Origin of the sequence: Corynebacterium sp. BF-R-2 (assembly GCF_024586525.1) — a bacterium.
Lineage (GTDB): Bacteria > Actinomycetota > Actinomycetes > Mycobacteriales > Mycobacteriaceae > Corynebacterium > Corynebacterium singulare.
Genome location: NZ_JAMFTP010000008.1, coordinates 56264 through 113414, shown reverse-complemented (window position 1 = coordinate 113414; position 57151 = coordinate 56264). Strand labels below are relative to the sequence as shown.

Here is a 57151-nt window from a genome sequence, read left to right as displayed (position 1 = left end):
GTGGCCTATGTCCAGGACAACGTCCGTTCCTCTGTGGCGAACATGAACCTGGATGACTCCTTCTCTTCCAAGGACACCATCGCCCGCAACGTGGCGATGTCCCTGCGCGATAACATGGCCGCCTACGGCTGGAACTTCGTCAACACCCTCGTTACCGATATTCGCCCGGATGCCCGCGTGCGCGAGTCCATGAACTCCATCAATGCTGCGCAGCGTGAGCGTGAGGCGGCCGTCGCCCAGGCGGAAGCTGAGAAGATCCGCGTGGTCAAGGAAGCCGAAGGTGCAGCCGAGGCCAAGAAGCTCCAGGGCCGCGGTGTGGCCGATCAGCGTAAGGAGATTGTTGAAGGTATTGCGCAGCAGTATGAGCTCCTGCGTGCCGCTGGCGTGGAAGAGAATCCGGAGACCCTCATGCTAGTCTCCCAGTACCTCGACGCCATGGTGGACGTGGCCGACCGCGCTCACACCAACGTGCTCTACATGCCGTCGAACCCGGGCGGCATGCAGGACCTCTTCAGCGGTATGCGTGACACGTTGCTGTCCACGGACGCCATCAACTCCGCCCCGAAGCCGTCGGTGCCGGCCGGGGAAGCAAAGCACAGCCGCGAGGACTTTGCTGAGGCGCGCCGTCGTCGCGAGGAAAAGGAGCGCCGAGAGCGCGATGAGCGCGCCAGCCGTGACGCAGAGATGATGGAGCAGGCCAAGCGCGCCCAGCAGCAGGCCGACGAGCGAGTACAGAACGCCCAGAAGGGATTCAGCCAGCTTCCGGGCTTTTCCTCCGCGCAGGGCAACGCCCAACCGCAGAGCGCACGTGATTACTTTGATCAGCTGCGCAACCAGCTCAACCAGAACAACAAGGGAAACTAAGTTTCCGGGGCGCGGTTAGCAGGCCTGCAACAAGCCTCTGAGTGCTTGTCTCTCGGCGTCGGTGACCCACACGCCATACGCTGCCTTTACCTCCACAATGCGCTGCGCATACTCGCAGCGAAAAGCTTTGTTGGGTGGCAGCCAGGTGGCGGCGTCACCGGCGCCTTTTTGCTGGTTGAGGGGGCCATCGACGGCAAGGAGGTTGCGGGGATCGTTTCCAAAGTTCCGGCGCTGCTCGGGTGACCATTGTTGGGCGCCTTTCTGCCAGGCGTCGGCAAGCGCGACGACGTGATCGATCTGCACCGCATCTGAAGTCTCGGCACCGCGTTGGAACTCGATTACCTGGCCAGAGTAGGGATCCTGGAGGGTTCCAGACAACGCAACGCAATCATGGGTGCCATCCTTAATGACGAGGTTGTCCAAGTCACGGCGCAGAATGTCGTTGCGCGTATCGCAGCCATTGTGGCCGAACTCCACGGTGACATCATCAGACCAAGCCTGTCCAAGTTCCTCGCGCTCGTAGCCGGTCATCGGCGCACGTCCTTTGACCTCGAGGGAATCCAGCGTAGTCAGCGCCGCAGCTGCCTCGTGCTCACCCTCCACGGTGTTGGATGCCGGGGTGCTCTCCCGAGTGGTGTTCGGGGCGGCGCCGGGCTGCGCGGCGGGGATGGGAAATGCGAGGCCAACCAGCACCAAGGCAGCAACGAGAACATTGAGGAGAGCTGCGAGAATGAAAGGGGTGCGAGAGGCCATGACGCATCGATCTTAGTGGGTAGAATCTGGTGTCGGTATGAGTATCGATATGTTCTTTGATGAGTACCTCTCCGAGCGTGGTTTGTCCCGCTCGGCCGAGGTCGTTCCGGACCACGCCTGCCAGGTCTTTTGCGGCCTGCCTGAGCCCCAGACCCAGCCTTCCCTCGATGCGGCCGTGCAGCTCGTTGCGCGTGCCCTGGGGGAGTAGCGCCGGTGACCCATCCCATGAACATCGCACCCCTTGCCGCGTGTTTAGACGTGGAGCCTTGCGCGCTGTCCTTCTCCGGGCAGGGCTATGCGTGGCTGCCCACCCTCCGTGAGGCCTTAGCCACAGGTGTGCGGCCGCAGCTTGCCCGATACCTGGATGCGGCCGAGGAGCTTCTCGCCCCGCTTGTCGGCGCGCTCCTGCCCACCACACCCCACGGTTTCTCGCCGCTGGAGTGGGCAGACGCCGAGCCTGCGTTCGCGCTCTCCGCGCCAGCTGTGTCCACGCCGGGCATTGTGATGTCCCAGCTCGCGGTCCTCGAGTCCGTGCGCGCACAGGGGCTCAACACTGACGTCGCCGTGGCGAGCATCGGGCACTCCCAAGGCGTTGTGGCTGCCGCCGTCGCCGCTGGCCGGGTAAGCCCAGTTGAGGCCTTGGCCTTGGCCCGCCTCATTGGCGCTGCTCTGACCAGGACTGCCCGAATCCACGGACTCGTCCGCACCGACCAGGGTTCACCCATGGTGGCGGTGTCGGGTGCCTCGGAGGAACAACTTCGGGCAGCCGGCGCCCACATCGGCCTCATCAATGGCCACGAGCGCTTCGTCATCACGGGAACCCCTACGGAACTTGCCCGGGTGCGCCATACGTTCGCGGATAAACAGATAACCTTCACGGACCTCGACGTCGACGCCGCGTTCCACCATCCGACGATGGCGGCGGCCGTGAAACAGGTGGAGCACTGGGCAGTACGCATCGGCCTCGAGTCTGAACTCGTGAGTGAGCTGGCCCGCGCGGTGCTCACGGACACCGTGGACTGGCCTGCCCGTGTCACTGAGGCTGTCGCCGCCGGCGCGCGCTGGATTCTGGAGATGGGTCCCGCTCGCGGCGTTGAGCCTTTAACACGAGGCATCGTCGCTGGCCGGGGAGTGGGCACGGTGGCCGCAGCTACCACAGAGGGGCAAGCGCAGCTGTTTGAGCCCGGCCACGCGCCCGCGCTGCCTGCCGCCTGGTCTACCTTTGCACCGCGTCTGGTGGAAGGGCGCCTCACCACGCGCTTCACCGACGTGACGGGCTATTCCCCGGTCATGTTGCCCGGCATGACGCCCACCACTGTAGATCCGACCATCGTTGCCGCTGCCGCCAACGCAGGACACTGGGCAGAGCTCGCCGGCGGTGGCCAACACACCGATGAGATCCTGGCGCAGAACCTGGATAACCTCGCAGAGATGCTCGCGCCGGGCGTGAATGCACAGTTCAACGCCCTGTATCTGTCTGCTGCGCAGTGGCGCCGCCAGATTGAGGGGCAGCGTGCCATCCCCCGCGCCCGAGCCGCAGGTGCGCCGCTCAACGGCGTGGTCATTTCCGCTGGTATCCCGCCGCACGAGGAGGCCCTTGCGCTGGTAGAGCGCCTGCAAGCAGAAAACTTCCCGTGGATAGCCTTTAAACCTGGCACCGTCGAGCAGGGCAAGCAGGTGCTCGCGATTGCGCGCGAGGTGTCCACCACACTCATCCTTCAGCTCGAAGGCGGTAGCGCCGGCGGACACCACTCCACCGAGGAACTCGATGAGTTGCTTGTGGCCGCGTACGCCGACATTCGCCAGCAGCCTAACGTGCTGCTCGCCGTCGGCGGTGGCATCGGAACCCCGGCGCGCGGCGCGGAGTACCTCACCGGCGAGTGGTCACGGCGCTTTGGCCTGCCCGCAGCACCTGTTGATGCCATCATGGTTGGCACCGCCGCTATGGCCACCGCGGAGTCCACCGCGTCGGAGTCAGTCAAGCAGGCTCTCGCCGCCGCCACGGACAAGGACGTCACGTCCGGACGGTCAGATCTGGATGCGAGCATCCATGAGCTGGACAATTCCTTCGCCCGCGCGGGCAGGCTGCTCGATGAGGTCACCGGCGACGAGGCGCACGTTGCTGCCCGTCGTGAGGAGATCATCGCTGCGCTGGCGGCGACGTGCAAACCCTACTTTGGCGACCTCGCCGCGATGTCGTACTCCCAGTGGCTGCACCGCTATGTGGAGCTGTCTTTCCTCGACGGGTGGGTCGACGAATCATGGTTTAATCGCTTTAAGGACATGGTCGCGCGCAGCGAAGCTCGTCTGCACGAGGCCGATCACGGTGAGATAGAACTTCAGGTGAGCGTGGATCGTTCTCACCCCACAGACGCCATCGCTTCGCTCATAAAGCTCTACGGAGACGCCGCGCTTCATCCCACCGATGCCGCCTGGTTCATCACCCTGCTCGATGGTCCGGGGAAACCGCCGAGCTTTGTGCCGGTTATCGATTCCTCCGTGCGCCGCCGCTTCCGCCTCGACTCCCTGTGGCAGGCCCACGACGAGCACTATGACGCCGACCAGGTCTGCATCATCCCCGGCCCAGCCGCTGTTGCGGGTATTGAGCGCGCCAACGAGCCGGTGGTTGAGCTGTTGGCTCGCTTCGAGCAGGCCGCCGCAGACCGCCTTCCCCAGGAAGTACCGGACGCACGCGAGTCTGCACCGAGCGCTGAGACTCTCATCCGCCGCGCACCTACCCTGAACTGGGCTGGCCGCGAAAAAGTAAATCCGCTGCTCCTTGACCTACCCGGCGCGATTCTTCGCCCGAGCGGTGCAACTGTTCCCATCGGTGAGGGCTCTGCGGACTTCTGGTACACCGTGCCCGTGGGCGCTGACTCGACGCAGGAGGGTGACGCTGTGCTGCGCGTGCGCATCATGGCACCGAGCATTCCGGGCGCCTCGCCTTCCGTGAGCACCGAGGATGCCGCTTCTGCTATGCGTGAGCTTGCCCGTGCAGCGGCCGGTGGCACACTGCCGGAAGTCAAGGACGGTCGTGCCTCGGTGGAGGCCCGCCTCGATGCAGCGGACATGGCTGACTACGTTTCCGTGACGAGCTCGGATAGTGCCGGTATGGCGGCCGCGGAGTCAGCCGCGCCAGACGTCCTCGTAGGAATGGCCTGGCCAGCGATCTTCGCTGTCATCGCGGATGCCCGCATCACTAACGATGCGAAGGCTGAGCCAGTGGTCGAGGGTCTGCTCAACCTGGTCCACCTCGAACACTCACTGATGCTTGGTAAGGATGCCACCGAGCGTCTTGCAGCCACGGCCGCACCGGGTTCCACGCCGCTGGAGGTGACCATCACCGCCGACCTGGTCGCGGTAAGTGATACGCCCTCGGGTCGAGTCATCGACGTTGCGGTGAGCGTGGGGGACATAGCAACGCTACGCGAGCGCTTCCTGATTGCTGGGCGCACTGGGACCGCGAGTATGGACGAGTTCCGTGATTCAGGCGCAGCGTCGGAAGGGATACGCGAAACCCCACGGTCCTTCCTTCACCAACGCACCGTGACCGCGCCGGAATCTCTGCGCCCCTTCGCCGCGGTGACGGGGGACCATAACCCTATTCACCTCTCCGCGAATGTCGCGGCGCTGGCAGGCCTGAAGGACGGCCCTATCGTGCACGGCATGTGGACCTCGGCCCTAGCTCAGGCGGCCGCGGCCTGTGATGGCACACAGGTCCTGGAGTGGTCTGCATCGATGCTGGCCCCAGTCCTGCCCGGCAGTGAGGTGGAGTTTGGGGTGGAACGGGTGGGCGTCGACAAGCGCGGCGACCATGGCGAGGTCCGCGCTGTCACCGCAACGTGCAATGGTGTGGTGGTGCTCGAGGCCCGCGCCACAATGAGCACTCCGCGCACGTTTTATGCCTTCCCCGGCCAGGGCATCCAATCCCCGGGGATGGGCATGGCGGACTACGGACAGTCACTGGCTGCGCGCGCGGTGTGGGACCGTGCGGATGCGTACACGAGAGAACACCTTGGCTTTTCCATCCTGGCGATCGTGCGCATCAACCCGGACAACGTTGTGGTGGGTGGCACTACCTATCACCATCCGAATGGTGTGCTGTTCCTGACCCAGTTCACCCAGGTCGCCATGGCTACGTTGGGCTGCGCCCAGATCGCCGCCCTGAAGGAAGCAGGGGTCCTCGACACCACGGCATCCTTCGGCGGACATTCCGTGGGCGAGTACAACGCCCTGGCCGCGTATGCGGAGGTCCTCTCCCTTGAGGCGGTTCTGGAGATTGTCTATGTCCGTGGGCTGACCATGCACCGTTTCGTCGAACGCGATGCTGACGGCGAGTCCCGCTACGGCCTGGGAGCGCTCCGACCGCACAAGATGGGGATGCGTGCGGATGAGGTTGCGGACTACGTTGCCGAGACAAGCGAGGTCACCGGGGAGTTCCTCGAGGTGGTCAACTACAACGTCCAGGGGCGCCAGTACGCGATTGCGGGGACCATCGACGGCCTCGAGGCCATCGATGAGAATGCCGAGTACTGGGCTCCTGGCCAGCGCGCCTTCGTGCCCATTCCAGGCGTTGACGTGCCCTTCCATTCCTCCCTTTTGCGTGGTGGGGTAGAGGACTTCCGCTCGCATTTGGAGGAGCTCATTCCACGGGACATTGACCTCTCGGTGCTGGTGGGCCGTTACGTGCCAAACCTCGTGGCCAGGCCCTTTTCCCTGGACCGTGAGTTCGTGGAGGCCATTGCGAACGCAGTTGAGTCTGAACGCATCGAGACCATCGTGGACAATTTCACGGCGGCCGCAGCAGAACCGGCGGTGCTCGGGCGCACGCTCCTCATTGAGCTTCTGGCCTGGCAATTCGCCTCCCCAGTGCGCTGGATTGAAACTCAGGACCTTCTGCTTACCCCACGCGGTTCCATGACAGAAGCAGGCGTAGCGGGACTGGGCATCGAGCGTTTCATCGAGGTTGGCGTGGGCGCTGCACCGACCGTAGCTAACATGATGGGCCAAACACTCGGCCTGTCTGACTACGCGGGCAGTGAGGTTGAGGTGCTCAACATTGAACGCGACCACGCCCGCGTCTTCGCCGAGGACGCGCAGCCCGCGCCGGAGCGCACTGCTGAAGAAGCTGTGGAAGACCTCACGGAACACGTGGCAGACCCCACGCCGGAACCGGTGGTGGCCGCTGCCCCCGACGAGCCGCACACAGAGGTGCCAGACCGCGCGCTGAACCCGCAGGTGGCCGTGGAGATGCTCATCGCCCTGTGGACCAAGGTCCGACCCGACCAGATGGAGGCTACCGACACGATCGAGACCCTCGTGGAGGGCGTGTCCTCCCGCCGCAACCAGCTGCTGCTGGACTTGGGCGTGGAATTCGGGATCGGCGCCATCGAGGGCGCGGCGGATAGACCACTGCGTGAGCTTGCGGAGACAGTGGCGCAGCGCGCGCCTCGCTATGACTCTTTTGGTCCCGTACTCGCCGCGCAGGTGGGGCAGGCGGTGCGCCGCCTGACGGGCCCGGCGGGGAAGAAGCCGGGGTACATCGCCGAGCGCGTTCACACCGAGTGGGGCCTAGGCCCTGGCTGGGCTGACCGCGTCGTAGCGGAGCTCGTGCTGGCCAGCCGCGAGGGTGCCTCCCTGCGTGGCGGGGACCTGGCCACCCTGCCGCGCGCGGAGGTGTCGACTGTGCGTGAGCTCGACGAGCTTATCGACGCCTCCCTGACCGCCGTCACCACCCGCGCCGGGGTGACAGTGACGAAGCGCGCGCGGGCCACCGCGGAAGCGAACGTGGACCCGGTGGCGCTGACGGAGTATGCGCAGCGGTTGGAAACCGCACTCGAGGATTCTGCGCGCTCGCTGCTCGACGCCCTGGGGTGTGGCGCTCGCGACGACGCGGCCGCGTCGATGAAGAATACGACGGACACCGACAACCGTGCCGGCCTTATCGAAGCGGAGCTGGGACCCGACTGGGAACAGCGCGTGGCCCCTGCCTTTGACGCTACGAAGGCAGTGCTTTTCGACGACTACTGGGCCTACGCCCGCGAAGACCTTGTCCAGGCTGCCGCAGCTGGAGTCGAGGAACCACGCCTCGATGTTCTCGGCGCCGGTGCGGAGGTCGAGCGTATGGCAGCTTATCTGGGCTATCGACGCCAGGCCGCGGACGCCGCGGTGCCAGGCGAGTTCCTGCTCCACTCCGGTCAGGTGGCTGTGGTGACGGGAGGTTCGCCGGGCTCGATTGGTGCGGAGATTATCTCCGAGCTCCTCGTCGAGGGCGCCACTGTCATTGCGACGACCTCGCAACTCACCCCGCAGCGCGTTGAATTCTTTAAAGACCTCTACCGCAAGCGTGGAGTCGGCACGGCCGTGCTGTGGGTGGTCCCAACCAACCTCAACTCTTTTGCAGATATCGATGCGTTTGTGGAGTGGATCGGTGCGGAGGAGACTGCCACGGTGAATGGCGAGACCGTGGTGCGCAAACCGGCCTTCATACCCGACCTACTCTTTCCCTTTGCGGCACCGCCCGTCAGCGGAACCGTGGCCGATGCGGGGCCGGCGGCTGAGGCCCAGATGCGCCTGCTGCTGTGGTCCGTGGAGCGGCTCATCGCGGGGCTGTCCGCGGTGGGCGCGGATACCCACCTGGGGCATCGCCTCCACGTGGTGCTGCCCGGCTCACCCAACCACGGGCGCTTCGGCGGCGACGGCGCGTATGGCGAGGCCAAGGCCGCTTTCCACGCCCTGGTCAACCGTTGGCATGCCGAGCAAGATTCATGGGGCGCTCGAACCTCGCTGGTCCACGCGCTCATCGGCTGGGTTCGCGGAACCGGGCTGATGGCGGGCAACGATTCTCTTGTGTCCCAGGTCGAGGCCCGCGGCGTGGCCACATTTTCCGCGAAGGAGATGGCCATCCGCCTTGTCGATGGCGCCGCCAACGAATCGGTGCTCATCGAGGCCGCCACTGCGCCACAAACCATGGACTTTAGTGGCGGACTGTTGGGTGCCGACCTTAATCTGGCCGAGGTGGCACGTGAGGCACACGGTGCCTCCACAGCCCCCGAGTCCGGGACCGAACTGCCCACACCACGCACCGTGACGGCTCTACCGCACGTGCTGAAGCCACTGGAATGGACCCACCCCGACTTCAGCGAGGTCACCCAATCCCTGGAAGACATGGTGGTCATTGTCGGCGCCGGCGAACTGGGGCCGCTGGGCTCATCGCGCACCCGCTATGAGGTCGAAGTCGGCGGTGAACTTAGCGCTGCCGGCGTGCTGGAGTTGGCGTGGACCTGTGGACTTGTGACGTGGGATGAAAAGACAGCGGCGTGGATCACGCCAGAGGGCGAGTCCATCGCGGAGGAAGAAGTTTATGAGCGCTTCCACGACGAGGTCCTCGCCGGCATCGGTGTGCGGCGCTTCCACGACAGTTTCGGACCTCACCTGCCCATGGTGGACAACCTCGCCCCAGAGCTGACCACCATTTACCTGGAGAAACCGCTGACCTTCACCGTTGAGGATGAAGCCACCGCACGCTCCTTCGTGGACAGCTGCGAGGGTGCCACGCTTCAGCGCGTGGAATCCACTCCGGGCGGTGAGACCGAATGGCAGGTCACCCGGCCAGCTGGCTCCGCCGTGCGCGTGCCACGCCGCGTGGCTATGACACGCGTAGTGGGTGGACAGATCCCGGAAGGATTCGACCCCGGGGTCTACGGCATCCCAGCCGACATGCTGGACAATCTCGACCGCCTTGCCGTGTGGAACCTCGTGTGCACGGTGGACGCCTTCCTCTCTGCAGGGTTTAGCCCAGCCGAGTTGCTGTCCCACGTCCACCCGGCGCGGGTGAGCTCCACACAGGGCACCGGCATGGCAGGGCAAGAGGCGTTGCGGTCGCTGTACGTCGATAAGCTCTTGGCCCACCCGCGGCAGAATGACATCCTGCAAGAGGCGCTACCCAACGTCATCGCCGCGCACGTCATGCAGTCGTACGTCGGTGGCTACGGCCAGATGGTCCACCCCGTCGCCGCCTGCGCCACGGCAGCGGTGTCGGTGGAAGAAGCCTGCGATAAGCTGCGCCTGCACAAGGCCGACTTCGTTGTCGCCGGTGGCATCGACGCGCTCTCGGTGGAGGGCATTACAGGTTTCGGCGACATGGCCGCCACGGCCGATAGCACGCACTTGGCCGCACAGGGCATTGAGAACCGGTACTTCTCCCGCCCGAATGACCGCCGCCGCGGCGGATTTGTTGAATCGGAGGGCGGCGGAACGCTGCTGCTCGCGCGTGGAACCCTCGCCGCGGACCTAGGCTTGCCGGTCCTCGGCGTGGTGGGCTTTGCCGAATCTTTTGCCGATGGTGCGCACAACTCCATTCCCGCGCCGGGCATCGGTGCGCTCTCGGCGGCGCGCGGCGGTTCCGAGTCCCGCCTTGCCCGTGGTCTCAAGGACCTAGGTGTGTCTCCGGATGACATCGCCGTGGTGTCCAAGCACGACACGTCCACGACAGCCAACGACCCTAACGAGTCCGACCTGCACGAACGAATCGCCTCTGCCCTCGGGCGCAGTGCAGGCAACCCGCTGTACGTGGTGTCCCAGAAGTCACTGACCGGCCACGCCAAAGGTGGGGCCGCGGCCTTCCAGATCGTGGGCCTGAGCCAGGTGCTGCGCCAGGGCATCATCCCGCCGAATCGCTCCCTGGATTGCGTCGACCCGCAACTGCGCCGCCACGAGCACCTCGTGTGGCTGCGCAGGCCACTGGATCTGCGGCGAACTCCGCCCAAGGCAGGGCTCGTGACTTCTTTGGGCTTCGGGCACGTCTCAGCACTCATCGCGCTCGTCCACCCGGAGGCCTTCGTGGCGGCAGTGGCCAGCGAGCGCGGCGACGATGCCGCACAAGCGTGGCATAAGGCCGCCGAGGCGCGTGAACGCGCCGGGCTGCGCCGCCTAGAGGAGGCCATGCGCGGCGGAGCAGCACTGTACGAGCGGCCGATCGAACGCAACCTCGGAGGCGGCGATACCAACGCAGTAACAGAGCGGGAAGCCGCCGTTCTACTCAGCGAGTCGGCGCGCCTGCGCAGCGGCATCCTAGAGCCGGACGCAGCACCACACGACACATCCGAGCGGGGGTAAAACACCGAAGAATAACCCCAGCTCGAACCCTCTGAAACGATAAAGAACCAGGTCAAGCGGGTTGAACCCAGAGTGTGTGCTGGGGCACCATGCAAGGGTGAAAATCAACACAAAGTTTGCACGTGGTGTCAGTGCGGTCGCCCTCGCCGCCACGATCGGGGGATGCTCCGCCACCGGAGGCGCGCCCCGCCCGAGCGAGGAAGGCGAGCTGGCCGGTGGTGTCGACACCGAGCGCCTCGTCGTCGCCATGATCTCCCATGGCGCGCCGGGCGATACCTACTGGGATCTCGTACGCAAGGGCGCGGAGGATGCCGCGCGCAAGGACAACATCGAACTGCGCTATTCCTCCGACCCGGAAGCCCCCAACCAGGCCAATCTGGTGCAGTCCGCCATCGATTCTGGTGTGGATGGCATCGCCGTCACCATGCCGAATGCAGGCGCTATTGGCCCGGTGGCCAAGAAGGCTGCCGATGCCGGAATCCCCACCGTCGGCCTCAACGCCGGCATGGATGACTACGAGAAGTACGGCATGAGCGCCTTCTTTGGACAAGAAGAAAAGGTCGCGGGCACCAAGGCCGGCGAGCGCCTCAAAGCCGACGGGGCACAGCATGCTCTGTGCGTTATTCACGAGCAGGGCAACTCTTCCCAGGAGGCGCGCTGCGCCGGCGTCAAGGATGGTATGGACGGCGGAAAGGTAGAGATCCTCTACGTCAACGGCAAAGACCTCACCGCTGCCCAATCCACCATTAATGCCAAACTGGCACAGGATAAGTCCATCGACTGGGTCATGGCGCTCCAGGCCTCGGTGGCCATGCGTTCGACCGATGCGGTGGCTGAGGCAGGGTCACAGGCTAAGGTCTCGACGTTCGACACCAACGCCGAGCTTGTCGACGCCATCGCCGACGGCACCGTCCAGTGGGCCGTGGACCAGCAACCCTATATGCAGGGTTACCTCGCCGTCGATGCACTGTGGTTGGCTCACCGCAACGGCTCCACCCTAGGCGGCGGCCGTCCGGTCTACACCGGACCCTCGTTTGTAGATTCCACCAACGTGGACGTCATTTCCGAGTCGGCGAAGGAGGGCCTGCGATGAGTGGGGCGGTGCCGGTAGGGGAGGCGTCGGAAAGCATAGGCGATACCCGCCTGACTCGCCGCAGCGCCTTCTCGCGCCTCATTCGCCGCCCGGAGCTGGCCAGCCTGCTCGGCGCGGTTGCCATCTTCATCCTTTTCATGATCGTCGCCCCGGCCTTCCGCTCGATGGAGGCTTTTTCCACGGTGCTCTATGCCAGCTCCACGCTGGGAATTGTGGCGCTGGCGGTGGGTCTACTCATGATCGGCAATGAGTTCGACCTGTCCTCCGGCGTGGCCGTGACCTCGGCCGCGCTTGTGGCCACGATGCTCAACTACAATTTCCATCTCAATTCCTGGGTGGGCGTGGGCCTGTCGCTGCTCACCGCGCTGGCTATCGGTGCGCTCAACGGCCTGCTGGTTGTGCGCACCAAAATTGATTCCTTCCTTATCACTTTGGCGGCCTTCCTTATGCTGCAGGGCCTCAACCTGGCCATCACAAAGCTGGTGACGGGGCAGGTGGCCACCCCTACCATCGCGGATATGGAGGGATTTCCTTCCGCACGCGTCGTCTTCGCTGGCACGATTCACCTGGGCTCGTTGAGTATTCGCGCCACCGTCATCTGGTGGTTAGTGTTTGTCGCCATTGCTTCGTGGGTTCTGTACAAGACGCGCTGGGGCAACTGGATTTTCGCTGTTGGCGGCGATGACGAGGCTGCTCGCGCCGTCGGCGTGCCCGTGCGCCGCGTCAAGGTGGCGCTGTTCATGTTTGTCGGTTTTGCCGCCTGGTTCGTGGGCATGCACACCCTGTTTGCCTTCGACTCCATCCAAGCGGGCCAGGGTATCGGTAACGAGTTTCTCTACATCATCGCTGCAGTGATCGGCGGCTGCTCCATGACTGGTGGGCGCGGTACCGCGGTGGGCACGGCCATTGGCGCGCTCATTTTCGGCATGACCAACCAGGGCATCGTGTATGCGGGCTGGAACCCGGACTGGTTTAAGTTCTTCCTCGGTGCCATGCTGCTTTTCGCCGTGCTGACGAACACGTCGGTGGCCAACTTCACGAGGAAACGATAAACCATGATTGAGCTGCACGATATTTCCCAAACCTTCGGCAACTTCCACGCCTTGCGGGATATCAACTTGGCCGTGAAGGAGGGGACTGTGACCTGCGTGCTGGGAGATAACGGTGCGGGAAAATCTACGCTCATCAAGATTCTGGCTGGCCTGACCCCACCGACCGGTGGCACCATCACCGTTGATGGCGATGAGGTGCGGTTTGCCAGCCCCCGCGATTCCCTCGACGCGGGCATCGCCACGGTGTATCAGGACCTGGCGCTCGTGCCGTCCTTGTCGGTGTGGCGCAACTTCTTCCTGGGGCAGGAGCTTACAGGCGCGTTGGGTCGTCTCCGCGAGTCGGAGATGAAGCGAATTACGCACGACCAGCTCTCGGATATGGGCATTGTGCTTGGCGACGTCGACGTGGAACTCTCCGCACTCTCCGGTGGCCAGCGCCAAGTTGTCGCCATCGCACGCGCGATCTATTTCGGCGCTCGTTACATCATCCTCGATGAGCCCACCGCCGCCCTCGGCGTGAAGCAATCCGGCATGGTGCTGCGCTTTATTGACGCCGCTCGCGAGCGCGGCATGGGCGTTGTGTTTATTACCCACAATCCGCAGCATGCTTACCTGGTGGGCGACCACTTCGTCGTACTCACGGTGGGAGAGATGTCCTTGAACGCGCCGAAAGAGGCGGTTAGCCTGCCGGAACTGACTCAGTGGATGGCCGGCGGCGATGAGCTTGAGGAGCTCAAGCAACAGTTGGCGCGCTAGGCTGTTCTGCATGAGCATGAGCGGAATGAGTGTGGGCACCGACCTCGTGCACATCCCGTCCTTTGCTGAGCAGCTTGCGCTGCCTGGTACGCGCTTTGCCCGGGTCTTTAGCGCTGCCGAGCTGCGCGGGGTGCAGGCTCGGGGGCTTGAGGGTGCTGCCCGCGTCCAGTACATGGCTGGGCGCTGGGCTGCTAAGGAGGCCTTCATCAAGGCGTGGTCGCAGGCGCTCTACGGGCGCCCGCCAGTCATGAATGAGGAGGCTGTTGTCTGGTCAGACATTGAGGTCCGCCCCGACGCGTGGGGTCGGGTGGCCCTCGAGCTGCGGGAGAGTATCGCTGCTGCGGCGCAGGAGTCCTTGGGGGATTACACCACAGCGCTGTCCATCAGCCATGACGGTGACTATGCCACCGCCACGGTTCTTCTTCTCACCGCGGGGTGCGGCTAGTCCAGCGCTTTGAGAACGCGGGCGACGTGGCCGGTGGCCTTGACGTTGTACATGGCCTGGGCGATGGTGCCATCCTCGTCCACGAGGAAGGTGGAGCGAATAACGCCTTGGACGACCTTGCCGTAGTTCTTCTTTTCACCGAACGCGCCATAAGCCGTCATGACCTCCTTTTCGGGGTCCGACAGCAGCGGGAAGTTTAGCTCGTGATCCTCACGGAACTTCGCCAAGGCCTCCGGCTTGTCGGGAGAAATGCCCACGACGGCGATGTCCATACCGTTGAGCTGCTCGAGGCTATCCCGGAAATCGCACGCTTCCTTGGTGCATCCAGGGGTGTTGGCGCGCGGGTAGAAGTAGACCACGACGCGTTTGCCTGCATAATCGCTCAGGCTCACGGTAGTGCCGGCATCATCGCTCAAGGAAAAGGCCGGGGCTTTATCTCCTACGGACAGTCGTTGTGCTTCAGTCATGGTCTCCACCATACCGTGCTTCACTGCGTGCTCTCCGGCACAGTTCTTGCGCCCTCACTGTGCGGGTAGACATGCGGCAGCGGTGAAGGTCAATGTAGAATATCGACGTTAGAACTTCAGCGGCCAGATTCTGGCCGCAACAGATCACACAATCACAGTCAAAATCTCAGGAGATTTACGTGGCACGCAACATTGATGATATCCAGCGCGACATCGAGCGCACCCGCCGTCAGCTGGCTAGCACTCTGGATGAGCTGGCTGACCGCAGCAAGCCGCAGAACTTCGTGGACGACGCCAAGGGTGCCGCCACTGAGAAGCTGCAGGACCGCAACGTGCAGATGGCGCTCGCTGGCGTCGGCGCTGCCGTCGTAGGCCTCATCGCTTTCTCCGTTTTCCGCTCCAAGCGTCGCAAGTCCGACATCAAGGAGCTGCAGCGCCTGCTGGCTGAGCGCCGCTAAGCACTCTCCCCATATTCGCTGCGCTGACTGCGCACGCATGAGAACCCTGCCCTGGACGTTGTCCAGGGCAGGGTTTTATTACGCTCCGCATAGCAGGGAAAAGTGTTGCCTACCCTATGTCGACTTTGGGTAGCCTAACCTGAATGTGTAGGATGAACTCGTCCTGATTGGAGTGCGCTCCCCGCGTGGGTACCGCACACGACGATGAAAGTACGAGGAACAACAGTGGTTCACAGCCCTACTCACCACCAAACGGCACGACCGCGTGTCGTAGGAACCTTTGCTCTAGTGGCGGCACTTGCCAGTACTGTGACAGGCTGCGCTGCCGGGACAACGGCCGAGGATGCCACACAAGACGCATCTACTGATAGCACTGCAGCCGTGACTTTCACGGACCTAGCCGGCCGCCAGGTGGAGCTGGACCACGCACCCGAGCGCGTCATCCTGGGCGAGGGGCGCAGTGTCTTCGCCACCGGCGTCCTCAACAAGGAAGACCCGCTGGACAAGGTCGTGGCTATCGGCTCGGACCTCAAGCAAACCGTCCCGGACTACTACCGCGAGCTGGAAAAGTCCGTTCCCAAGGTCAACGAGCTGCCTGAAATCGGCGGCTTCACCAAGGGCGACGTCAGCGTGGAGGAGCTGATTAGCCTCGACCCGGACCTCATCGTGCTCTCCATGGACCAGTACGAGGCCTCCCAGACTGCCGGGCTCACCGACAAGCTGGACCAGGCCGGTCTCGACTACGCCGTCACGGACTTCCGCGCCAAGCCGCTGGAGAGCACCGCCCCCACCATGGAAATCTTCGCCGATATCTTCGGCCACGAAGAGCGCGCCGACGAGTTCATCGCCGACTGGCAGAAGACTGTGGACCTGGTGAGCGAGCGCGCCCAGAAGGCGCAAGACAAGCCCACCGCCTTCGTGTGGCGCGCCGCGGGAGTCTCCGACTGCTGCGGCTCGTGGAACGACTCCAACATCTCCGAGCTGGTCAACGTCGCCGGCGGCTCGAACCTGGCCGACGGCATCATCGACGGCGAATCCGGGGCCCTGACCCCGGAAAAGGTCATCGACGCTGATCCCGACATGATCATCGCCACCGGCGGCGACTGGTCCGCCAAGGTCGATAGCTCGAAGGGACACACTGGCTTCGCGGCCGCCGGCTACGGCATCAGCGACAAGGACGCTCACGACAGCGCCGCCACGCTGGCCAGCGTCCAGCCCGGCTTCGAGGACCTCACCGCCGTCAAGGAACACAACCTCCACGGCCTGTGGCACCAGTTCTACAACTCGCCCTTCAACTACCTGGCACTCCTCCAGATCGCCGCGTGGCTCCACCCGGAGGACTACGCAGACATCGACGTCCAGCAAGAGTGGGCCGATGCCCAAGAGAAGTACTCGCCCGTCCCCGGCGACGGAACCTTCTTTAGCACCAACTAGTTATGAGCTTTTCTACGACCACCGCACGCCCGGTTCGCGCTGAGAGCACCACCGATCCCGTGGCCGCCGCCGCGGCGCTTGCCCGCGAGCATTCCCGCGTAACCCGCCGCCGCATTGCCATCGTTGCCGGCCTTATCCTCGTCGCACTCGCCGCCTTCGTCGTCAGCGTCATCGTCGGCGCCATCAACCTCACCCCGGCCGAGGTGCTGCGGGGGATGGTGGACCCAGGGGGCGTCGACAAGCAAACGCGTACCGTCCTGTGGAGCCTGCGCCTGCCCATGGCCGTCATGGCGCTGCTCATCGGGGCCAGCCTGTCGCTCGCCGGCGCGCAGATGCAGACCATCCTGGATAACCCCCTGGCAGAGCCCTTTACCCTCGGCATCTCCGCCGCTGCGGCCTTCGGCGGGGCCAGCGCCATCGTGCTGCGCTGGCAGCTGCTGGCCCAGCCACAGTTCAACCTCGCGCTCATCGCGTGGCTGTCCGCTGCGGTAGCCACGGCCATCATCGTCGTCGCCGCCGTCATCCGCGGTGCGAAGTCCGAAACAATGGTGCTGCTCGGCATCGGCCTCGTCTTCTTCTTCCAAGCCATGCTGGCGCTCATCCAGTACCGTTCCTCCAGCGAGGCGCTCCAGCAAATCGTCTTCTGGTCCATGGGCTCGCTCACTCGCGCCAGCTGGCAGGCCAACGCCGTATTAGCGGGTGTGCTCGTGGTGGCGCTGCCCATCCTGGGCGCGCTGTCGTGGCGGCTGACGGCGCTGCGGCTTGGCGACGCCCGCGCCACCGCCCTCGGCATCAACACTTCCCGCCTGCGGGTCATCGTGCTCGTCGTAGTATCACTCGTCGCGGCCACCACCGTGGCCTTCGCCGGCATCATCGGTTTCATCGGCCTCGTCGGCCCGCACATCGCGCGCATGCTGGTGGGCGAGGATCAGCGCTACTTCGTGCCGGCCTCCATGGCTGCAGGCGCGGCGGTGATGTGCGCTGCCCACGCGCTCAGCCTCGTGATTAAGCCTGGGCTGGCCATCCCCATCGGCATCGTCACCTCGCTTCTGGGCGTGCCGTTCTTTATCGCTATCGTCATGACTCGGAGGAGGGCATTGTGGACGTAGAACTAACCATTTCTGATTTGTCAGCCGGGTACGGCTCGTGCATGGTGGTGGATAGATTGAGCCTGCCCACGCTGCGTGGCGGGCAGGTGGTGGGATTGCTGGGGCCGAATGCATCCGGCAAGACCACGACCATCACGACGCTTGCCGGGGTACACCGCGCACGAGGCGGCACGATAGATTTCCGTGTCGACGGCCAGACTCCGCGCGGACAGCGCCGCCGCCAGCTCATCGGCTATGTACCCCAGGACCTGCCGCACAGTGCGGCGTTGCGGGCGTTTGAAGCCGTACTTATTGCGGCCCGCCGGGAACTATGTGAGGACCCGGTCACCCGCACTGCCGAGGTACTGCACTCCCTGGGGCTCGATGCGATTGCGCAGCGCTACCTCAACGAGCTTTCTGGCGGCCAGCGCCAGCTAGTCGCTGTGGCACAGATGCTGGTGGGGCACCCGGGACTCATGCTTCTCGACGAACCCACGTCCGCCCTCGACCTCCACCGCCAACTCTTCGTCTTGGAACAGGTACGGAAAAAGACACAGGAGGAAGGCAGTGTGGCGCTGGTGGCGATTCACGACATCAACCTGGCAGCCCGGATGTGCGACCAGCTCGTCGTGATGAAGGACGGGCAGGTACATGCTCACGGTGCCCCAGCGGACGTGCTGAGCCGTGAGCTATTGCGCGAGGTGTATCGCGTGGAAGCTGACATCGTTGAACACCGCGGATATCCCGTGGTAGCGCTGGAGGCCGTTAGTTAGACTTAGGCGGCGTGAGTCGCAATTCGCCTGAGAACCTACTGTTGTATTTGGCTCCGGAGGACGAAGAATCTGTGCGGGCAGTCTTTTCTGTGCTAGCTGAGCGGGGATTTCCCCTCCAGCACCAGCGCCCGCACATCACGGTTACCTTCGCGCCTACGATGGACACGGCTGTGGTGGACCAAGCCCGCGACGTGTTGCCGCCGCTTGTTCCTGCAGTGTTTCGCCGCGTAGGGACCGTTGTTTTCGGCACCAAGAGTAAACAGACGGTGGCATGGATGCTGGAAACCACCGATGAACTGGAGGCCGCTGCCCGCCAGTTAAGTGCCGCAAACTCGGACGGACGAGGGGCTCGCTGGACGCCCCATCTGACGATGGGGCTACGCCTTCCACGCGTCATGGTGCCTGAATATGTGCGGGCTCTCGACGAGATATCTGGGCCAGAGCACAAGGAGTTCCTCGCCACGACTGCCGCTTGGTGGCGGCCGAAGGTAGAGCAGCTCGAGGTGTTTTAACGATCGAGCGGGTGTTGGATGTGGGGTGGGGACGCGGAGCCCCAAATACCACCGAAAGCACATCTAGAACACGAATCCCCAGAAACGAAAGAAGCCTCAAGACACCGAAAGGGAATCGGCGTCTCGAGACTTCTTATTTGTGCGCCATCAGGGACTTGAACCCCGAACCCACTGATTAAGAGTCAGTTGCTCTGCCAATTGAGCTAATGGCGCAGTCATTGTCATGGCTGGCTTCTGATTTCCTCAGCGCCTGCCGTGCAACGAGATGTAACTTTAACACCCTGTGTGGAAAAAGGTAAAATCGCCTGGTTGTTGCGCATTTCAGAAGTGTTGCTGCGTGCATCTTTTGTTCCGCTGTACCGCGGCCAGTGACGGATGGATAACGAAACGGTTAAAGGCGGCGGGGTCAACTAGTTTGGAGTCGAGTGCGCGGACTAGTCTGAGGATGTTGTCTTAATAAACGTTGTATCTATCTAGGGGTTTGTGTGCGTTCTCTATTCCCTGCTGCACGTCCCGCAGTGTTTCTTTCTGGTCTTGCCCTGGCCGGGTCGGTGATGGCTGCGTGCACCATCGGAGAGCCTGAAGGTCACGATGAGGCAAAGAACCTCTCGGAGGAACAAGTGCAGGCGAGTGCGGAGGCTTCGGCGGCCGCGAAGGCGAAGGAGCTGAGGTTCTCCATCAAGGACGGGGCGGAGGACGTGGATCCTTCCGAACCGATTGAGGTGACATCCACCGCGGGGCTCTCAAAGGTCACCATGACCAACGAGGCCGGCAAGGTTGTCAAGGATGAGCTGTCCTCCGACGCTATGACGTGGAAGAACACAGAGGTGCTGGGGTACAACCACACCTACACCGTTAAGGCCACGGACAAAGACGGCAACAATAAGACCATCACGTTCACCACTCCGCAGGCAGCAGCCGTCTCTGAGGTGGCGATGACGCCCATCCCGGATTCTGTTGTGGGTGTGGGTCAGGTCATCGGCGTGCGTTTTGGTAACTACGTCACCGACCGGAAGGCGGCGGAAGACGCTATCACCGTCAAGACGGAACCCGCGGTGGAGGGTGCTTTCTACTGGGTGAATAACCAGGAGGTGCGGTGGCGTCCCGAGAAATACTGGGAGCCAGGGACGGCCGTGACTGTTGACGTCGACCTCTACGGCCGAAACCTCGGCGGCGGGGTCTATGGAGGCGAGGACGCCTCAACGAATTTCACCATTGGGGACCGCGTCATCACGCTGGTGGACAACAACTCCAAGATGATGTCGGTGTTTAAGAATGGAGAGGTTCTGCGGCGCATTCCGATTTCTATGGGTACGGACGGCCAATGGGATACGCCGAATGGTGTCTACGTCATTGGTGACGAGTATCCATCCTTGACTATGGATTCCACCACCTTTGGGCTGGCTCTCGATGCTGGTGGCTACAAGACGGACGTCCAGTGGGCGACTCAGATGTCCTATTCGGGTATCTACGTCCACGCGGCTCCCTGGGCGGTTGGTGCGATGGGAAGCTACAACCAATCGCATGGCTGCATCAATGTGACGACTGCGGATGCAGAATGGTTCCAGAGCACGGTGAAGCGCGGTGACGTGGTCAGGGTGTACAACACCGGTGGCGGCGTGTTGAGCCCGCTCGATGGACTAGGTGACTGGAACATGGACTGGGAGACATGGTCCGCGGGGAATGCTACTGCAAACCAGTAAGTAACCGAGAGGGGCGAGAACTACGAAGGGCGCCCACGACGCCGAGACACGGTCTTGTCAAAGGGAATCCAGAAGCGCAGGGCCGCGTCCGTGTTCTTGGAAATGCCAATGCGTGGACCGCGTACCCATTCGGGTTCCGTGGTGCGTTCTGCCAAGTGCACTCGTGTGCCGTTGTCTTCCAAGCTGAATCCGAGGGCCTTGCCTAGGTTTCCTGGCCCGCGGGCGAGGTTATGGAAGTCTGTGTTGCCTCGGCGCTCATAGGCCACATCCACTCCGTCAATAACTTCGCCGCTACGCAGCAGACATCCTTCGCCGCGGCCTTCGGGCGCGCAGACAATGTTGCCGTTGCGGTGAATCCCGTATGACATGTAGACGTAAAGGCGCCCCGGTGGCCCAAACATTGCGGCGTTGCGTGGGGTACGGCCGTTGAAAGTGTGTGAGGCCTCATCGTGGAATCCGAGGTAGGCTTCGACCTCGGTTATCCGAATGGAAACCCCGTTGTGGGTAAGTACCGCGCCCAGCAGTTGGGGAGCCACGACATCGGCGGAGGCGGTGAAATCAATCATTGCTGCAGTTTAACGGGCGGGATCGCCGACGTGCCCGCTGGCCGTGGTGTGGTTGGCGGGTTTCGGCGTAGGGTGCGTGTGTCTGCCTGCGGCGGGTTTAGCCCGTACCTGGTGGTGGTTGTTCTGCTGCTTTTTCGGCGTTGAGTCTGGCTATGGCTTGTTGGTATTCGGGTGTGGCGGTGATCGGTAGTCCCCAGGGTGGGATGTAGCCGATGCCGGTGTTGAGTCTGAAGACGTAGCCACGGCCGGTGGGCCGCGATGGGTCATCATCGTTAATACCGTTGTGGTAGGCGCAGAGGAAGGTCAGATTCTTGATGTTGGTGTAGCCGCCGGCTTGCCAGGGGATGATGTGGTGAACCTGGCAGTAATCAGCGGGTTTGTTGCAGCCGGGCCTGGAGCAGGTTTGGGTTTCAGCTGCCAGGGTGAGGCGTTGTTTCCAGCTGGCACTGCGTTCTGCGCGGTAGGAGTTAATAGGCCCTTCCACGGGGTGGATGATGGTGGCATACCCGATGGAGGCGAATTTATAGGACAGGAATTCTGCCCCGGTCATGCGCGCACCGTTGGTGAGGTGGAGTTCGATTTCATCACCGTCGCCATTAATAATGCGATCGAATTCATCCAATGTCACTACGACTTGGGCATGCACGGCGGGTTTAGTGCCCACACCGCCGGTGACGATGACGGTACGTGCAGCCTCGAGGAGGTTGTGTTTGTTGACGGATTCGAGGGTGCCGCGGATATCAGCGATAACTTGTGCGTCATCGGTAATCGTCATGGAGTTGGGTCCGGTGGAGCGGTAGGTGAACCGGACTCCGGGTTTGGCTTCGCGTTTGTTGCGTAGTTCTTTGAGTCTTTTGACCGCGATGTCGCGGATTTTGTGTGCGGGTGTGCCGGCGAGTTTGATGCGGAGGTTCCAGGCGTCGAGGTCTTTTTTGACTTTGGCGGTGTAGGACTCGATGAGTGTGAGGGTGGCTAGGCTGTGTTTCTGGGTTTGGGCGGCGGTGCGTGCTTTGCGTTGTTTGCCGCTAAAGCGGGTGTGCCCGAAGTAGGTGCGGTGCAGGTGGGCTAGTTCTGCGGCATCAGACGCGTCGGCGCCGAGCGCGCGCAGCTCATCGGGTGAGCTGGATGCATTCTCCACGAGCGCAATCCCCGAATTGCGAAGGTGGATGTAGGTTTCTAATACCCCCATGACCCGGAAGCCTAAAACAGGTCTAACGAACCCGCAACCGGAACGCGAAACGCCGCGCGATGAGCACCGCGCGGCGTTTGAAACTTTGGGGTGGCTGACGGGGCTCGAACCCGCGACACCCAGGATCACAACCTGGTGCTCTACCAGCTGAACTACAGCCACCATCGTTGCCCGAAAGCAACGAGATACAGGTTAACTCACACCGTGGATTTTACAAAAACGCCTGGTAGTCTGCCGTAGTGGCGGTCTTGAGTTCCTCGGCTTCCTCGCTGGAGGGGCCTTCGTCGGTGCGGAAGACGCTGCGGCGATAAAAATCCAATTCCCGGATGGATTCAATGATGTCTTGCAGTGCGCGGTGCGCCATGCCTTTATCTGGCTGGTTGTAGTAAGCACGTGGGTGCCAGCGACGCGCCAGCTCCTTGATCGTCGACACATCAATCATTCGGTAATGCAGCGCTTTATCCAGTCGCGGCATGTAGGCGCGGATGAAGGTGCGGTCGGTGGCGATGGAATTTCCGGCCAGGGGAGCGGGGTGGTTGGGGTCGCAGTGCTTCTCGACGAGCCTCAGCACCGCCTCCTCTGCTTCCTCAATAGTCACCGTGGACTCGCGGATTTCCTTGTCCAGCCCGGAGTTGGCGTGCATCTCGGTGACGAAGTCATCCATCTGGCCAAGCTGTTCTTCGGTGGCGTGGACAACGAGATCGAGGCCTTCGTCCAGGATGGTGAGCTCGGCATCGGTGACGACGGCGGCGACCTCCACGATGACGTGACGCTCGGGATCCAAGCCCGTCATCTCCAGGTCTATCCAGACGAGGCGGTCGTTTTTAGCGGGGATTTCACTCATGTTCCCCACCATAGTTTCTCTACTGATTCTGCTTCTTCTCATGGGGTATAGGGCAGATTCGGGGGTGGCTGAGGGGGTATGTGGGGCTGTAGCGTCAGAGTTTTACCGGACGAGTGCGGCACGTCACCTTAATCGATGTGAGCTGGTCTTTTGTTGCGTCCGGAGGGTTGCGGGCGGAGGGCTGCGTGAAGTTTTTCATGATTCTACTCACGAAAGGCTCAGGTCATGAGACATGATTGATTCAGTCCGAATAGTGACGGCACTCACATATACCGAAGGACGGTTTCCTCCGATGTCAGGCTTCCTCGACACACTCAACACAATAATTTGGTCGCCAGCGCTGGTTTTCCTGTGCCTAGGCGCAGGAATCTATTTCACCCTTGCCACCAAGTTCCTGCAGATTCGCTGCATCCCCGACATGATTAAGCAGCTGAAGGACGGTGAAAGCTCCGAGTCCGGCGTCTCCTCGTTCCAGTCGCTGATGATTTCGCTGGCCGGCCGAGTCGGTGTGGGTAACATTTCTGGTGTTGCTACCGCCATCGCATTCGGCGGCCCGGGCGCCGTGTTCTGGATGTGGGCTGTGGCACTGTTGGGTTCGGCGACGTCCTTCGTCGAATGTACGCTCGCCCAGGTTTACAAGGAAAAAGACCAGGACACCGGTGAGTACCGTGGTGGCCCGGCCTACTACATCGAGAAGGCTTATAAGCACACGAAGGCTGGTCCTTTCATGGTGGTTTACGGCATTGTCTTCGCCATCGCCATGATTCTGGCCACCAGTTACTTCCTACCTGGCATTCAGGCCAATGGTGTGGCTGCGGCTGTCGAAAACGCCTGGGGCATCAAAGTGGGTTGGTCCGCCATCATCTTGGCCGGCGTTCTTGCCCTCATCATCATCGGTGGTGTGAAGCGTATTGCTAACTTCGCTTCCTTGGTCGTCCCGTTCATGGCGGGTGCCTACATCCTGTTCGCCATCATCATTCTTTTCGTGAACTTCAACCAGATCCCAGAGGTCTTCGGGATGATCTTCAAGTCTGCCTTCGGTGCGGAGCAGGCCTTCTCCGGCCTGCTAGGCTCCGCCATTATGTGGGGTGTTAAGCGCGGTATCTACTCCAACGAGGCAGGTCAGGGTACCGGCCCGCAGTCCGCGGCAGCCGCTGAGGTGTCCCACCCGGCGAAGCAGGGCTTTGTCCAGGCCTTCGCCGTCTACATCGACACCATCTTCGTGTGCTCGGCTACCGCGTTCATCATTATCTCCACGGACATGTACAAGGTCTTCGAGAACGAGTCCGAAGATGGTCCGACGCGCTACGCGGGTGCTATTCCGGATGACGTGGCTGTTGGCCCGGGCTATGTTCAGCACGGCCTCGACACGTTGCTTAACGGCTTCGGCCCAAGCTTCATTGCCATTGCTATCGCCTTCTTCGCCTTCACCACCGTGCTGGCGTACTACTACATGGCGGAGGTCAACCTGACCTACTTCAACCGTTGGATCAAGAACAAGACCGCTCGCCGTGCCTTGGTCTGGCTGCTGCGTGTACTGCTTGTTGTTTCCGTCGTCATCGGTGCGACCACCACCCCGGGTGCCGCCTGGGCGCTCGGTGACATTGGTGTGGGCGCGACCGCATGGCTCAACATCATCGCCATCCTCTTCCTCCAGGTCCCAGCGCTCAAGTGCCTCAAGGACTACACGGCTCAGAAGAAGGCTGGCAAGGATCCGCAGTTTGACCCAGAGGCGCTCGGTATCAAGAATGCTGAGTTCTGGGTAGAGCGCAAGCTTGCCCGCGAGGAAGCCGCGCAGAAGGCCATCGCGCAGGATTCCCCGCTGCAGGGTCAGTAATTCCCGTCACAGGCGTAAGACGCCCGCTCTCACCCAGTGAGAGTGGGCGTTTAGGCCATCTTGGAGTAGAAGCTGCCGATGAGGGGTGCGGCAATCGGGGTGGGCACAATGTTGCCCAGCGTGTTCATCGCCTTCGAGAGCGGGCCAGGAACGACCCGGCGCTGGTTTCGGGCCATGGCCTCCAGAGTTTCCTTAGAGCAGGACTCGTAGGTGGTCCACAGAAAGTCTGGTACGACTTTGTCAACGATGGACTGCTCTTCCTCCGGAATTACGGCGTCGCGCACCGGGCCAGGTGCAAGCAGCGTGCAACTTACGCCCGAGCCCTTGAGCTCATAGTGCAGCGCCTCGGTAAAAGCGTTAACGCCGGCCTTGGTGAAGACGTAGGTGGCGTTATTGGGGATCGAGACATTGCCCGCGGCGGAACCGACGTTGCAGATGGCGCCGCTGCGCCGCGGCAGCATCTGATCCAACGCGGCACGCGTCAGGCGATGGACAGCCTTCGCATTGAGATCGAACTGGCGCGTCTCATAGTCCCAGTCCTGGTCCATAAACTTGCCAAAGCTAGCAATGCCAGCGGAATTTACAATGATGGAGATCTCTTTGCTGTTCATGAATTCGATGACCCTGGAGACGTCGACAGTCGCGGAGAGATCCGCGGCGAGCGCGATGGCGTCGACGTCGTGGCGCGCACGCAACTCCGCAGCGAGAGACTCCAAGACTTCCTCACGGCGGGCGACGAGAATGACGTTGTACCCGCGCGCGGCCAGGTCCTTGGCCATCGCGGCACCGATGCCCTGGCTAGCTCCAGTCAGAAGCGCATACGAGGTGCGGGTAGGGGCAGGCAATCCGGGGGAGTGAGCCATGGTGAAACGGCATCCTTTCTCTAAGGTCAAGGTTTCCACCCAGCGTAGAGGAAAAATCAGGGGTTTCCCCGATGCCGTTCTTATACTCGTTCAGCATAATGGAAAAGGAAAGGAGAACATCATGAACAACCAGCGCTTGACCCGTTCCACTACCGACTCGATGATCGGAGGCGTCTGCGGCGGCATCGCCGAAACCTACGACCTCGACCCGACCTTGGTTCGCATCGTCTTCGTAGCGGCCACCCTTCTCGGCTTTTCTGGTGTCCTGCTCTACCTGATTCTGTGGGTTGTTATCCCCGTGCAGTAATTACTGCAACGGCCCCATCTCCATAAAGCTCTTCCACAGCTGCCATTCTTCATTGAGGCGTGGAAGGGCGGAGAGTGGGGTGGCGGTGCCGTCGATAAGCGTGGCATCCATCATGCGCACGCCATTGTCGAAGAAGAGCGCCGCATGCCCGGCCGCACCGTAGCGCAGCAGCGGGACAAGGTTGAGGCCGTCAAAGGACAGTGCGGCGTTGGGGCGCACGTCGAGCCCCGCAATGGCCGCCAACGTCGGTGCGAGGTCCAATGGAGAAACCAGCTCATGGCTCTCGCCGTCCTCAGCCACGCCTGGCCACAGCAGTGACATCGGGGCTGTGCCGTCCTCCCCGGGCTGCAATGAGCACACAGCCACGACTCCATGGAGCTGCTCGAGCGCGTCGGCTTCAGGTTGCTCGAGAAGCCTAAACACCCCCGTGTCACCCTCGACGTCCTGGCGAATCTCGTATTCTGCCTGCTCGAAAACGTCGGTGATGCGCGTTGTCGCACCGCGTTGCGGATACTGCCCGGTGAGCACTCCACGGCGTGACTGGGCATAGCTTTCCGACGGCGCCCAGGCATTCAAAAAGCGCCGTCCCCTCAGTGCAGCATCTGGGGCATGGTCAAAAGTAGCGAGGGTGATATCCATACCTTCAGCATATGCTTGCGTGTGCCCGAAAACAGCCCAAAAGCCACTTTCCACCGCCCACTAGAACGGTAAAAAGTGGCTCTGACCTGCGTGCCCCCAGCAGGACTCGAACCCGCGACACATGGGGTAGAAACCCACTGCTCTAATCCGCTGAGCTATGGAGGCCTACCGAAACATCATAGCTTAGCTATTCACTTGCTCGAAAAACTAGCTAGCCGGTGGCAGTCCGACGATAGCTCCATCGGTGGGAAGCTCGGCTGGGGAATGGCTGGCGGTGTCCAAGAGGATATCGATGAGTGTCTGTGCAGCCGGGGTCAGTGCGCGGTCCGCGCGGTAAATGAGCAGTGCCTCCATTGAGGGCAGCGGTTCCTCGATACGGTGAAAATGTACGCCCCGCTGGCCCAGCGCTTGGGCCGTGTGCGGCATCAGGCTGATGCCATAATCGCCCGCTACCAACGGAAGGCCAGTCTGCAGCGTGGAAATCTCCTGCACAATCGCCGGCTTGCAGTCCGGGGACGTGGCCCACAGCTGATCCAGCAGCTCCGGCAGCCCGCTGAGCTCCGGCCAGCGCGGCGGCAGCAACCATGTTTCGGTGGTCAGGGAGGACAAGCGGACGGGATCCGGAAGGTGGGACAAGCGCTGCGGAAGGGCGACGCGGAATTCCATATCCGCCGCGCGATTAATAGCAAGCTGGTCGCCATAGCGGTTCTGGAAGTGCTGCGGATTGGTGCTTGGGATGATGCCGATCTCCACGGAACCATCCAATACACGCTTGAGCGTGGCGGTTGGTTCTAAGTCACTTAAGGAAACGTTTACCTGCGGTGCGCGCTGGCGCATGCGGCGCAAAACAGTTGGCATAAACAGCCAGTTGAATTCAGGTGCCGAGCACAGAGTGACCGAGCCAGCGCTGCCAGCGGCGATTTCGGCTAAGCGTGTGGTGGCTGTGGCCAGCAACGAATCGATTGAGGTGGCGACCCCATAGAGAAATTCGCCAGCCTCTGTTGTCTTAACGCCGCCACGCCCCCGGGAAAGTAATTTGACGTTGAGATCCTCTTCGAGCTTGCGCACAGTCAGGCTTAGAGAGGGCTGTGTAAGCCGCAGTGTTTCCGCAGCCTGCGTGAACGAACCGTGGTCCACGATGGTGCGAAAATGGTGAAGCTGACGAGAGTCCATGAGTGCATCCTACCCTATTGCTGAATCTTTGCTGCCTTTTAGGTAAGAGAACATGCCTGGCGGTAGACTGCCGACTATGCACGAAGAGAAAGATAACTCCAGCTCACAGGCCTTGCAGAAGCCTGTTCAGGCGAGCTCTACAGTAGCCTCGCGAGCACGATCTTCCCGCCTTCTGCATCTTTCTTTTGTCGTTTTTGCGGGCCTTGTGGGGGGAATTATTTCCCTCTTCTTCCTTGCGGATTCGCTCGCGGCCCTCGGCATCCCTGACCCAGGACGCTTGACCACCTTTGGTTTGCCATTCTTCCGGGCCGCCGCGTGGATGCTCATGGCGCTCTCGATTGGCTCCTTCATGGCCAGCGCCTTCTTCATCTATCCGGCCGTGCCGGACAACGATAACGAGCAGCTTCATAAGGCGGGGCTGAGCGTTGACGGTCATATCGCTGCCCGTACTGGTGCATGGGCGGCTGTCGGCACCGCGGTGGTCGCGCTGCTTGAGGTGCCCCTTGTCATGTCGGATTTAACCGGCACTCCCATCGCCAAGGTTCTCAATCCGGAGCTTATGGGGATGGCTGTGGGGCAGATCGCGGCGTCGCAAGTCTGGCTCATTACCGCCGCGCTGGCTGCTCTGGTGGCCATTGTGGGATTTGTTGCGCGCACGTGGGCTGGTCAGGTGGGGGCGTTCTTCCTCTCGGTGTTGCTGACTGTTCCGCTCGGTATGGAGGGCCACTCTGCGGCGGGCGGTGATCATGACTATGGAACGAACTCCCTGCTCATTCACCTTTTCTTCATCATGCTGTGGGTGGGTGGTCTCATGGGGCTCATCGCGCATGGCCGTCGCCTTGGCCCGAATATGGGCGTCGCCGTGCGCCGCTATTCCTCGGTGGCGCTCTTTTCTATCATCGCGCTCGCAGTCACGGGCGTGATCAATGCGCTCATTCGTGTTGAGTTCAGTGACCTTGTCACTACGCGCTACGGCTTGCTCGTGCTGAGCAAGGCTGTGCTTACGGTGGTGCTTGCTGCCGTCGGATTCGTTCACCGCCGGGTGACGATTCCGCAGCTTGAGAGCGCACCGCGCCTCTTTGTTCGGGTCTCCATCGTGGAGGTTTTCATCATGGCTGCCACCGTCGGCGTGGCTATTTCCATGGGGCGCACACCACCGCCGCCGCCGCGCGATCCGAATCTGAACTCCATGCAGATTCTGGTGGGCTACGAGCTTGTCGACGCCCCCACCTCCACCAACGTGTGGACCATGTTCCGCTTTGATCTCATGTTCGGCTCGCTCGGGCTCGTGCTGGCCGGCTTCTACCTGTATGCCCTGTGGCGCCTGAAGCGCCGTGGGTTGACGTGGCCCGGCGGTCGCACTGCCTGGTTCCTGCTGGGCTCGCTGGGCATGACAGTCATTATGAGTAACGGTATTGGCCTCTACATGCCGGCACTGTATTCCATGCACATGCTCGTGCACATGATTCTGTCCATGGCCATCCCCCTGTGCCTGGTGCTGGGCGCGCCGGTGACTTTGGTGATGGAGGCTTTTGAGCCAGGGGAGCCGGGTAAGCCCACGCTTCACGACGCCTCCGTGGCCCTCACCAAGTCCCGTACCCTACGTTTCCTCACGCACCCAGCGGTCAACGTTCTGCAGTTCCTCGCCTTCCTCTACGTGCTTTACCTCTTCCCGAGCTTCTATGAACTTGCCATCTCAGAGCATGCCGGGCACGTCATCATGAACTGGGTTTTCTTGATTTCCGGTTACATCTATTACTGGGAGGTCATCGGGCCGGACCCGTTGCCGTGGCGCGCGCCCACGAAGGTGCGCTTGGGCATCCTCTTCTTCTCGATGCCGCTGCACCTTTTTGCTGGCGTCTACCTCATGCAGATGCAGTCCATTCTGGGGCTTGACTTCTACGAATCCCTCAACTTGCCGTGGAACCCGGACTTCATTAAGGATCAACGCACCGGCGGTGGTATTTCCTGGGGCTTTGGCCAGTTCCCGCTCGTCGTGGTGTTTGGCACGTTGTTTACTGAATGGTTGCGCGAGGACCGCGCCCAGGCCCGCCGCTATGACGCCAAGGCGGATGTTGACGGCGATGCCGACCTTGAGAGCTACAACGCCATGCTGAAGCAGATCAGCGAGGGCGATGATTCAGGTTTTCGTCCGCAGTAGATTCCGTACGAACGAGCGGGGGCCTGTGGATTTTCACCTGGGCAAACACCGGAGTTGTTGACTTATTCAACAAGTTATCCACAGGCGGACGGGCGGGGCATTGCGCGGCATGTGTGCGGTGGCAAAGATGCGAATCAAGGGAGGTGAAACGCCTCCTCGCACACAGAGTTACCACAGCATGTAAGGACACCCGCAATGTCGCAATATCCCATTTCTCTTACCGGACGCCTCACTAGTGATCCGCACCTGACCAAAATCAGCGAGACTATGTATAAGACTCGCTTCCGCATCGCCTCCTCCCGCAGCGTTCCGGAGGTTACCGATGAAGGCAAGACCATATGGCGCGAACTCGACCTCAACTTCATCGACGCCGAGGTCTGGGGCCAGTGCGCCATTAACGTCAAGAAATCTCTGCGAAGGGGCATGCCCATCTTTGTTATGGGGTCCATCGTCACAGACCAGTGGACTGACCAACATGGCGGGCGGCGCTCCAAAACCTACATTAAGGCTGCGCACGTTGGCCTTGACCTCAATCGCTACTTCGTCACCTCCGTGAAGGTTGGTACCGCATTCGGTGAGGATGGCGAAGAACAGCTGTGGCTGGGGGAGAACCCACCGGTGCCGGATGTGGATAACACGGCGTCGGAAAGCACTGCGGCATCAGAACAGCCCATGGAGCCCGCACCGGATGAGCCGATGCCCACCGCGCTGCAACCCGGTGAGGACTCACCACTCGACACGGCCGCTGACCGCCACCACGCGCTGAACACGGCCGAAGAGATTCCCGAGCCGGAGGAAGTCATGGCCTAAACAAGGGCGGAACACCGCCGTCGCCCATGTGATGTAGTCTTTGTACTGTTATTTACCAATCCTGACAGAAGCAAAGGGTGAAACATGGGCGAGTTCATCTACACGATGAAAAACGTGCGCAAGGCCATTGGTGACAAGGTCATTTTGGACAACGTCACCATGGCCTTCTACCCAGGAGCCAAGATTGGCGTCGTGGGCCCCAACGGTGCAGGTAAGTCCTCGATCCTGAAGATTATGGCCGGCCTCGATCAGCCCTCCAATGGTGAGGCTTTCATCGACCCGGGTAAGACCGTCGGCATCCTCCTTCAGGAGCCGCCGCTCAACGAGGAGAAGACGGTCCGTGAGAATGTCGAGGAAGGCCTCGGTGAGATCTTCGAGAAGAAGCAGCGCTTCGAGCAGATCGCGGAAGAAATGGCCACCAACTACTCCGATGAGCTCATGGAAGAGATGGGCAAGCTGCAGGAGGAGCTTGACCACGCCGACGCGTGGGAGGTTGACTCCAAGATTGAGCAGGCCATGGAGGCCCTACGCTGCCCGCCGTCTGATGACCCGGTGACCAATCTCTCCGGTGGTGAGCGCCGCCGCGTGGCGTTGGCGAAGCTGCTGCTGAGCGAGCCGGACCTGCTGCTTCTCGACGAGCCCACGAACCACCTCGACGCCGAGTCCGTCCAGTGGCTGGAGAAGCACCTCGAGTCCTACCCGGGTGCCGTCCTGGCCGTGACGCACGACCGCTACTTCCTCGACCACGTCGCGGGCTGGATCTGTGAGGTTGACCGCGGCAAGCTCTACCCGTACGAGGGCAACTACTCCACCTACCTCGAGAAGAAGGCAGAGCGCCTCGAGGTTGCTGGCGCCAAGGACAAGAAGTTGCAGAAGCGCCTGAAGGACGAACTCGCATGGGTTCGCTCCGGTGCGAAGGCCCGCCAGGCCAAGAACAAGGCTCGTCTCCAGCGCTACGAGGAAATGGCAGCTGAGGCCGAGCAGTACAAGAAGCTCGACTTTGAAGAAATCCAGATTCCGACCCCGCCGCGTCTGGGCAACAAGGTCGTTGAGGTCAAGGACCTGGTTAAGGGCTTTGACGGCCGCGTGCTTATCAAGGACCTCTCCTTCACCTTGCCGCGCAACGGCATCGTCGGCGTAATTGGCCCGAACGGTGTGGGTAAGTCCACCCTGTTCAAGACCATCGTCGGACTTGAGCAGCCGGATTCCGGCTCCGTCGACGTCGGTGAGACCGTCAAGCTCTCCTACGTGGACCAGGGCCGTGAAAACATTGATCCTGAGTCCACCGTGTGGGAGGTTGTCTCCGGCGGCTTGGACTACATCCACGTTGGCCAGAATGAGATGCCGTCCCGCGCCTACCTCTCCGCCTTCGGATTTAAGGGCCCAGACCAGCAGAAGCCGTCCAAGGTGCTCTCCGGTGGTGAGCGCAACCGCCTGAACCTGGCGCTGACGCTGAAGGAGGGCGGCAACCTGATCCTCCTCGATGAGCCGACGAACGACCTTGACGTCGAAACCCTCGGCTCCCTGGAAAACGCCCTGGAGAAGTTCCCGGGCTGTGCGGTGGTCATTTCTCACGACCGCTGGTTCCTGGACCGCACCTGTACCCACATTTTGGCCTGGGAGGGCAACGTTGCCGAGGGCCAGTGGTTCTGGTTCGAGGGTAACTTCGGTGATTATGAGAAGAACAAGGTTGAACGCCTCGGTGAAGAGGCGGCCCGTCCGTCTCGCGTTACCCACCGCAAGCTAAGCCGCTAACTGCTCGAGGGGATGGTGTCATCCCCGTTACCAACGCTGAGGTCAACCTCAGGAAGGATCCTGGAATGTCTGCTCAACATGTTGTGTCGGAGGAAACCACGGATAATGTCCACGCGCTCACCGTTGGTGTGCGCTGGTCAGATTTTGACATGTATGGCCACATGATGAACGCCAACTTCATTGAGCTGGCGCAGGAGGCGCGCTTGGCGTTTGCCATGCACAACTTCTACTCGCGCGGGGTCAACATGGTGGCCTTCGTCCGCCACATCGAGGCCGACTATGTTCGCCCCCTCAAGTGGGATGGGCGCCACGGCACCGTGACGGTGGAGACCACTGTGGTGCGCCTCGGCAGCACGTCCTTCACCACCCGCCAGAAGGTCAAGGATTCCCAGGGCAACGTTGCCTGCGTCATTGACTGCGTACAGGTCACCATGGACCCGGAGACCCAGAAGCCGCGCGAGGTCACTGAGGAGGAGCGCGCCATTATCCTCGAGCACGCGCTCGTGGAACTCGACGAGAACGCCTAGGCCATGGACGGCGAAACGCTCGAACTGCGGGGCAGTGGGGTAGGGCTGCGGGCCCTCCTTGTCCGCGCGACGGGGCTTGATGCCTCAGCGTCGGTGCGTCTGCGTCAGCATGACAGTACCCATGTCGAGGTGTTTGTGACCACCCCGTTTGAGGTCGTGGCCTCCCGCCGCGTCGAAGGCGCGGTGGGCAGGGACGGTGCGGTGGTCTCAGCGCAGGTGCTTCTCGACGCCCTCCATACCGCCCCCGACCCCGAACTCACCGGTTCCCCCGTGGTGCTGAAGCTGGGACCTGCCCGCGACCCCTCATGGCCGGGCGCCCTGCCGCCGGCCGAGGGCTTTCGGGAAATCGACTCGCTGCCCGTCGGTGTCGTCCGCGAACTCGCGGACCAAGGACAGCAGCTGGCCCGGCAGTTCTCCGGCCCCATGGGTCCGCCAAGCAGCCTGCTGAACCAGACCGTCATCACGGTTGAGAGCACTCCGGGCGAGGAATCGGAGGTGGCTGCGCAGCAGGTAGAAATCCCCATGCGCATGATTTTCGCCTGCACCAATCTTGGGCTTATCCCTGGCTTCGCCGCTCCCATGGACGTGCCGCGCCACCTGCGCGTGGCCGGCAAGGGACGTTGGGTGCGCGTCGATGCGCCGTTCGGCAGCGTCTACCACTCGACGCGCTTGTCCTTGTTCTAGCGCTGTAGCGCTGCACCTGGAGCGTTACAGCAGCACCGCGCCCGCCAAGGCCGCGCCCACCGCGACGGTCCACGGCGGCGCCTTGAAAAACAATGCCGCCCCCGCGGCCACTGCAATAAGCCCGGAGGCCCAGCCGGTGACACCGTGGGTAATGATCGGATCCCACAGTGCAGCGACCAGCAGTCCAATGACGGCCGCGCTGACGGCAGCAAACGCGCTGCGTAGCCACTCCAGGTGGTTCCAGCGGGCCCACAAGTGCAGCGCCGCCAGCGTCAGCAAAGCTCCCGGCAGGAAGATAAGCACCGTGCCGAGGATCGCGCCGCCGAGACCGCCGTCGACCGCGCCGAGGTAGGAAGCGAAGGTGAACAGCGGGCCCGGCACACCCTGTGCCACTGAGTAGCCGGCCAAGAACTCCTGTTGGCTTAGCCACCCCGCGCCCACGAACTGATCCTCAAGAAGCGGCAACACCACGTGCCCGCCACCGAAGACCAAAGCACCGGATTGGTAGAAGGCGTTGGCGCGGGTAAGGAGGTAGGAATCGCTGACCTGTGCCGCCGCAGCCAATCCACCCAAGAGGAGGAAGAACGCCGCTAGGCAGCCCCACGCCAGGCCGGCTGGAACGCTGCGCAGGCCACTGTCAATATCGGGGGCAGTGGTGACCGCCAAGAACCGGCGCAGTACCGTTGCGCCAAGCACGCCGGCGACGGCCAGCACTGCGAGCTGCCAGGCCGATCCGGCCACGAGTAGCACCCCAGAACTGATGAGGGCGAGGGCCCAGGCGGTGGGCGTCGATAAGAGCTTCTTGGCCATCCCCACAATCGCATGCACCACCACGCCCGCCGCCGCGGCGAGCAGTCCATCGAGCCACCCCACACCGCTGCTCGGCACCACGATGAGGCCAAACAGCGTGAGGATGAGTGCCGACGGGAAGGTAAACAGGAACCAGGAATACGCCATGCCGGCCAGGCCCGCGCGGCCATAGCCCAGCGCCATACCCACCTTGGAACTTGCCGGGCCGGGCAGGAACTGCGACATCGCCACCAAGTCCGCGTAGGAGGAGTCACTCAGCCAACCCCGGCGGCTGACAAACTCCGTGCGGAAGTATCCTAGGTGAGCCGCAGGCCCCCCGAAAGCGGTCCATCCCAGCGGGAGAAAGGAACGGCGAACGTCGCGCATAGTGCTCATTGGCAGCATCCTAACGCCTAATGGGGGAGGCCGCGACGTGAAAAATGAATCACGCCGTCACACCGTAGTGTTCTGCGTTACGCTGACGGTGGACCCATTAATTTTTTGTCTCCAAAGGAGTCTGCCTCATGCGTATTGCAGCACCTAAAGAAATCATGAACAACGAGAACCGCGTGGCTCTTACTCCCAGCGCTGTCCAGACGTTGGTGAAGGACGGCCATGAGGTCCTCGTGGAGACTGGTGCCGGCGTCGGCGCGTCCTTCCCGGATGAGCTCTACGAGGAGGCCGGCGCTACCATCGTGGCCACCGCTGAGGAGGCGTGGGCTGCGGACATGGTGGTCAAGGTTAAGGAGCCGCTCGAGCCTGAGTACGGCTTCTTGCGTGATGACCTCCTCCTTTTCACCTACCTGCACCTGGCAGCGGATCGTCCGCTGACGGAGGCCCTCATGAAGGCAGGTACCACCGCCGTGGCCTATGAGACCGTCACCGATGCCCGCGGCACCCTGCCGCTTCTGACCCCGATGTCCCAGGTCGCTGGCCGTCTGGCCGTGATTGAAGGCACCCACCACCTGCTGTCCACCCAGGGTGGCCGCGGTGTGCTGGCTCCCGGTGTGCCGGGCACCCAGCCGGCGCGCGTCGTGGTTATCGGTGGTGGCCAGGTCGGTGCGTCCGCTGTGGCGATGGCCCACGGCCTGCGCGCGGAAGTTACCGTGCTCGACCTTGACCCGCACGTGCTGCAGCGCTTCGATGACCAGTACCAGGGCACCGTGCGCACCATCGTCTCCGATCCGGCTGCGTTGGAAGCAGAGCTTCTTGACGCCGACCTCGTCATCGGCGCTGTCCTCGTGCCGGGTGCTGCGGCACCGAAGCTGGTGCGTGAGGACGTCGTCAAGCGCATGAAGAAGGGCGCTGTGCTTGTCGACGTTGCCATTGACCAAGGCGGCTGCTTCGAGAACTCCCACAAGACCTCACACGACGAGCCCACCTTTAAGGTCCACGACACTCTCTTCTACTGCGTGGCCAACATGCCAGGCGCGGTGGCCAACACCTCCACCCGTGCTCTCGGCTCGGCCACCCTGCCGTACATGCGCGCGCTGGCTGCCAGCGGCTACGAGGGCGCTATTGAGCGCTTCCCGGGCTTGGCCAACGGCCTCATGACCCGCAACGGCGGGCTGGTCCACCAGCCGGTCAAGGACGCCCTCGGCCTCTAAGGGGCGCGGTTGATGAGCATCGCCGCCACCCGCTCCATGTGATCCCAGATCATGGAGCGGTAGGCCGGCGGGATGGTCGCCTCATCAATCTGTGCCAGGGAGTTTCCCATGAGCTCCAGCCAGCGATCATGGGCAGCCATGTCGATGGGGTAGGGGGCGTGCCTCATCCGCAGGCGCGGGTGCCCGCGGTTCTCAGAAAAGAGCTGCGGTCCGCCCCAGTACTGCACGAGGAACCACAGCAGCCGCTGTTCCGCGCCGTCCCAATCCTGGTCCGGGTACATGGGGCCGATGACGTCATCAGTGCGCACTTGGGCGTAGAAGCCTCCGACAAGCTTCTCAAAGGTTTCCATCCCGCCGATGGCCTCGTACACACTGCTGGGTTGCATAGTTAGTTGTCCTTTCGCGTCAGGCCGTTTCCTGAACCCGATTCTTCCATGTCGAAGATAGCCATCCCGCGCGGGTAGGGGGTCGCGATACCCTCAGCATGCATGGCGGTGAGGATTTTCGCCTGCATGGCACGCTGAACATCCCATTGCTTGCCCGGTAGCGTCTTGACGGATACACGGTAGGACATGTGGTCGACCTCAAGGCCAGACATGCCGTTGACGGTAGGCTCGGCCAGGATGTCAGGCTGGATGGTGGGGTCGTGGGAGGCGTCGGCAGCAGCGGCGTTGATGACGTTATACGCCTTGTCCGGATCGTTGCTGAGCGCCACCGGAACCTGGATGCGGGCGACTGAGTAACGGTCGGAGTGGTTGGCCACCTGCAGGATCTCACCGTTGCGGACGTACCACAGCGCGCCGTCGATATCCCGGACGGTGGTGATGCGTAGCGAAATGGACTCCACATCACCAAAAACGCCGTTGCCCAAATCAATGGTGTCGCCGATGCCGTACTGGTCCTCCATGAGCATGAAGATGCCGGACAGGAAGTCCTTGACCAGAGCTTGGGCGCCGAAGCCGAGGGCCACACCGACAACACCGGCGGAGGCTACGAGTGGGGCGACGTTAACGCCGAGCTTGTCCAAGATGGCTAGCGCAGCCCAGACCCACACAAAGATGGACACGGCGGAGCGGCCCACTCCTGACAGGGTCTGGATGCGGGACACGCGCCGAGCCTCGTTGGTGGCGGCTAGGGCCTTGTCGGTTTTCACCGGCTTGCGTTGTGACAGGGGCGAGCTCAGCTTTCCCTTCTTGATGCTGTTGTCCGCCAGTTTGGTGATGAGGCGGCGCAGCAGCCAATTGCCGATGACGGCGACGATGAGGATGAGCATTATGCCGATGGGCTTATCGACGAGCCAGGAGCGCATATCCTCGCTCTGCCACCACTGGGTGACGGTATCGACGGCCTCGCCGGACTTGTCGGTTGCGACTCCCACAGCCGCGCTAAGAGTAGTCACGATGTCCTTTCCTTCGTTCACGATTGACGCCTTCCGATACTAGATAAGACGTGGGCGGCATTCATACGTGCTGAATATAAACAGGCTGTTACTCTCGCAACTGAACAGCTTGGTCTAGACTGATGTGACATGACTGACAACCGCACTCTTGGCTTTTCTTCACGTTCCATCCATGCCGGTTACCAGCCGGATCCCCACATGGGATCCATCAACGTGCCGATCTACGCTTCCACGACCTTCCAGCAGGATGGTCTCGCGCAGCTGCGCGGTGGCTACGAGTACGGCCGCGTAGCCAACCCCACAGTGCACTCCCTGGAGAAGACCCTCGCGGCACTGGAGAACGCCGCCTATGCCCGCTGTTTTGCCACGGGCATGGCGGCGGTCGATACCCTCATTCGCATCATCGTGCGCCCGGGCGACCACGTGATTCTGGGCAATGATGCCTACGGTGGCATGTATCGCCTGCTTCACCATGACTACGGCGAGTGGGGCGTGGAGCTGTCCATCGTTAATACCGCGGACACCGCGGCTGTTGAGGCGGCGATTAAGGAGAACACGAAGCTTATTTGGCTCGAGACCCCGACCAATCCCGCAACCACTGTCACCGACATCGCCGAGGTGGCGCAGGCGGTCAAAGCGCTGTCCGACGCCCACATCGTCGTCGATAACACCTTCGCCACGCCCTACCTGCAGAACCCGCTGGAGCTGGGAGCGGACCATGTGCTGCACTCCACCACGAAGTACCTGGGCGGCCACTCGGATGTCCTGGGCGGCGCGGTAGTAACCAACTCCGAAGAGATGGATGAGCGCCTGCTCTACTTCCAGGGCAACGTCGGTGCGGTCTCCTCACCTTTTGACGCCTACCTCACCGCCCGCGGGATCAAGACCCTCGAAGTGCGCATGGACCGCCACTGCGCGAACGCGCAGGCGGTGGCCGAGTTCCTAGACTCTCGCCCCGAGGTCAAGAAAGTCCTCTATCCGGGCCTACCCTCGCACCCGGGCCACGAGCTGGCCAAGAAGCAGATGCGTGGCTTCGGCGGGATGATGTCCGTGCGCTTTCACAGTGAGGAGCATGCCCGCCAGGTGTGTCTCAACACCAAGCTCATCTCGCTAGCCGAGTCCCTCGGCGGCGTGGAGTCCCTCATCGAGCACCCACAGAACATGACGCACATCTCCGCTGAGGGCTCCGAGCTGGTCCCGCCGGCAGATCTCGTGCGCATCTCGGTGGGCATCGAGTCCATCGATGACCTGCTCGCCGACCTCGAGCAGGCCCTCGACGCCCTAGCCTAAAACCCTCGCGGCGCTGTTGTAATCGCGCGAGCTAGAGGGTGGCAAGGAGGGAGCCGGCGGTGTGGTCGGTCTCCTGGAGCATGAGCGGGTCCGTGCCCGGCATGGGGGAGATGGTGGTATCCGGCCACTGCGCGTATGTGGGGATGCCGACGATGTGCAGCCTGGGGTCCTCGCTGCCATCGGGGTTGACCACCCGGCGGTTCCACGTCGTCTCCGGGGAGCCCGTGGCCTGGCCGTGGTCAACGAAGGCCCGCACGCGGCCGTTGAGGGAGACCGCGAGCGGATCGGCGGCGCGGCGAACGTCGGGGGAGTGCATCCAGGCGTCGATAAGCCAGGCGGAGGAGGCCTCTCCATGCTGCGTACGCAGCGTGAACTTCTCGCCCACCTCGAGCTGGGGGCGCTCGCCGAGGAAGGTGGCGAGGCCGGCGTCGACAAGCGCGAGCAGCTGGCGCGTGCGGAACAGCGGCGGGCCAGAGCCCACCATCTGGCCGAACGCCATGAACTCCTTGTACGTGCTTGTGCGGGACTCCCACGTCATGCGGCCCTCTGAGCCAGCGATGGACGCGGGCTTGCGGGCGGCGGAAATAGCCCACAGCGCGGACTTGAGCGGAGAATCGGCAGCTGCAACGGCTTCGACGATATCGCGAGCCAGCCCCTCGGCGATGTATTCGGTGAGGTCACCGCCCTTAAAATCAGCGAGCGGGTGCGTCCAGTGCGCCAGATCCAGCGGCTGGGTAGAGGAACCCTCGAGCGCTGTTGTGAGCTGGTCCGCCATGCTGCGCAAGTCCGCGGCGTCGATGGTTGTTGCATCGATCGTGGCGATGATGTCGGTGAGCGGGCGCTGTAGCGCCGCAGGATTGACGCGCGCCTGGTTCTCGTAGTACTCGGCGTAGGCATCGCGCAGAATGTGCGGGAGCAACTGAGTGGAGAAGTTCAGCTCTGAGCCCTGCTTTTCGACGGCCTCCAAGAACCGCACCAACGCCGCCTTCGGTGGCAACGCGTGGTACTCCGACTTTGGGATATACGGGTAGCCGCGACCGGAGGAGATGATGAAGTGTGGCTCGTCGCCGCTCGGCTCATAGCGCAGGCCGGAGCGCGTGGAGGGGTCCTCGACGAACTGGCCGCCGCGGTCGATGGTGAGTAGTGCCATGACGTCGAAGAAGCCCATGCCCAGGCCGCGGACGAGGATCTTCTCGCCGGCCGGAATCTCATTGACCGGCTGCTCGACGGGATTATCCGGGCGCACCCAGTGAAGTCCCGACTGTGCAGCGTCCGCCAGGACGCGCTCGGATTCGTTGAGTGCGGGAACCTGCCAACCGTAGGCGAGGACGGTGGCGTCGGCGGTGATGGTGGAGTCGTCGGAAAGCGCAATGGTGTCCTGGTCCTCCCCAGAGTCGATGGACACCGCGCGGGCGCGGTGCTGGACTACCTCAACGCTGTCTGGGAGCTGTGCGAGCGCAACCTCGTACACCCACTCCAGGTAGGCGCCGTACAGCGCACGCGAGGGGTTGGACTCCGGACGGGTCTGCGCGAGCTCCTCGGCAAAGGAGGAGGCGAGGTCGGGGTGGGGTGGGTGGGCGTCGTACAGCGCGAGCTTTGCCGGAGACAGGTCGGGGCGCTCGCCGCGCAGGAGCTGAATCCACTCGTAGAGAATGGGACCCTCCAGCACCGGGGCAGTAGTGGTGGAGCCGGGCTCGGTAAAGAGGGTGACCGCGCCGGCAAGCGTGTTCATGCACAGCGTGCGGGTCTGCTCGGTATCCCAGATGCGGCCGGCGCCGAGCGGGGCGTCGTCGATGATGTGCAGCGTCAGTCCTGACGCAAGGGGAGTGGCGCGCAGGTGTGCTGCCAGGCGCTCAACCAGCGAGATGCCGCGTGGGCCGGCACCGACGATGGCGATGGAGGGCATAATAATCAAACCTCAATTTTTAGACTGTGCTGTCTAGTGGAATAATACCGGTCGGTATGCGTTGTGTTAAATCCGAACGCACGTCAACGATCTATCTTGAAAGCTCTTACCGTGAAAACTCTACGCGCACTAGCCGCCACCGTGGCCGCAGGTTTAGCTGCTTCGCTCGGCGCCTGCTCAGCCACGGACCGGCCAGCGGGAGAGGAGAACATCCTCACCTATCTCGAGCCGCAATTTTTCCGAACGCTCTATCCGCCCGCGGCTGGCTTTTACCCCAACGGCGGCGTGGTCAACCAACTGACTGACCGCCTCCTTTACCAGGACCCGGAGACCCTTGAGCTCTCCCCGTGGATTGCCACGGATATGCCCGAGGTCAACGAGGATGCCACTGAGTACACTTTCGATATCCGCACGGACGTCACCTACTCGGACGGCTCTCCGCTCACCGCGGAGAACGTCGTGGCCAACTTCGACCTGTTCGGTCGCGGCGACAAGTCCCGCACGCTGACCAGTTCCGAGCAGATTGCAAACTATGACCGCGGCGAGGTCGTGGACGAGGACACCGTGAAGTTCTACTTCACCAAACCTTCCCCGGGCTTCCTCCAGGCCACGTCGGCCTATAACGCCGGCTTGGTGTCCGATTCGACACTCGAGCTCGACAACGAAGGCTTCGGCCCCGGCAATGCGGTCAACGTCATTGGTTCCGGGCCTTTCGTGGTGGAATCGGAGTCCATTGGCACCGACCTCATCCTGAAAGCCCGCGAGGATTATGACTGGGCGCCGCCCGCCGTTAAACACCAGGGCCGCGCGGCTATCGACGGCATCCACTACATCCTCGCCGCCGAAGAGTCCGTGCGCACCGGCGCGATTGTTTCCGGCCAGGCCGATATTGCCCGCCAGATTTCCGCCCCGCAGGAATCGCTGCTTGAAGAGCAGGGCATTAACATTGTCTCGCGCGGTACGAACTCGATGAACAACCAGTTCGCCTTCCGCTTCGACCACCCGCTGCTTCAGGATAAGCGCGTCCGCGAGGCGATTATCCACGGCGTCGACCGCGAGGAAATCCTGCGCGTGCTCTTCTCCGATTCTTACCCGCTGGCCACCTCGACCGTGGCGCAGACCGGTCTGGCCTACAAGGACCAGTCCGCGGCTTACACCTTTGATCCGGAGGAATCGCGCAGGCTTCTCGACGAAGCCGGATGGGAGCCGGGCCCGGACGGCATCCGCGTCAAGGATGGAAAGCGCCTGAGCCTGCGCACCAACACAGCCTTGCCGCAGCCGCGCTCCAAGGAGGTCATGACAATGGTTCAGGACCAGCTGCGCGGCATCGGCATTGACATTCAGGTCAACGCCGGTGACCAGGCCACGCAGAACGCAGACTCCAAGGACATCACCAAGGTGCAGATGTACCACTCGATGGTTGGCCGCGCGGACTACGACGTCATCACCTCCTTCTATGGCATCAACAATCGCGATGCCTTCCTCAATCAGGATGAGGAGGGCAACCCCATCGACGCCCACCTGCAGCAGCTTCTCGACGCCGTCCTCGACACCCCCGATACCCAAGGCCGAGTCAAGGCCACGGAGAAGGTTCAGGACTACATCACCGAGCAGGCCTACGCCTTGCCGCTTTTTGAGGAACCCGTGGTCTACGCCGTGCGCCCAGAGGTGTCGGGCTTTAGCCCGGAGTCGGTCGCGCGACCGTGGTTCTACGAGGTCAGCATCGACGCCGAGCCGCAGGGCGCGGCAAAGAATGAGGAGGAGGAATAGATGACTGCCCGCCAGATTCTCAGCCGCATCGGTCAAGCGCTCATCGTGCTGCTTATTACCTACACCGTGGCCTTCTTCCTCCTCTCGGCGCTGCCGTCGGATGCAGTGCAGTCGCGCTTCGGTGACCCGGCCCTGGGCCTGTCCCAGGCGGAGATTGACGCTATTCGGGAGGAGATGGGCGTCGACAAGCCGCTCATGGTGCAGTACTTCACTGCCCTCGGTGGCTTCCTTACCGGCAGCTTTGGTAACTCCACGCAGTCGGGTGCGCCGGTGGCTACGCTCATTGCCGACGCCCTCCCCCACACCCTCATCCTCGCCGCCTGCGCCATCGGCCTGGCCATCATCGTGGCTGTGCTCGTGGCCTTTCTGGCAACGCTTCCGGGCTTGGGTGGTATCGCGAACTTCTTCCGCGGCCTGCCGTCCCTCATGGTCTCGCTGCCCGGATTCTGGATCGGTATCTTGCTCATCCAGGTTTTTTCCTTCCAGCTCGGCTGGGTGCGCATCATTGAGCCTGGCAGCGTGGAAGGACTAATCTTGCCCACGCTCACGCTGGCCGTGCCGATGACTGCTCCGCTCATCCAGGTGCTGATCCGCTCCATTGATGAGACGCAGTCGCGCCCCTTTGTCCAAGCGGTGCGGGCGCGTGGTGCCTCGGAGTCGTGGATCTTCTGGCTCACCATCCTGCGTAACTCGCTGCTGCCCACGTTGACCATGGCGGGCCTGCTCTTCGGTGAGCTCGTCGGTGGTGCCGTGGTGACGGAGACCGTCTTCGGCCGCACAGGGTTGGGTTACATGACAGCTCAGGCCGTGGCTAACCGCGATACCCCAGTTCTTTTGGCCGTGGTACTCATTGCCGCGACCTCCTACATCATCATCAACCTCGTCGTGGACCTTCTCTACCCGGTGCTCGACCCGCGCCTGCGCGCGAAACCCTCTGACCGCAAGGCTTCCCGCACACCCGCCGCAGCCCCGACTGCCAGCTCTGAAGAAAGGACCGTGCGCTCATGACCCTGATGCACACCAAAGCCCGCCGTGCTCATCGCCGCGCCGCAGCTGGTCAGGGCAACCCCTGGCGGAAACCGGGTTTGATTATTGCCATCGTCATTCTGGCCGTGGCGTTCCTCGCGGCGTTATTCCCCGGCCTGTTTACTTCGGCCGATCCCTACGCCGGCACGGACGTTGCCTTGCTCCCTCCGGGAGAGAACGGCCACCTCATTGGTACCGACGCCGTGGGACGTGACCTCTATGCCCGCGTGGTCTACGGCGCACGCCAGTCTCTGCTTGGTGCGCTGATTGCCGTGGCTGTGGGACTCGTCGTCGGCACGCTCATTGGTCTTTTGGCCGGCTCCCTGCGGGGAGTCGTCGACACCATCCTTATGCGCGTCGTCGACGTTCTGCTCTCCATCCCCGGCATTTTGCTCTCGCTGTCCATCATCATTGTGCTGGGCTTCGGCTCGGTTCAAGCGGCGGTAGCCGTGGGTGCGACCTCCGTGGCTACCTTTGCTCGTCTGGCCCGCTCACAGGTCATCACCGTGGCCAACGCCGAGTACATCGAGGCCGCCTACGGCGCGGGTGCTACCCGCACCACGGTGCTGCTGCGCCACATCTTGCCCAATTCGCTGACCCCGGTCATCGCCCTAGCCACCCTGCAGTTCGGCACCGCCATCCTGCAACTGTCCATCCTGGGCTTCTTGGGCTACGGTGCTCCGCCGCCCACCCCAGAGTGGGGCCTCATTATTGCCGAGGGCCGCGACTTTATGGCCACCGCCTGGTGGCTCATCATCCTGCCCGGCATCGCACTGGTGGCCGTGGTGATGTCCGCCAACCGCTTGTCCCAAAACTTCCCTGTGGAGGCCTAGAATGTCTGATCCCAAAAACTCAGCACAGCCCCTGCTCACCGTGCAGGACCTTAATGTCTCCTACACCACCGCGAAGGGCGATGTTCCCGCCGTCCAGGGCGTCAACGTGGAGGTCCACCCGGGGCAAATGACCGCTATCGTTGGTGAGTCCGGCTCCGGCAAGACCACCTCCGCCATGGCCGCCATCGGCCTGCTCCCGTCGAACGCCACCATCGACGCGGGCACCATCACCTTCGACGGCCGCGACATCACCTCGCTGAGTCGCGGCGAGTGGCGGGATCTGCGTGGTCGACGCATCGGGCTCATCCCGCAGGACCCGAACAACTCCCTCAACCCGCTGAAGACCATCGGTGCCTCGGTGGAAGAGGGGCTCACCATCCACCACGTGGGCAGCGCCGCTGAGCGCAAGGCCCGCGCGCTGGAGCTGCTCGAGCGCGTCGGCATCGATGACCCTGAACGCCGCTACCAGCAGTACCCGCATGAGCTCTCCGGCGGCATGAAGCAGCGCGTGCTCATCGCCGCTGCAGTGGCGTTGGAACCGGACCTCATCATCGCCGATGAACCGACCTCCGCCCTCGACGTCACCGTGCAGAAAATCATCCTCGACCTCCTCGATGACATGCGCGCCGAGCTCGGCATGGGCATCCTCTTCATCACCCACGACCTTGCGGTGGCCGGTGACCGCGCCGACCGCGTTGTCGTTATGGAGGCCGGTCAGCTGCGCGAAGAGGGTCTTGCCGCCACGGTGCTCACCAACCCACACCACGACTACACCAAGCGCCTGCTTGCCGACGCCCCCTCCCTCACCCTCGCCGACGTAGGCACGGTCAGCGCCCGCGCCGCCCTCGGCGACCGCGAGGCGCTCGTGCGCGTCGAAGGCCTCACCCAGCGTTTTGGTGATTTCACTGCCGTTGATGACATCTCCTTCACCGTTGCCAAGGGGTCGACCCACGCGCTGGTGGGCGAGTCCGGCTCCGGCAAGACCACGACCGGGCGCAGCATCGCCATGTTCAACACCCCGACCGAAGGGTCCATCACCGTCGGTGGCCGCGACATCGTTGGTCTGCGCGGAAAACAGCTGCGCGCCGAGCGCAACAACATCCAGCTGGTCTACCAGAACCCCTACGGTTCTTTGGACCCGAAGCAGTCGATTGGGCAGACGGTGGCGGAGCCCTTGCGGAACTTGAAGGGGGCACGTGCAAGCGCAGCAAAGGCTAAGGCTCAGGAGTTCTTGGAACTCGTCGCGCTCAACCCGGACTACTACGACCGCCGTCCGCGCGAGCTCTCCGGCGGCCAGCGCCAACGCGTGGCCATTGCCCGCGCGATGATTGTGGAGCCGGAGCTGGTCATCCTCGACGAGGCTGTCTCCGCCCTCGACGTCACCGTGCAGGCACAGATCCTGCGCCTCCTCGGAAAGCTACAGGAAGAACTCGGCCTGACCTACATTTTCATCTCCCATGACCTGGCCGTGGTCAACCAGATTTCCGACACCGTCTCCGTTCTCTCCCACGGCAAGCAAGTCGAATCCGGGCCCACTGCGGAGGTCTTCAGCAACCCGCAGTCGCCCTTTACCCGCCAGCTCATCGAGGCCATCCCTGGCTCGCGCTACCGCGCCGGCGACCTCAACCTGGGCCTGTAGCCTGGGTGCAAAAAGAAAGGACTACTCATGGCAGACATCATTGACCTGTTGGCCGACGCCGGCGACGTGGCCCAACTGCGCGAGCGCCGCCCGGAAGCCAAAGACAACGCGCAGGCCTCCTTCGCCGCACTCCTTGAACCAGCGGAGCCCGGCACCTTCAGCTACGCAGAGCGCTACGCCATCGCTACCTTCGTGGCAGGCGTTTACCAGGTGCCGCGTGCACAGTCTTTCTACTCCGACTTGCTCGAGGAGGAATCGGAGGAGCTTGCCGCCGAGGTGGCCCGCGCGGTCGAGCGCGGTATCACCACTGGCCCGTACTCCGGTGGAGGCTTCACGCTTTTCAATGGCTCCCCGCGCCTAGCCGCCGCTCTCGACTTCGCCCACCTATTGTCCTTCCACCCCAAGGACGCCTCCCCAGCAGCGATCGGCCACCTGCAGGCGGCTGGCTGGTCCAATGATGACATTGTGACGCTGGGCCAGCTCGTGAGCTTTCTGTCCTTCCAGTTGCGCGTGGCCCACGGCCTGGCCGTTCTGGCCGGCACCGCGCAGCCCGCAGCCGTGACTGAGGCGCCGCGCCCCACCCAGACCCCAGAGTGGGAACCGGGGGAGGGGACGTTGGCGCCGGACGTCGTCAAGCCGCAGCGCTTCGTGGCCCACTCCCTGGGGTGGAAACCGTGGGTGCCACCGCAGCCGAAGGAGGAGTTCACGGACGCGCAGCGCGACGCCCTCATCAAGCCCGAGCGCATCGACATGGAGTACTTCCGCCTGCTGGCTCGCGACCCCGCTGCGCTCAAGGCGCGCACGAAGACTGACCTGGATATCTTCTACAACACCGACGGCGGCCTCGGCCGCGCTGAGCGCGAGCTTGCCGCCACCGTGGTCTCCCGCTTCAACGGCTGCGAGTACTGCGCCTCGGTGCACCAGCAGCGCTCTAAGGAGGAAGGCGGTGACGCTGCGGTGATCGACCGCCTGCTTGAGGAAGGCGTAGACGCTGACCTGGGCACGGAACAGTGGTCCGCCATCCGTGACGCCGCCCTGGCCCTGACTTCCTCGCCTTTCACTTTCGCTGCCTCCCACGTGGAAGGTCTCCGTGAGGCGGGTTTCGATACGCTGGCCATCATCGACGTCATTAACTCCTCGGCGTTCTTCAACTGGGCAAATCGCCTGATGCTGACGCTGGGCGAGCCTGACGTGCCGAAGCGCTTCCGCTGACTAAAGGAGAACCAACAATGACTGAGCTAAAGACTGCCGTTGTTACCGGTGCCACCGGTGGGATGGGCGTGGAGATCATTAAGGACCTTGCGCGAGACCACCGCGTCTTTGCCTTGGGCCGTAGCGCCGCGGATCTGCCGGAGGCGGAGAACATCGTGCCGGTGAGCATCGATTTGCTGGCGCTTCTCGACGGGGCAGCGCTTCCCGGAGAGCTCGCCGACCTGGACCGCGTCGATGTGCTCGTTCACGCCGCCGCGCGGGCCGAGAAGCAGTCGGTGGAGAGCGCTCGCCCGAAGGATTGGCGCGGACAGATGGACCTCAACGTCCACGTTCCGGCGGAGCTGACCCGCCTGCTTCTGCCTGCACTGCGTGCAGCGGAAGGCCTTGCGGTGTTCATCAACTCTGGTGCCGGCATCCACTCTTATGGCGACAACGTCATTTACGCCGCTACGAAGCATGCTCTGTACGCACTTGCTGATGGTCTCCGTCTCGGCGAACTTGGTATCCGCGTGTCCACCGTCGCGCCGGGGCCGACGGATACCCCGATGTTGCAGGGCTTGCAGGATTACAACCCGGAGCACGTCATCGCCCCGGTGGAGGTGGCGAAGGCCATCCGTGCCGCCGTCGATGCTGGCCCAACGACTCAGCTCACCGAGATTCGCGTGCGCCCGCGCATCGAGCTGAACCAGCGGAAGTAGCTTTCTCTCTCGAGATGCGAAAACTGCGGGGCGCTGTACAGTTGTGAGGCGTGTCAAACTCTCAACGCCGCCGCCCCGCCTATTTGGTGATCGCGGATTCGCTGCGGAGCAAGATTGAATCCGGTGAGCTGCAGCCCGGTGACCGTTTCCCCACGGAGAGGGAGCTGGTCCAAGAATATAAGGTTGCACGCATGACCGTGCGCCACGCATTGGACATCGTGCAGATTGAAGGGCTTATCGATCGCAAACGCGGGCGCGCTGGTGGCACGTTTGTGCGCGCCACTCCGCCGGCACTGAGCCTGACGAGCGGGCGCAGCGCCCTCGACCAATTGCGTGAGCATGGCCTCGATGTGGAAGTTCGGGTGCTGTCGCTGACGTTCATTGATGCGCCCGGACACCTTGCTTCCACCTTTGACATTGAGGAGGGTGATTCCGTGTGGGAGTGCCGCACGGTGCAGGTTTCGGCGGGCTCGCCCATCATGGCCTCCACGCTCCTTATCCCACAGGCCTTGGCACCGAGCCTCACGGAAGAGGACGTCCAGAAGCCGCTGACCGAGCTGTTAACAGACCTCGGTCTGGCACCAGTGTTTAAACGCGATTCCCTCGTGGCTGCCACCGCCCGCACGGAGGAACAAAAAGCCCTGGCCGTTGGGCGTAACCAGCCGATCTTGCGCATAACCCGAACCATTAAGGCAGAGGGCGGCGTCGTTGCCGCTCAGCTGGAAGAGACCCTGCGCCCCGATGCTGCCACGGTGGAGGTCGTTATTGGCGAAGACCCCACGCCGACCTTGGATTAGACAGCATAAGTCTGCGCACCAGCATGGGCTGCCATACGTTCATCCCCGCTGGCAATGTGGATGCGCACGATGGGCAACCCGCTAACCACTATCCGGTTGGCGGGTTTCGCTCTTTAAGAGCTTAGGAATCACGCTGTCAATGCCTCTCGGCGGTAGCGATTGGAGCATGGTCGGGGATCACCAAGGTGTCCCGTCAACTTTGCTCTAGTTGGGGGGTAAATTCTTTTTAGGATCGCCGATAGTCCCGTCAACGCTGTGTGGTTGACGGGTTCTTCTATCGGGTGCGCCTTTGGTGCAGGCAATGGGAGCGATTTCTGCGCTTGCAGTGTGGTGGCTGGTCAGCTGCCGTCGGGAGGTGGTTGTTCTGGTGGCTGAGCTGGTGTCGTATCGCTTTGTCTGGATGGTGGGCCTGGGGATTGTGTTGTGGCCGGTGTCTTTGCGGCAGCTTTTTCGGCGTTGAGTCTAGCTACTGCCTCTTGGTATTCCGGCATTGCGGTGATCGGTGCACCCCAGGGCGGGATGAAGGACACTCCGGTATTAAGCCGGTACATGTAGCCGCGCCCGGTAGGTCTTTGTGGGTCATCGTCGTTAATGCCGTTGTGGTAGGCGCACAGGAAGGTCAGGTTCTTGATGTTGGTGTAGCCGCCGGCTTGCCAGGGGATGATGTGGTGGACGTGGCAGTAGTCGGCTGGTTTGTTGCAGCCGGGTCTGGAGCAGGTTTGGGTTTCAGCACAGAGGGTGAGGCGTTGTTTCCAGCTGGCACTGCGTTCTGTGCGGTAGGAGTTAATGGGCCCTTCCACGGGGTGGACGATGGTGGCATACCCGATGGAGGCGAATTGATAGGACAGGAATTCTGCCCCGGTCATGCGTGCACCGTTGGTCAGCTGTAACTCAATCTCGTCGCCGTCGCCGTTGATGATGCGGTCGAATTCGTCCAGCGTCACTACGACTTGGGCATGCACGGCGGGTTTAGTGCCCACACTGCCGGTGACGATGACGGTGCGTGCGGCGTCGAGGAGGTTGTGTTTGTTGACGGATTCGAGGGTGCCGCGGATATCGGCGATGACGGTGGCGTCATCGGTGATTGTCATGGAGTTCGGGCCTTTAGCCCGGTAGGTGAACCTGACACCGGGTTTGGGTGTGCGTTTGCGGCGCAGTTCTTTGAGGCGTGTGGTGGCTACTTCGCGGATTTTGTGGGCGGGTGTGGACGCGAGTTTGATGCGGAGGTTCCAGGCGTCGAGGTCTTTTTTGACTTTGGCGGTGTAGGACTCAATCAGGGAGAGGGTGGCTAGGCTGTGTTTCTGGGTTTGGGCGGCTGCACGGGCTTTGCGTTGTTTGCCGCTAAAGCGGGTGGGGCCGAAGTAGGTGCGGTGCAGGTGGGCTAGTTCTGCGGCGTCAGACGCGTCGGCGCCGAGCGCGCGGAGCTCGTCGGGTGAGCTGGATGCATTCTCCACGAGCGCAATCCCCGAATTGCGAAGGTGGATGTAGGTCTCAATATCCCCCATGGACACAGAGACTAAAACAGCACCCGCAACCCCGCAACCGGAGGAAGAAAGTTCCTGGTTGCGGGGTGAACATGCTTAGCCGCGGTCGACGGCGCGGTTGCGCAGGGCGCGGGCGGTGCGGTCGCGCTGCTCCATCACGGCGCGGCGCAGGCCGCCCGGTAGGTCGCGGGAGAGGAACTCATCGGCGCGGTCGAGGGTCTCCTGGCTGACATCCCAGCGCGGGAACAGCCCAGTCACCGTGGTCAGGGCAATCTCGTTGGACTGTGCGGACCAGATCTTCTCCGCTACATCGAAGAATTCCGCGCTCGGCAGGAGTTCGTCGGAGCCGACAAAGGTCAGGCCGGCTAGCTTCGATTCCAAGTCGCGGTTGCCCAACTCACCAGCGACGATTTCGTCCCATACCGCGCGCTTGTTGTCCTCGGTGTTCACGGCTGCCAGCGCCTTGAGCGAGGCCTGGTAGCCCGTCGCGGTGTTATCGCGCTTAAGCTCGTCGGCTACAGCTGTCATGGCGGCGCCGGCGTGCTCGGGGCCGGTGGCGCTGGCAAGCGAGCCATCCGCAATCAGTGCGGTGAGTGCCTTCCAACGCAGACCTGCATCCGTGGAGGTCTGGAGGAGGTCCTGGAAGAAGGTGCGGGAGGCGTCGTCAAGCGCAATGCCCGCCAGTGCCTGGGTGAAGACGATGGAACGCTCCGCATCGTCGGTGTGGGCTCCGTTGAGGAGGGCGTGAGCAAGCTGCGTGTCCTCCTTGGCCCACTCCGGGTCGGCGTAGGTGGTCTGGGCCGTTGCGGCCTGGGCGAGGATGCGCTCCAGGACCGCGAGCTCAGTCTCCGCCTCAGCACCGCGCGCCACGAGCGCGACGAAATCGCGGGCGCGCATGGATCCCGCACGGGTCATTTCCCACGCGGTGGACCAGCACAGGGTGCGGGCCATGGGATCGGCAAACTTATCGATATTCTCCAACAAGAACTGCAAAGAACCCGCATCCAGATCGATGAGGCAGTAGGTCAGGTCATCGTCGTTGGGAAGGACGAAGGGGACGTCGCAAAGCGCGCGGCCCACAAGCTCCGGAATCTCGGTGGAGGCGCCATCGATATCCATCTCGATGCGCTCGGTGCGCACCACCTTCTCACCCTGTAGAGCGTAGACGCCAACAGCGACGCGGTGTGTGCGCAGAGTATCGCCCGACTGGGTGAGGTGGGCTTGGGTGATGGCCCCGGACTCGTCCGTCTCCAACGCCACGCTGAGCGTGTTCACTCCCGTGGTCTTGAGCCACTGCTGCGCCCAGAAGGACAGATCGCGCCCAGAGGCCTCCTCCAGATGGCGTAGCAAATCCCCAAAGGTGGCATTCGACCACTGGTGCTCCTGGAAGTGGCGGCGAACCCCGGCGAAGAAGTTCTCGCGGCCCACATAGGCCTGCAGCTGCTTGAGCACAGACGCGCCCTTGGCGTACGTGATGCCGTCGAAGTTCTGCTCCACGGTCTCAATATCGGAGGCATCCGTGGAAATCGGGTGCGTGGTGGGCAGCTGATCCTGCTGATACGCCCAGGCCTTCTCTACGTTGGCAAAGGTCACCCACGCGGTGTCATACTCGGTCTCCTCCGCCTGGGAAATGGCGGCGGACCAGGTGGCGAAGGACTCGTTGAGCCACAAATCATCCCACCACTGCATGGTCACCAGGTCACCGAACCACATGTGCGCCAGCTCGTGGAGGATGGTATCCGCGCGGCGCTCGTACTTGTAGTGCGAGGCCTGAGACGTAAACACGTACTCGTCACGGATGGTCACGCAGCCGGCGTTTTCCATCGCCCCGGCGTTGAACTCCGGCACGAAAATCTGGTCATACTTGCCAAAGGGGTAGGCAAATCCGAGGTTGCGGTGGTAAAAATCAAAGCCCTGCTTGGTTTCGGTGAAGATGCGCTCGGCGTCGAGGGAATCCAGCAGCGACGGGCGGCAGTAAATACCCAGCGGCACCTCCACGGATGTAGCAGGCGAACCCTCTGGGTGCTCCGCCAGCGTGCCGGTCCACGAATCCGTCACACCGACGTACGGGCCCGCGCACAGTGCAATCAGGTAGGTCGACAGCGGGTAGTCCACCGTAGCGAACACGGTGTTGCCCTCACGCGTGGTGGGGGAGTTGGTGATGACCGTCCAGTGCTCCGGAACCTCGAAACTTAGCGAATACGTAGCCTTCAGATCCGGCTGGTCAAAGCAGGCAAAGACGCGCTTGGCGTCGGCAGTTTCAAACTGGGTGTAAAGGTAAGTCTCACCGTCTACTGGGTCGACGAAGCGGTGCAGGCCCTCGCCGGTGCGGGAGTAGCGAATTTTCGCCACGACCTTGAGCTCATAGTCCGCGACCTGCAAGCCCGATAGCGGGACACCGTAGGTCGGGTCATAAGCGTTGGTGGGCAGGGGAGCACCGTTGAGGCGAACCTCGAGGAGCTCATCACCGCGCAGGTCAATAAACGTCGAGCCCGCTTTCGTAGCGCGGAACTTCACCACGGTCGTGGAGGTGAAAAACTCCTCTTCGGTGAGGTCGAGGGCGACGTCATAGTGGCTTACCTCCAGCATGGCCGAGCGTTGCTGGGCTTCCTCGCGGGTGAGGTTGATCGAGGTCATGAAGGTTACTCCTCTTCGTCGTTAAGTAAGTCTCTGCACCAGCGTAGTCACACGCCTAGGGTGGGGTGCCACAGACCGCAATGAGTAAAGGAGATTTACTATGGCTCAATCCGTCACGTTCTGGTTCGACTGCTCCTGCCCCTTCGCGTGGCTGACCTCGCGCTGGATTAAGGAAGTGGAGAAGGTCCGCGATATCGAGGTGACCTTCGAGCCGATGTCCCTGTCCGTGCTCAACAAGGGCCGTGACCTCGATCCGGAGTACATGAAGATGATGGAGGCGAACTGGGGCCCGGCGCGCGTGGCGGCCAAGATTGCCGTGGAAGCCCCAGAGAAGGTCGATGCCTTCTACACCGCGATGGGCACCCGCATCCACACCGAAGGCCAGGGTGGCAAGAAGGGCTACGGCGCCTACGATTCCATCATTGAGCAGGCGCTTTCCGACGCCTCCCTCCCCGCCGCCTTCGCCTCCGTAGCCAACACTGAGGAGATGGATGAGAAGCTCACCGAGTTCCACAACCGTGGTATCTCCGAGGTCGGCGATGAAGTGGGTACCCCAGTGGTGAAGTTCGGCGATACCGCCTTCTTCGGCCCAGTGATTACCCGTGTTCCTACCGGTGAGGAAGCCGGCGAGCTTTTCGACGCCTCCGTGCGGCTTGCCCAGTTCCCGTACTTCTTCGAGCTCAAGCGCTCCCGTACGGAAGCCCCGCAGGTTTAGCGAGCTCGATTCTGCATCGCCGCTACGGCGACGCAGATGAGGACCACCGGGCTAAGCGCGAAGGCGGGGAGCCCCGCAACGTTGATAATCGGGAGGGAGGCCTGCGCTTGAAACTCCTCCCACGCGGCGGCTACCCACGTAGCCCAGGAAGCGCCTGCGAGGAGTGCCAGCACACCGGCGGTAATCCCGGCCGCACGGCGTGGCTTCTGGGCTATCCACCATGCGCCCACCCCGAGGTGAGCTGCGGTCATCACGATCGCCAGGACCAGGGGAAGGAGGAAGCTGCGTTCCGTGAAGAAATTTGCGGCGAACAAGCCGGCGCCGATGAGAAAAGCTATGAGGTACAGGGCGGCCACGCGTCTTGTCATGGGCATGAGAATCTCCTCTTTTGTGTGAGCGGCCCCGAGCGTAGCAAACGCACGCTATTAATAGCGGGGCACAGCGGGCAGTCGTCCTGCCCGCTAAGATGTGGGGCATGCGCGTTTATTTAGGAGCAGACCACGCAGGTTTCGAGATGAAGAACATCATCGCTGAACACCTGAAGAAGCAGGGCCACGACGTTATTGACTGCGGTGCCCATGAGTACGACGCCGAGGATGACTACCCGGCGTTCTGCATCGAGGCCGCCCTGCGGACCGTCAATGATCCGGGCTCGCTCGGCATCGTGCTTGGCGGCTCCGGAAACGGTGAGCAGATTGCTGCTAACAAGGTCAAGGGCGCACGTTGCGCGCTTGCCTGGTCCCCCGAGACCGCCCGCTTGGCCCGCGAGCACAATAATGCTCAGCTCATCGGCATTGGCGGCCGCATGCACTCCGAGGAGGAGGCGCTGGCTATCGTGGATGCCTTCCTGGATCAGGAGTGGTCCCGCGCCGAGCGCCACCAGCGCCGCATCGACATTCTTGCCGAATACGAGCGCACCAACATTCCGCCAGAGCTGCCGGAGGCTTAGTAGTTCATTTCCTTGGGGTGGCTGCCGCCGCGGCCCTCTTCCCCGAGGTCGAGATCGGTGATGGCAGCCATCTCGGATTCATCAAGCTCGAAGCCGAAAACGTCGAAGTTTTGCGCAATGCGATCCGGGTTTTCGGACTTCGGGAACACGATGACGTCATTTTGCAGGTGCCAACGAATAATCACCTGGGCGGGGGAGACGCCGTACTTCTCGGCAGGCTCGGTGATTTCCGGCAGCTCAAATAGGTCGGTCTTGCCCTGGCCCAGCGGGTCCCACGCCTCGATCTTCACCTTGTGAGCGCGGAAGGCGTCGAGCTCGCGCCAACGCTGCAGGTAGGGGTGCAGCTCCACCTGGTTAACCACGGGGGTTTCATCTGTTTGGGTTTCCAGCTTTTCTAGGTGCTCAAGTTCGAAGTTGGAAACACCAATGGACTTAGTCTTGCCAGCCTTCTTCAACTCGATGAGCTGCTTCCACGCCTCCACATAGGTGTCATTTTCTGGGCACGGCCAGTGGATGAGGTAGAGATCCACGTAGTCGAGGCCCAACTTGTCCAGAGATTCATCGAGTGCAGCGGCCGCATCGGTTTGGCGGTCATTCCACAGCTTCGTGGTGATGAAGAGCTCCTCGCGCGGGATGCCGGACGCGGCAATCGCACGGCCCACGCCTTCCTCGTTGCCGTAGATAGCTGCGGTGTCGATGTGGCGGTAGCCCACCTTGAGGGCTTCGAGGACCAGCTCTTCGGTCTTCTCAGGGTCAACCTTGAAGACGCCGAAGCCGAGCTGGGGGATAGTGTTGCCATCGTTGAGTGCGATATTGGGTACAGTCATGCGGCCCACTCTACGCAGAGGATAGTCATCCGTGCAGAAAAGGAAAAGTGAAGGCCTACGAGAGTTCCCTATAACCCCGTTATTCAAACATCACCCTTGAAACAAAAAGATGGCCCCTATGGGGGCCAGAGCTCATTTGCCTTGCGGCTTGATATCTACAAACCCACTCGATACGAGCTAGGAAACCAAAACCGACTAAGGTGTGTTGTGTTTTCAACGTTCGAACCAAAGCTCAGCATGCCTGGCAATTTCTGTTCGGAGATGCTGGCTCTAGGTAGGCTTCCCAAGCGCAAAGGTCACTACGTGCCCCCAACGCTCATTGTTAAGCCCGAGGGAGTCAAGAAAGGGGCCATCGTCAAGAGCTGACACGGCGCAACAGCCTACTCCAGCCTCGGATGATGAAAGATATAGATTGGCCAATATAACTCCGGCGTCCAGTACTCCACTAACAAGAGTGCCACCTTCATACACTCCACTAATGCGCTGCCAATCGGCCAAACAAAGCATTACTGCCGCAGGAAAAGTGTCGGATAACCCAAGGTAGCTAGAAACTTTTGAGAGAAAAGCCTTGCTCTCTGGAGTTAGGTCTTCGAGCTGTTGTAGGACACTAGTGTCCCAGTTAACCTCATAAACACCGGGATATAAATCATTAACGTTGGTGATGATGCACAACAGTTTTTGCGCATTCAAGCCTCCGGTAGTTGGTACGCCGGGCCGGCCTTTTCCGTTGGCAGATGAAATGGTCAATGTATTCAATATACGTTTGATTGCCTCGAAAGGAAGCTCTCCGCTAAGGTCGCGAAAGGAAGCACGACGTTCGAGAATCGTGTGAAGCGGGGAGTTGAAGTTTCCACCAAAGGACACTTCGGAAAAGAAAGCTAGCTTCGAAGCGATTTCAGGTATCGCAGGCGTTGTTCTTGGTATTGCTCTCTGGGCTGATTCAAGTGATAATTTTTCAGGGTCGGATAAGAACAAAAGAACCTCCGAGAGTAATTTGTGGTTTTAGAAGTCGGACAACTCTCTATTAGAGAATAATTTCCCAATATTACAAAGGATGTTTGTGGTAGTTGTACCAGATGCTAGAATCGAAAAATAGTTTTGGATGATTTAGGTAATAGATTCTAGAACCCGTTTTCTGAGTGGGGTAAAAGGTGCCATAACGGCCGTGATAATAAAGGGGACAGAAATGATTAAAAGCGTTGCCTGGTCGCTGCTGAATTTGAGCAGAAGTGCTGAGAGTCCGGCCCCGATCGGCTCTCCGCCCCAAGCTATTGTCCTTGCTGTTGAGTTTACTCTTGATTGCAAATGATCAGGGAGAATTGATTGTCGAATCGTAACATTATTAACAATTAGAGTTGTGTAGCAGGACCCCCATGCAAAGCAACATAGAGTCATTATTGGCGACGTTGGAGCGAGTGCGACTCCGAAGAAGCTCAGAACAGCAAGGGGCATTGTAATCAGTGTTATTTGGTTTTGGGGAAACCGTTCGGACAGGAACGAAAGTAGGAGTGAAGCTAAGAAGGCTCCCGCGCCAATAGCAGAGACAAATAAACCGACTAGTTCTCCGCCTCCTCGAAATCTCTCGACTGCAATAATTGTCATACAAGCGCTCAAGGCTCCGCCTGCAACACCGGAAGCTGCACCTGAACTTACTAAGTAGCGTAAGAGAGGTGAGCGCCAAATGATATTCAGTCCTTCAATCA

At 62.0% G+C, this 57151-nt stretch carries 49 protein-coding genes and 3 tRNA genes (2 of these 52 cut by a window edge); 31 read left to right on the top strand and 21 right to left on the bottom strand.

Annotation, left to right across the window (positions count from 1 at the left end; genetic code table 11):
* Nucleotides 1-864, top strand: the 3' portion of a protein-coding gene (locus M5J09_RS07145) for an SPFH domain-containing protein (RefSeq protein ID WP_257157407.1). The gene continues 333 nt to the left of window position 1, outside the view; only the last 864 of its 1197 coding nucleotides appear in the window; its start codon lies beyond the left edge, outside the window; it ends in the stop codon at nucleotides 862-864.
* A gap of 15 nt (nucleotides 865-879) precedes the next feature.
* On the opposite strand, the gene M5J09_RS07140 is transcribed toward M5J09_RS07145, so the two are convergent.
* Nucleotides 880-1617 carry an HNH endonuclease family protein gene (locus tag M5J09_RS07140; protein WP_257157406.1) on the bottom strand — a complete coding sequence of 246 codons (738 nt, stop codon included), beginning with the start codon at nucleotides 1615-1617 and terminating at the stop codon, nucleotides 880-882.
* A gap of 37 nt (nucleotides 1618-1654) precedes the next feature.
* Between M5J09_RS07140 and M5J09_RS07135 the strand changes: the two genes are divergently transcribed.
* The 6 genes from M5J09_RS07135 (at nucleotide 1655) to M5J09_RS07110 (ending at nucleotide 14080) form a co-directional block, all read left to right on the top strand.
* Nucleotides 1655-1825, top strand: coding sequence for a hypothetical protein (locus M5J09_RS07135; RefSeq protein WP_158407810.1), 171 nt, complete (start codon nucleotides 1655-1657; stop codon nucleotides 1823-1825).
* Nucleotides 1826-1842: 17 nt separating this feature from the next.
* Nucleotides 1843-10734, top strand: a complete 8892-nt coding sequence (locus M5J09_RS07130; protein WP_257157405.1) for a type I polyketide synthase — start codon at nucleotides 1843-1845, stop codon at nucleotides 10732-10734.
* Nucleotides 10735-10837: 103 nt separating this feature from the next.
* Complete coding sequence (locus tag M5J09_RS07125; RefSeq protein WP_070537730.1) at nucleotides 10838-11827, top strand: substrate-binding domain-containing protein; 990 nt, start codon at nucleotides 10838-10840, stop codon at nucleotides 11825-11827.
* Complete coding sequence (locus M5J09_RS07120) at nucleotides 11824-12879, top strand: ABC transporter permease (protein ID WP_070537684.1); 1056 nt, start codon at nucleotides 11824-11826, stop codon at nucleotides 12877-12879. The genes M5J09_RS07125 and M5J09_RS07120 overlap by 4 nt, the downstream gene beginning before the upstream one ends.
* Nucleotides 12880-12882: 3 nt before the next feature.
* Complete coding sequence (locus M5J09_RS07115) at nucleotides 12883-13635, top strand: ATP-binding cassette domain-containing protein (protein WP_042532070.1); 753 nt, start codon at nucleotides 12883-12885, stop codon at nucleotides 13633-13635.
* A 10-nt stretch (nucleotides 13636-13645) separates the two neighbouring features.
* Complete coding sequence (locus tag M5J09_RS07110) at nucleotides 13646-14080, top strand: holo-ACP synthase (protein ID WP_257157404.1); 435 nt, start codon at nucleotides 13646-13648, stop codon at nucleotides 14078-14080.
* On the opposite strand, the gene bcp is transcribed toward M5J09_RS07110, so the two are convergent.
* The gene (gene bcp, locus M5J09_RS07105) at nucleotides 14077-14547 is read right to left on the bottom strand and encodes a thioredoxin-dependent thiol peroxidase (protein ID WP_070537726.1); all 471 of its coding nucleotides are present in this window, start codon (nucleotides 14545-14547) and stop codon (nucleotides 14077-14079) included. The genes M5J09_RS07110 and bcp overlap by 4 nt on opposite strands.
* Nucleotides 14548-14726: 179 nt before the next feature.
* Here bcp and M5J09_RS07100 point away from each other — a divergent pair, with 179 nt between their 5' ends.
* The 5 genes from M5J09_RS07100 to M5J09_RS07080 all read left to right on the top strand — a co-directional run bounded on the left by M5J09_RS07100 (nucleotide 14727) and on the right by M5J09_RS07080 (nucleotide 18812).
* A complete protein-coding gene (locus M5J09_RS07100) occupies nucleotides 14727-15005 on the top strand; it encodes a DUF3618 domain-containing protein (RefSeq protein WP_070537680.1) in 279 nt (92 codons plus the stop codon).
* Between the two features lie 204 nt (nucleotides 15006-15209).
* Nucleotides 15210-16439 (top strand): ABC transporter substrate-binding protein, encoded by a 1230-nt coding sequence (locus M5J09_RS07095; protein ID WP_257157403.1) that lies wholly within the window; start codon nucleotides 15210-15212, stop codon nucleotides 16437-16439.
* A 2-nt stretch (nucleotides 16440-16441) separates the two neighbouring features.
* Nucleotides 16442-17548, top strand: coding sequence for an iron ABC transporter permease (locus tag M5J09_RS07090; protein ID WP_257157402.1), 1107 nt, complete (start codon nucleotides 16442-16444; stop codon nucleotides 17546-17548).
* A complete protein-coding gene (locus M5J09_RS07085; RefSeq protein ID WP_042532063.1) occupies nucleotides 17539-18300 on the top strand; it encodes an ABC transporter ATP-binding protein in 762 nt (253 codons plus the stop codon). The genes M5J09_RS07090 and M5J09_RS07085 overlap by 10 nt, the downstream gene beginning before the upstream one ends.
* Before the next feature lie 11 nt (nucleotides 18301-18311).
* A complete protein-coding gene (locus tag M5J09_RS07080; protein ID WP_257157401.1) occupies nucleotides 18312-18812 on the top strand; it encodes a 2'-5' RNA ligase in 501 nt (166 codons plus the stop codon).
* Nucleotides 18813-18952: 140 nt separating this feature from the next.
* Here the strand turns inward: M5J09_RS07080 and M5J09_RS07075 are convergent.
* A tRNA-Lys gene (locus M5J09_RS07075) sits at nucleotides 18953-19025 on the bottom strand.
* Between the two features lie 272 nt (nucleotides 19026-19297).
* Between M5J09_RS07075 and M5J09_RS07070 the strand changes: the two genes are divergently transcribed.
* On the top strand, nucleotides 19298-20515 hold the full coding sequence (locus M5J09_RS07070) for an Ig-like domain-containing protein (protein ID WP_070537668.1): 1218 nt from the start codon (nucleotides 19298-19300) through the stop codon (nucleotides 20513-20515).
* Nucleotides 20516-20535: 20 nt separating this feature from the next.
* Here the strand turns inward: M5J09_RS07070 and M5J09_RS07065 are convergent, their stop codons facing one another.
* The 4 genes from M5J09_RS07065 to orn form a co-directional block, all read right to left on the bottom strand.
* Entirely contained in the window at nucleotides 20536-21081 is a 546-nt protein-coding gene (locus M5J09_RS07065) for a DNA-3-methyladenine glycosylase (protein ID WP_239179321.1), read from the bottom strand.
* A 97-nt stretch (nucleotides 21082-21178) separates the two neighbouring features.
* Nucleotides 21179-22270 (bottom strand): HNH endonuclease signature motif containing protein, encoded by a 1092-nt coding sequence (locus M5J09_RS07060; RefSeq protein WP_257157400.1) that lies wholly within the window; start codon nucleotides 22268-22270, stop codon nucleotides 21179-21181.
* 86 nt (nucleotides 22271-22356) lie between these two features.
* Nucleotides 22357-22432: transfer RNA gene (locus tag M5J09_RS07055), tRNA-His, on the bottom strand.
* 49 nt (nucleotides 22433-22481) lie between these two features.
* Nucleotides 22482-23114: an oligoribonuclease gene (orn, locus tag M5J09_RS07050; RefSeq protein WP_257157399.1), complete on the bottom strand. Its 633-nt coding sequence runs from the start codon at nucleotides 23112-23114 to the stop codon at nucleotides 22482-22484.
* 292 nt (nucleotides 23115-23406) lie between these two features.
* On the opposite strand from orn, the gene M5J09_RS07045 reads away from it, so the two are divergent.
* On the top strand, nucleotides 23407-24951 hold the full coding sequence (locus M5J09_RS07045) for a sodium:alanine symporter family protein (RefSeq protein ID WP_257157398.1): 1545 nt from the start codon (nucleotides 23407-23409) through the stop codon (nucleotides 24949-24951).
* A gap of 50 nt (nucleotides 24952-25001) precedes the next feature.
* On the opposite strand, the gene cmrA is transcribed toward M5J09_RS07045, so the two are convergent.
* On the bottom strand, nucleotides 25002-25814 hold the full coding sequence (gene cmrA / locus M5J09_RS07040; protein ID WP_042532049.1) for a mycolate reductase: 813 nt from the start codon (nucleotides 25812-25814) through the stop codon (nucleotides 25002-25004).
* A 121-nt stretch (nucleotides 25815-25935) separates the two neighbouring features.
* On the opposite strand from cmrA, the gene M5J09_RS07035 reads away from it, so the two are divergent.
* On the top strand, nucleotides 25936-26121 hold the full coding sequence (locus M5J09_RS07035; RefSeq protein WP_042532048.1) for a PspC domain-containing protein: 186 nt from the start codon (nucleotides 25936-25938) through the stop codon (nucleotides 26119-26121).
* Here M5J09_RS07035 and M5J09_RS07030 read toward each other — a convergent pair whose 3' ends face one another.
* The 3 genes from M5J09_RS07030 to M5J09_RS07020 form a co-directional block, all read right to left on the bottom strand.
* A complete protein-coding gene (locus M5J09_RS07030) occupies nucleotides 26122-26760 on the bottom strand; it encodes a hypothetical protein (RefSeq protein ID WP_239179327.1) in 639 nt (212 codons plus the stop codon).
* Between the two features lie 91 nt (nucleotides 26761-26851).
* A tRNA-Arg gene (locus tag M5J09_RS07025) sits at nucleotides 26852-26925 on the bottom strand.
* A 42-nt stretch (nucleotides 26926-26967) separates the two neighbouring features.
* Complete coding sequence (locus tag M5J09_RS07020; protein ID WP_257157397.1) at nucleotides 26968-27933, bottom strand: LysR family transcriptional regulator; 966 nt, start codon at nucleotides 27931-27933, stop codon at nucleotides 26968-26970.
* A gap of 76 nt (nucleotides 27934-28009) precedes the next feature.
* Between M5J09_RS07020 and M5J09_RS07015 the strand changes: the two genes are divergently transcribed.
* The 5 genes from M5J09_RS07015 (at nucleotide 28010) to M5J09_RS06995 (ending at nucleotide 33870) form a co-directional block, all read left to right on the top strand.
* Nucleotides 28010-30094, top strand: coding sequence for a bifunctional copper resistance protein CopD/cytochrome c oxidase assembly protein (locus M5J09_RS07015; protein WP_257157396.1), 2085 nt, complete (start codon nucleotides 28010-28012; stop codon nucleotides 30092-30094).
* Between the two features lie 195 nt (nucleotides 30095-30289).
* Complete coding sequence (locus tag M5J09_RS07010) at nucleotides 30290-30904, top strand: single-stranded DNA-binding protein (protein ID WP_042532042.1); 615 nt, start codon at nucleotides 30290-30292, stop codon at nucleotides 30902-30904.
* Between the two features lie 84 nt (nucleotides 30905-30988).
* A complete protein-coding gene (gene ettA / locus M5J09_RS07005) occupies nucleotides 30989-32659 on the top strand; it encodes an energy-dependent translational throttle protein EttA (protein WP_070538619.1) in 1671 nt (556 codons plus the stop codon).
* A gap of 65 nt (nucleotides 32660-32724) precedes the next feature.
* Complete coding sequence (locus tag M5J09_RS07000; protein WP_257157395.1) at nucleotides 32725-33186, top strand: thioesterase family protein; 462 nt, start codon at nucleotides 32725-32727, stop codon at nucleotides 33184-33186.
* Nucleotides 33187-33189: 3 nt separating this feature from the next.
* Nucleotides 33190-33870, top strand: coding sequence for a hypothetical protein (locus M5J09_RS06995; RefSeq protein ID WP_042532036.1), 681 nt, complete (start codon nucleotides 33190-33192; stop codon nucleotides 33868-33870).
* A 24-nt stretch (nucleotides 33871-33894) separates the two neighbouring features.
* On the opposite strand, the gene chrA is transcribed toward M5J09_RS06995, so the two are convergent.
* Complete coding sequence (gene chrA / locus M5J09_RS06990; RefSeq protein ID WP_144791051.1) at nucleotides 33895-35055, bottom strand: chromate efflux transporter; 1161 nt, start codon at nucleotides 35053-35055, stop codon at nucleotides 33895-33897.
* A gap of 128 nt (nucleotides 35056-35183) precedes the next feature.
* Here chrA and ald point away from each other — a divergent pair, with 128 nt between their 5' ends.
* On the top strand, nucleotides 35184-36266 hold the full coding sequence (ald, locus tag M5J09_RS06985) for an alanine dehydrogenase (protein WP_257157394.1): 1083 nt from the start codon (nucleotides 35184-35186) through the stop codon (nucleotides 36264-36266).
* Here ald and M5J09_RS06980 read toward each other — a convergent pair.
* Nucleotides 36263-36652 carry a globin gene (locus M5J09_RS06980; RefSeq protein WP_257157393.1) on the bottom strand — a complete coding sequence of 130 codons (390 nt, stop codon included), beginning with the start codon at nucleotides 36650-36652 and terminating at the stop codon, nucleotides 36263-36265. The genes ald and M5J09_RS06980 overlap by 4 nt on opposite strands.
* A gap of 2 nt (nucleotides 36653-36654) precedes the next feature.
* Nucleotides 36655-37668, bottom strand: coding sequence for a mechanosensitive ion channel family protein (locus M5J09_RS06975; RefSeq protein ID WP_374982108.1), 1014 nt, complete (start codon nucleotides 37666-37668; stop codon nucleotides 36655-36657).
* A 126-nt stretch (nucleotides 37669-37794) separates the two neighbouring features.
* Between M5J09_RS06975 and M5J09_RS06970 the strand changes: the two genes are divergently transcribed.
* The gene (locus M5J09_RS06970) at nucleotides 37795-38955 is read left to right on the top strand and encodes a cystathionine gamma-synthase (RefSeq protein WP_257157392.1); all 1161 of its coding nucleotides are present in this window, start codon (nucleotides 37795-37797) and stop codon (nucleotides 38953-38955) included.
* Between the two features lie 31 nt (nucleotides 38956-38986).
* On the opposite strand, the gene M5J09_RS06965 is transcribed toward M5J09_RS06970, so the two are convergent.
* Nucleotides 38987-40861, bottom strand: a complete 1875-nt coding sequence (locus tag M5J09_RS06965) for an FAD/NAD(P)-binding protein (protein WP_257157391.1) — start codon at nucleotides 40859-40861, stop codon at nucleotides 38987-38989.
* A 111-nt stretch (nucleotides 40862-40972) separates the two neighbouring features.
* Here M5J09_RS06965 and M5J09_RS06960 point away from each other — a divergent pair, with 111 nt between their 5' ends.
* From M5J09_RS06960 to M5J09_RS06930, 7 genes are read left to right on the top strand one after another with little or no spacing between them, the layout of a single operon-like run.
* Nucleotides 40973-42631 carry a TIGR04028 family ABC transporter substrate-binding protein gene (locus tag M5J09_RS06960; RefSeq protein ID WP_257157390.1) on the top strand — a complete coding sequence of 553 codons (1659 nt, stop codon included), beginning with the start codon at nucleotides 40973-40975 and terminating at the stop codon, nucleotides 42629-42631.
* Entirely contained in the window at nucleotides 42632-43639 is a 1008-nt protein-coding gene (locus tag M5J09_RS06955) for an ABC transporter permease (RefSeq protein WP_257157389.1), read from the top strand.
* Nucleotides 43636-44490 (top strand): ABC transporter permease, encoded by an 855-nt coding sequence (locus M5J09_RS06950; RefSeq protein ID WP_257157388.1) that lies wholly within the window; start codon nucleotides 43636-43638, stop codon nucleotides 44488-44490. Before M5J09_RS06955 ends, M5J09_RS06950 begins: the two co-directional genes overlap by 4 nt.
* Nucleotide 44491: 1 nt before the next feature.
* Nucleotides 44492-46129 carry an ABC transporter ATP-binding protein gene (locus M5J09_RS06945; protein ID WP_257157387.1) on the top strand — a complete coding sequence of 546 codons (1638 nt, stop codon included), beginning with the start codon at nucleotides 44492-44494 and terminating at the stop codon, nucleotides 46127-46129.
* 27 nt (nucleotides 46130-46156) lie between these two features.
* Nucleotides 46157-47341, top strand: coding sequence for an alkylhydroperoxidase domain protein (locus tag M5J09_RS06940; protein ID WP_257157386.1), 1185 nt, complete (start codon nucleotides 46157-46159; stop codon nucleotides 47339-47341).
* A gap of 17 nt (nucleotides 47342-47358) precedes the next feature.
* The gene (locus M5J09_RS06935; protein WP_257157385.1) at nucleotides 47359-48039 is read left to right on the top strand and encodes an SDR family oxidoreductase; all 681 of its coding nucleotides are present in this window, start codon (nucleotides 47359-47361) and stop codon (nucleotides 48037-48039) included.
* A gap of 50 nt (nucleotides 48040-48089) precedes the next feature.
* Nucleotides 48090-48836 (top strand): GntR family transcriptional regulator, encoded by a 747-nt coding sequence (locus M5J09_RS06930; protein ID WP_257157384.1) that lies wholly within the window; start codon nucleotides 48090-48092, stop codon nucleotides 48834-48836.
* A 338-nt stretch (nucleotides 48837-49174) separates the two neighbouring features.
* Here M5J09_RS06930 and M5J09_RS06925 read toward each other — a convergent pair whose 3' ends face one another.
* Nucleotides 49175-50341 carry an HNH endonuclease signature motif containing protein gene (locus tag M5J09_RS06925; protein ID WP_257157383.1) on the bottom strand — a complete coding sequence of 389 codons (1167 nt, stop codon included), beginning with the start codon at nucleotides 50339-50341 and terminating at the stop codon, nucleotides 49175-49177.
* A gap of 75 nt (nucleotides 50342-50416) precedes the next feature.
* On the bottom strand, nucleotides 50417-52957 hold the full coding sequence (gene pepN, locus M5J09_RS06920) for an aminopeptidase N (protein ID WP_257157382.1): 2541 nt from the start codon (nucleotides 52955-52957) through the stop codon (nucleotides 50417-50419).
* 100 nt (nucleotides 52958-53057) lie between these two features.
* Between pepN and M5J09_RS06915 the strand changes: the two genes are divergently transcribed.
* Entirely contained in the window at nucleotides 53058-53672 is a 615-nt protein-coding gene (locus tag M5J09_RS06915) for a DsbA family protein (protein WP_257157381.1), read from the top strand.
* On the opposite strand, the gene M5J09_RS06910 is transcribed toward M5J09_RS06915, so the two are convergent.
* Complete coding sequence (locus M5J09_RS06910; protein ID WP_186302115.1) at nucleotides 53669-54046, bottom strand: MFS transporter; 378 nt, start codon at nucleotides 54044-54046, stop codon at nucleotides 53669-53671. The genes M5J09_RS06915 and M5J09_RS06910 overlap by 4 nt on opposite strands.
* A gap of 101 nt (nucleotides 54047-54147) precedes the next feature.
* Here M5J09_RS06910 and M5J09_RS06905 point away from each other — a divergent pair, with 101 nt between their 5' ends.
* Nucleotides 54148-54621: a ribose-5-phosphate isomerase gene (locus M5J09_RS06905; RefSeq protein ID WP_046647313.1), complete on the top strand. Its 474-nt coding sequence runs from the start codon at nucleotides 54148-54150 to the stop codon at nucleotides 54619-54621.
* Here the strand turns inward: M5J09_RS06905 and M5J09_RS06900 are convergent.
* The 3 genes from M5J09_RS06900 to M5J09_RS06890 form a co-directional block, all read right to left on the bottom strand.
* The gene (locus M5J09_RS06900; protein WP_257157380.1) at nucleotides 54618-55448 is read right to left on the bottom strand and encodes an aldo/keto reductase; all 831 of its coding nucleotides are present in this window, start codon (nucleotides 55446-55448) and stop codon (nucleotides 54618-54620) included. The genes M5J09_RS06905 and M5J09_RS06900 overlap by 4 nt on opposite strands.
* Nucleotides 55449-55718: 270 nt before the next feature.
* Nucleotides 55719-56423 carry a nitroreductase family protein gene (locus tag M5J09_RS06895; RefSeq protein WP_257157379.1) on the bottom strand — a complete coding sequence of 235 codons (705 nt, stop codon included), beginning with the start codon at nucleotides 56421-56423 and terminating at the stop codon, nucleotides 55719-55721.
* Between the two features lie 132 nt (nucleotides 56424-56555).
* Nucleotides 56556-57151, bottom strand: partial view of an MFS transporter gene (locus M5J09_RS06890; protein ID WP_257157378.1) — the end only. 634 nt of this gene lie beyond the right edge of the window; 596 of the gene's 1230 nt are visible here — the last part of the coding sequence; its start codon lies off the right edge, out of view; the stop codon is at nucleotides 56556-56558.

What these genes read in the sequence shown, in the direction of transcription:
- M5J09_RS07140 (WP_257157406.1), bottom strand. Translation starts at nt 1,617, where the DNA reads ATGGCCTCTCGCACCCCTTTCATTCTCGCAGCTCTCCTCAATGTTCTC.
- M5J09_RS07135 (WP_158407810.1), top strand. Translation starts at nt 1,655, where the DNA reads ATGAGTATCGATATGTTCTTTGATGAGTACCTCTCCGAGCGTGGTTTG.
- M5J09_RS07130 (WP_257157405.1), top strand. Translation starts at nt 1,843, where the DNA reads ATGAACATCGCACCCCTTGCCGCGTGTTTAGACGTGGAGCCTTGCGCG.
- M5J09_RS07120 (WP_070537684.1), top strand. Translation starts at nt 11,824, where the DNA reads ATGAGTGGGGCGGTGCCGGTAGGGGAGGCGTCGGAAAGCATAGGCGAT.
- M5J09_RS07115 (WP_042532070.1), top strand. Translation starts at nt 12,883, where the DNA reads ATGATTGAGCTGCACGATATTTCCCAAACCTTCGGCAACTTCCACGCC.
- M5J09_RS07110 (WP_257157404.1), top strand. Translation starts at nt 13,646, where the DNA reads ATGAGCATGAGCGGAATGAGTGTGGGCACCGACCTCGTGCACATCCCG.
- bcp (WP_070537726.1), bottom strand. Translation starts at nt 14,547, where the DNA reads ATGACTGAAGCACAACGACTGTCCGTAGGAGATAAAGCCCCGGCCTTT.
- M5J09_RS07095 (WP_257157403.1), top strand. Translation starts at nt 15,210, where the DNA reads ATGAAAGTACGAGGAACAACAGTGGTTCACAGCCCTACTCACCACCAA.
- M5J09_RS07090 (WP_257157402.1), top strand. Translation starts at nt 16,442, where the DNA reads ATGAGCTTTTCTACGACCACCGCACGCCCGGTTCGCGCTGAGAGCACC.
- M5J09_RS07065 (WP_239179321.1), bottom strand. Translation starts at nt 21,081, where the DNA reads ATGATTGATTTCACCGCCTCCGCCGATGTCGTGGCTCCCCAACTGCTG.
- M5J09_RS07060 (WP_257157400.1), bottom strand. Translation starts at nt 22,270, where the DNA reads ATGGGGGTATTAGAAACCTACATCCACCTTCGCAATTCGGGGATTGCG.
- orn (WP_257157399.1), bottom strand. Translation starts at nt 23,114, where the DNA reads ATGAGTGAAATCCCCGCTAAAAACGACCGCCTCGTCTGGATAGACCTG.
- M5J09_RS07045 (WP_257157398.1), top strand. Translation starts at nt 23,407, where the DNA reads ATGTCAGGCTTCCTCGACACACTCAACACAATAATTTGGTCGCCAGCG.
- cmrA (WP_042532049.1), bottom strand. Translation starts at nt 25,814, where the DNA reads ATGGCTCACTCCCCCGGATTGCCTGCCCCTACCCGCACCTCGTATGCG.
- M5J09_RS07035 (WP_042532048.1), top strand. Translation starts at nt 25,936, where the DNA reads ATGAACAACCAGCGCTTGACCCGTTCCACTACCGACTCGATGATCGGA.
- M5J09_RS07030 (WP_239179327.1), bottom strand. Translation starts at nt 26,760, where the DNA reads ATGGATATCACCCTCGCTACTTTTGACCATGCCCCAGATGCTGCACTG.
- M5J09_RS07020 (WP_257157397.1), bottom strand. Translation starts at nt 27,933, where the DNA reads ATGGACTCTCGTCAGCTTCACCATTTTCGCACCATCGTGGACCACGGT.
- M5J09_RS07015 (WP_257157396.1), top strand. Translation starts at nt 28,010, where the DNA reads ATGCACGAAGAGAAAGATAACTCCAGCTCACAGGCCTTGCAGAAGCCT.
- M5J09_RS07010 (WP_042532042.1), top strand. Translation starts at nt 30,290, where the DNA reads ATGTCGCAATATCCCATTTCTCTTACCGGACGCCTCACTAGTGATCCG.
- ettA (WP_070538619.1), top strand. Translation starts at nt 30,989, where the DNA reads ATGGGCGAGTTCATCTACACGATGAAAAACGTGCGCAAGGCCATTGGT.
- M5J09_RS07000 (WP_257157395.1), top strand. Translation starts at nt 32,725, where the DNA reads ATGTCTGCTCAACATGTTGTGTCGGAGGAAACCACGGATAATGTCCAC.
- M5J09_RS06995 (WP_042532036.1), top strand. Translation starts at nt 33,190, where the DNA reads ATGGACGGCGAAACGCTCGAACTGCGGGGCAGTGGGGTAGGGCTGCGG.
- chrA (WP_144791051.1), bottom strand. Translation starts at nt 35,055, where the DNA reads ATGAGCACTATGCGCGACGTTCGCCGTTCCTTTCTCCCGCTGGGATGG.
- ald (WP_257157394.1), top strand. Translation starts at nt 35,184, where the DNA reads ATGCGTATTGCAGCACCTAAAGAAATCATGAACAACGAGAACCGCGTG.
- M5J09_RS06980 (WP_257157393.1), bottom strand. Translation starts at nt 36,652, where the DNA reads ATGCAACCCAGCAGTGTGTACGAGGCCATCGGCGGGATGGAAACCTTT.
- M5J09_RS06970 (WP_257157392.1), top strand. Translation starts at nt 37,795, where the DNA reads ATGACTGACAACCGCACTCTTGGCTTTTCTTCACGTTCCATCCATGCC.
- M5J09_RS06965 (WP_257157391.1), bottom strand. Translation starts at nt 40,861, where the DNA reads ATGCCCTCCATCGCCATCGTCGGTGCCGGCCCACGCGGCATCTCGCTG.
- M5J09_RS06955 (WP_257157389.1), top strand. Translation starts at nt 42,632, where the DNA reads ATGACTGCCCGCCAGATTCTCAGCCGCATCGGTCAAGCGCTCATCGTG.
- M5J09_RS06950 (WP_257157388.1), top strand. Translation starts at nt 43,636, where the DNA reads ATGACCCTGATGCACACCAAAGCCCGCCGTGCTCATCGCCGCGCCGCA.
- M5J09_RS06945 (WP_257157387.1), top strand. Translation starts at nt 44,492, where the DNA reads ATGTCTGATCCCAAAAACTCAGCACAGCCCCTGCTCACCGTGCAGGAC.
- M5J09_RS06940 (WP_257157386.1), top strand. Translation starts at nt 46,157, where the DNA reads ATGGCAGACATCATTGACCTGTTGGCCGACGCCGGCGACGTGGCCCAA.
- M5J09_RS06935 (WP_257157385.1), top strand. Translation starts at nt 47,359, where the DNA reads ATGACTGAGCTAAAGACTGCCGTTGTTACCGGTGCCACCGGTGGGATG.
- M5J09_RS06925 (WP_257157383.1), bottom strand. Translation starts at nt 50,341, where the DNA reads ATGGGGGATATTGAGACCTACATCCACCTTCGCAATTCGGGGATTGCG.
- pepN (WP_257157382.1), bottom strand. Translation starts at nt 52,957, where the DNA reads ATGACCTCGATCAACCTCACCCGCGAGGAAGCCCAGCAACGCTCGGCC.
- M5J09_RS06915 (WP_257157381.1), top strand. Translation starts at nt 53,058, where the DNA reads ATGGCTCAATCCGTCACGTTCTGGTTCGACTGCTCCTGCCCCTTCGCG.
- M5J09_RS06910 (WP_186302115.1), bottom strand. Translation starts at nt 54,046, where the DNA reads ATGCCCATGACAAGACGCGTGGCCGCCCTGTACCTCATAGCTTTTCTC.
- M5J09_RS06905 (WP_046647313.1), top strand. Translation starts at nt 54,148, where the DNA reads ATGCGCGTTTATTTAGGAGCAGACCACGCAGGTTTCGAGATGAAGAAC.
- M5J09_RS06900 (WP_257157380.1), bottom strand. Translation starts at nt 55,448, where the DNA reads ATGACTGTACCCAATATCGCACTCAACGATGGCAACACTATCCCCCAG.